Here is a 49,092-nt window from a genome sequence, read left to right on the forward strand (position 1 = left end):
CTCACGGACGCCGCGCTGCATAACCTCTAGCTCCGCTCGTGCTGCGGCCAATTCGCGGCGTAAAGCCTCCTCATGCTCGCCGAGCGGCGTTTGCGCGCCCTCCTTGAGTGCCTGTGTTTCGCTGAGCACCAGCTCTCTAGATGTATGGGATCCGAGCGCGCTCGGTTGTGACTTGCCCGGTTCTTTGCCGACCTCGGTGTGTTCGGAAACCACGACCGACGAGCTGTCGTTAGCCGTGGCAACCGCTGGCGCTTCGGGCGCCAACTGACCATTTGCCGGAAATGCCAACAGCAGAACGAGGCATAACGGAATGAGGGACGGCATGGCGTTACACCCCCTGCCGCGTATCTCATGAAGTAAAATCAAGGGCCGTCGTTTAATAAAGGTGAAGTCACAGCGGAGGGATTTTGACCTGGTACTCTGCGCATGATTCATCACTGAACCTCACCGATCGCGGCCCTCACCGCTATTGTATTCTCCACTTACTGCACGCCGCGGCACCGTGGATGCCGCATCAAAGATCAATGCTAGTGAAGCACCCTCGGCAACGCCAAAGCACGGAATTGCGCGCAAAGGCTGTTTCCTATTTCCTTAGTTGTCATCATTCGAACAAACGGAACTTTCGGCTTTCGGGATGACCATCTTCCCTACCCAACGGCGCAAAGCAGCCATTCGGGTCTGCGAAGGTCGACTTCGGGTCAACACCAAACTTCCGCTGGATGGTACGGCGTACCTCACCCAGCCAGTACCGCCGCCTCCAACTCGCGGATGATCTTCGCCGGCTCGATACATTCATCGTGCCGGACCTTGGTGTGGAGCCGCATGGCGGCTTGCTCGCAGCCCGGAGCAAGGATTCAAGGATTAAAGCCGTTCCTTTCGAAGGGGCTTGCGGGTTGGCTTGGGGCTAAAACCGCATCCTTGACCCGCAGCTCACGCTGCCAGCACCGCCGCATCCAGCCCGCGGATGATCTTGGCCAGCTCGACGCATTCGTCGTGGCGCACCTTGTTGCGCCGCCAGGCGAGGCAGATCGTGCGTTGCGGCATCGGCTCCTGGAACGGCACGATCTTCAAGTCGGGGATAGTGCTGGCCGGCCCTGCCGCCATTTCCGGGATGAGCGTGACGCCGAGCCCGTGCGCCACCATCTGTAAGAGCGTCGTCAGGCTGGTCGCGCCGTAGCTTGCCATCGCCACCGGCCGCACGCTGCCGCAGACGGCGAGCGCCTGTTCGCGCAGGCAGTGGCCTTCCTCCAGCAGCATCAGCCGCTCCAGCGCCGGGCTTTCCGGCGGCACCGGCGGCGAGGCGAAGGCGGGATCGCCGGCCGGCACGGCCAGGAAGAACCGGTCGGAGAAAAGTTCCTCGGTGACAAGGCCCGGGTAGTCGAGCGGCAGTGCGGCGACGAAGGCGTCGAGCTTTCCCGAGCTGGTGTCGTCGACCAGCGACGCGGTCACCGCCTCGCGCAATTCGAGTTGCAAGGCCGGGAAATGTCGTTTCAGCTCCGGCAGCACATGCGGCAAGAGATAGGGCGCCACCGTCGGGATGATGCCGAGCCGGAAGCGGCCTTCCAGCGCCGGGCGGCCGCGCCGGGCGGTCGCCTCGACGTCGCGGACGTCAGCAAGAATGCGCTCGATGCGCGGCAGCAGCGCCTGCGCCTCGTCGGTCATGCGCACCGCCTTGCCGCCGCGCTCGAACAACCGGCAATTGAGCCGCAGCTCCATCTCGGCGATCTGCGCGGACAGCGCCGGCTGGCTGACGCCGGCGAGTTTTGCGGCGCGGCCGAAATGCAGCGTCTGCGCCAGCGCTTCAAAATAATGCATCTGCCGGACGGTCAAACCGATCATAAGGAAAACCTATCAGAATAAACAGCAAAGGCAATTTGTCTTTATCGGCCGGGCAGGCTAGTCTGGAACCATTCCAGAATGGCGCGGCCGCTGGCCCTGCCCGGAAAATCAACAAAATCCCGGAAAATCAACTAAATCGGAGGCAAAGATGGACGCGAAAACCGACGACAACAGCGCCGGCAAATGCCCGGTCCCACATGGATCGGCCAGGAGGGGCAACCGTGACTGGTGGCCGAACCAGCTCGATCTTGGCGTCCTCCACCAGCAGTCCAGCCTCTCGGACCCAATGGACGAGGACTTCGACTACGCCAAGGAATTCAAGAGCCTCGATCTCGATGCTGTGATCAGGGACTTGCACCAGGTGATGACCGATTCGCAGGATTGGTGGCCGGCCGATTTCGGCCATTACGGCCCGCTCTTCATCCGCATGGCCTGGCACAGCGCCGGCACCTATCGCATCGGCGACGGCCGTGGCGGCGCCGGCGCCGGCCAGCAGCGTTTCGCGCCGCTCAACAGCTGGCCGGACAACGCCAATCTCGACAAGGCGCGCCGGCTGCTGTGGCCGGTCAAGCAGAAATACGGCAGGAAAATCTCCTGGGCCGACCTGTTGATCCTCACCGGCAACGTCGCGCTGGAATCGATGGGCTTCAAGACCTTCGGCTTCGCCGGCGGCCGCGCCGATGTCTGGGAGCCCGAGCAGGACGTCGACTGGGGGTCGGAAACCAAGTGGCTCGCCGACGAGCGCTATTCCGGCGACCGCGAACTTCACGGCCATCTCGGCGCCGTGCAGATGGGGCTGATCTACGTCAACCCGGAAGGGCCGAACGGCAAGCCCGATCCACTGGCCGCGGCACGCGACATCCGCGAAACCTTCGCCCGCATGGCCATGAACGACGAGGAAACCGTGGCGCTGATCGCCGGCGGCCACACTTTCGGCAAGACCCACGGCGCCGGTGATGCATCGCTGGTCGGCGCGGAGCCGGAAGGCGCAGGCATCGAGGCGCAGGGCCTCGGCTGGTCGAGCAAACATGCCACCGGCATTGCCGGAGACGCCATCACCTCGGGCCTCGAGGTGACCTGGACCACGACGCCGACCAAATGGAGCAACAACTTCTTCGACAATCTGTTCAACTACGAATGGGAGCTGACCAAGAGCCCGGCCGGCGCCCATCAGTGGACGCCGAAGGGCGGCGCCGGTGCAGGCACCGTGCCCGACGCGCACGATGCCTCGAAGCGCCGCGCGCCGGCGATGCTAACGACCGACCTCGCGCTGCGCGTCGACCCGGCCTATGAGAAGATTTCGCGGCGTTTCCACCAGAATCCGGATCAGTTCGCCGATGCCTTCGCCCGCGCTTGGTTCAAGCTGACCCATCGCGACATGGGCCCGGCCGTCCGCTATCTCGGCCCACTCGTGCCGAAGGAAGAGCTGATCTGGCAGGATCCGATACCGGCAGTCGATCACGAGCTGGTCAACGACCAGGACACCGCCTCGCTGAAGGCGAAGATCCTGGCCTCCGGCCTGTCCGTTTCCGAACTGGTCTCGACCGCCTGGGCCTCGGCCTCGACGTTCCGCGGCTCCGACAAGCGCGGCGGCGCCAACGGCGCCCGCATCCGCCTGGCGCCGCAGAAGGACTGGGAGGTCAACCAGCCGGCGCAGCTGGCCAAGGTGCTCGAGACGCTCGAAGGCATCCAGAAGGGCTTTAACGCTTCGCAGTCCGGCGGCAAGAAGATCTCGCTTGCCGACCTGATCGTTCTCGGCGGCGTCGCCGCCGTCGGGAAGGCGGCCAAAGACGGCGGCCATGACGTCAAGGTGCCGTTCACGCCGGGCCGCATGGACGCCTCCCAGGAACAGACGGACGTCCAGTCCTTCGCCGCGCTCGAGCCGAAAGTCGATGGCTTCCGCAATTATGTCAGGGGCAAGCCGCCGATGTCGGTCGAAGCGATGCTGGTCGACCGGGCGCAGCTGCTGACCTTGACGGCGCCGGAGATGACGGTGCTCGTCGGCGGGTTGCGGGTGCTCGGCGCCAACACCGGCCAGTCGAAGCACGGCGTGTTCACCGACAGGCCGGGCACGTTGACCAATGATTTCTTCGTCAACCTGCTCTCTATGAACACGGTCTGGGATCCGGCCGGCGGTTCCGATGAAGTCTACGAAGCGCGCGACCGCAAGACCCGGGCGGTCAAGTGGACCGGCACCCGCGCAGACCTCATCTTCGGCTCGCACGCGCAATTGCGTGCGCTTGCCGAGGTCTACGGATCGGCGGACGCCGGGCAGAAATTCGCCCGGGATTTCGCCGCTGCCTGGACCAAGGTGATGAACGCCGACCGTTTTGACCTCGCGGCCTGATCCGGGCACGCGAAGTTCTCGACGCAACAAAAAAGGCGCGGGCCTCGACCCGCGCCTTTTTCGTTGGGCTTGCGAAAAGTCAGTCCTTCTCGAAGATGCCGGCCTTGGCGACGACGCCGGCAACGGCGCCGCCGATCAGCGGCGCGACGATGAACAGCCACAGCTGGCCGATCGCCGCAGTTCCCGAAAACAGCGCCGGTCCGATCGAACGGGCCGGGTTGAGCGATGTGCCGGTCACTGGAATGATGGCGAAGTGCAGGCCCGCCAGCGTCAGGCCGATTACGAGGCCGGCGAAGGCCGTGGTGTGCTTGGCGTTGGTGACGCCGAGGATCACCGTGACGAAGGTGAAGGTGCCGATCAGCTCCCACAGGAAGGCCGAGCTGACGCCCCATTTCGTCACGTCCCAGCCATTGGCGCCGAAGCCGCCGGTGTGGCCGCCGACCTGTCCGGAGACGATGATCCACAGTGCCAGCGACGCGATGATGGCGCCGATGACCTGCGCGATCCAATAGGGAATGACGTCCCTGGCCGGCATCCGCCCGGCGAGGAAAACGCCGAGCGTCACCGCCGGATTGAGATGCGCGCCCGAAATCGGGCCGATCGCATAGGCCGCCGCGATCAGGCCGATGCCGAACGCCAGACCGATACCTTCCTGGCCAAGCGGCAGCGCGCCGCCGAAGCCGCCCGTTACAACCGAAGCCGTGCCGATGAACACCAATAGAAACGTGCCTAGAACTTCCGCCAGATAAGTTTTCATTGCCCTCTCCTCGTATCGACCCGCGGCATCGCATTTTTCTGCGACGCGAATCACCGCGCAAAGAGTATTCGCAACCGCAAAAGTTGCAAAGCAGAGCGGTTGCACCTGCCGTCGTGCTTGTGCGTGTCAGTTGCGCGCTTTAGAGCGGCATGCGTTCACTTGAGCGCACAATGCACGCTCTAGCCACTTTGGAACCCACGTATCGTGCTTTCCGAAAATCGGTTTCCGATTGTCGGGCCGATGCGATAGAGCAGGGCCGCAATTAGTTTGCTGAGTAATGGAAGACGACAATGAGACTGGGCGGGCGGCTGGCGGCAGCCATCGAAGTGCTTGACGACATTGGCCGGCGCCACCGGCCGGTGGCCGATGCGCTGAAGGACTGGGGCCTGTCGCACCGCTTCGCCGGTGGCGGCGACCGCGCCGCGATCGGCAACATCGTCTATGACGCGCTGCGCCGCAAGCGCTCGGCCGGCTGGCTCTTGGGCGAAGACACGCCGCGCGCCATCGGCTTCGGCGCGCTGCTGCTCGAATGGGGCCAGACGGCGCAGTCGCTGAACGAGGCGCTCGAGGGCGACAAGTTCGCGCCGCCGCTGCTTACCGCCGACGAACTGACAACGCTTGCAGCTCGCCGGCTTGCCGACGCGGCGCCGGCTGTCAGGGCAGACATCCCCGACTGGTGCATACCGCTGTTCGAACGGGCGTTCGGCACGGCCTGGGTGGAAGAGGGTGCCGCGCTTGGCACTCGCCCGCCGCTCGACCTCAGGGTCAACACGCTGAAGGCCGATCGCGCAAAAGTGCTGACGGAATTGGCGGAGACCGGCGCCAAGCCTGCGCGGATCGCGCCGCACGGCATCCGCATCCCGCCGATCGAAGGCGACGGGAGGCACCCGAACGTACAGGCCGAGCCGGCCTTCCAGAAAGGCTGGTTCGAGGTTCAGGACGAGGGTTCCCAGATTGCGGCCGAACTGGCCGGCGCCGAGCCTGGCATGCAGCTGCTCGACTTTTGCGCCGGCGCCGGCGGCAAGACGCTGGCGCTGTCCGCGGCGATGGACAATCGCGGCCAGATCTTCGCCCACGACGCCGAGAAGGCCAGGCTGGCGCCGATCTTCGACCGCATACGCCGTTCGGAAAACCGCAATGTGCAGATCGTCACCAAGCCGGCCGAACTCGCGCCGCTCGGCAAGCATATGGATATCGTGCTGATCGATGCGCCTTGCACCGGTAGCGGCACCTGGCGGCGCCGGCCGGATGCCAAATGGCGGCTGACTCAGAGGCAGCTCGACGCCCGCAAGGGCGAGCAGGAGACGATCCTCGACGCCGCCAGGGACTTCGTCAAACCCGGCGGCCTGCTGGTCTACATCACCTGTTCGGTGTTCGACGAGGAAAATGGCGACCAGGTTTCGGCCTTCCGCGACCGCCATCCCGGTTTTGTCCCGGTCGATCACCGCCAGCTTTGGGACAGCCGTTTTGCGGGCCACGAAGCGGCAGTGCGGATTGGCGCTGCGGGCGGCATTTCGCTGTCGCCTTTGCTGAGCGGCACCGACGGCTTTTACTTCTGCGCGCTGCGCCGCGTCGGCTGAACGGTTGCCGGATGTCGCCGATCTCGCTTCTTATCAGCAGGTTTAGCCAATTGCTGCAGTGCAGCATTTGCGATTGCCTGCCGCCCACCCCTCTGCGATAAATGCCTTTGCAATAAGATTTGCCGAGAAACGAAGGGCGACGGCCATGGCAGCAAAGATCGTTCCTGCTCCCGATTACGAGGACCGCGTCAGGACGTCCTTCGCGCGCCAGAACGCGATGATGACGATTGGCGCCGAGCTGACGCTGGTGACGCCCGGCATTATCGAGATCGAAATGCCCTATTCGACGGCACTGACGCAGCAGCACGGCTTTCTCCATGCCGGCGTCATTTCGACGGCTCTCGACTCGGCCTGCGGCTATGCGGCATTCTCGCTGATGCCGGAAAATTCCGGCGTGCTGACCATCGAGTTCAAGGTCAATCTGCTGGCGCCCGGCCGGGGCGAGCGCTTCCTGTTCCGCGGCTCGGTAACCAAGCCCGGCCGCACCATCATCGTCGCCGACGGACAAGCCTATGCGTTCGCCACCGACGGCGAGGCCAAGCTGATCGCCACAATGACCGGAACGATGATGACAGTGCTCGGCCGCGACGGTATCGAGGGGTGAGGAGCGGTCCGCGCAGCGGACGAAAAGCCCCTAAATGGGCTTTTCGAGCGACGAACGCCCGGAGCCATAGCGAAGGGCCGGGGACCGGTGAGGGCACGTCGCCCTTCTTACCTTCCGGCTCCGGTGGTAGGGCCAGAAAAAGGAGTAGATCGTCGTGACCGGTAAAGTGTCTCGCCTGTCCGGCAAGTCCGTTCTCTTCGTCATGGCGGCCGAAGCCGAATACGGCCCACATCTGCAGCGGCTGTTCACACCGCTGATGACCGGCGTCGGGCCGGTCGAGGCCGGCGTCAGGCTCGGCGCGGAACTGTCCCGGCTGAGCGTCGAAAAGGCGCTGCCCGATCTCGTCGTGTCGCTCGGTTCGGCGGGCAGCCGGACGCTGGAGCAGACCGAAATCTACCAGGCCGTGTCAGTTGGCTACCGCGACATGGACGCCTCGCCATTGGGGTTCGAGAGGGGCGCCACGCCGTTCCTCGACCTGCCCGTCAGCGTGCCGCTGCCGTTCAGGATACCAGGCATCAGGCCGGCGACGCTGTCGACCGGCGCGGCAATCGTCACCGGCGCCGCTTACGACGCGGTCGCCGCCGACATGGTCGATATGGAGACCTTCGCCTGCCTGCGCGCCTGCCAGCTGTTCGACGTGCCGTTGATTGGCCTGCGCGGCATTTCCGACGGCGCGGCCGATCTGAGACACGTCGGCGACTGGACCGAATATCTGCACGTCATCGACGAGAAGCTGGCCGCGGCCGTGCAACTGCTGGAACGGGCGATCGCCTCCGGCGCGATCGACTTCAAGCTTGTTGGGGCGGCAGGTTCTTAGCGTTGCCGAACAGCACGCCGATCATCCTGAAGCGAACGGCGTTGTCGCGATTGACGTAAGTGACTGACCCGGGCTCGTGATCGAGGGTCCAGCGTCCGGTCGCGCCGGTGTCCCAGTCGGCGACATAACCGTTATCGAGCATCCACCAGCGCCCGCTTCGCGCCTCGCCATCGTCGAGCAGCATGTGCGCGTCACCCTCGCTTTCAAAATAGACGTAAGCCTCCTTGCCGTTTCGTTCCAAGACATGGGTCATGCCCGGAATGAGCATCGCAAGGGTTTCCTTCTGAAGTGCTGCCATGATTTCCTCCTGAATTGAAGTCGCCGATTGCCTTGACCGGCATCGCCACTTAGAGTGAACTAGTAGTCAAGATGCTTGACTATCTATCGGGCGAGAAGAATTTGGTCAAGAGCCTTGACGAAAAATCCGAAAAGCTGCCGGATCACATAGGTTGGCGGCTGTGGCAGGCGAGCCGCGCCTGGCAGACCGAATTCGCCGCGGCGATGCGCGCTGCCGGCCATCACTGGTTCACCGAAGCGCGTGCCGGCCTGCTTGGACACATCCCGCGCGGCGGCATGCGCCAGTCGGCGCTGATCGAGCGCTCGGCGATCTCAAAGCAGGCGGTTCAGCAATTGCTCGACGGCTTGGAGACGGAAGGTGTGTTGCAGCGTCTGCCCGATCCGCAAGACGGTCGCGGCAAGCTTGTTCGCTACACGCGCAAGGGCCTGGACGCCCTGCGCGATGGCGACCGCATCAAGCTGAAGATCGAACGGAGCTATGTTGCCCGGCTTGGCCATGAGCGCTTCGCGGCGCTGATGGGCGCCTTGCGGTCACTCGATAAAACGCAAACTGATGCATTGGACAAAGCCTCTGGCGTTCAGGACGACGCGCCGGAATCGAAGTGACCGCGCGACCTCACAACCCATTGCGCCGACTCGTTTCTTTCTCTAAACGCTCGCCATGAAAACAGCCAATCATCCCGACACCGTCCTGATTGTCGATTTCGGCAGCCAGTTCACCCAGCTGATCGCCCGGCGCATCCGCGAGGCTGGCGTCTTTTCCGAGATCGTGCCCTTCCAGTCGGCCGAGGCGGCGTTCAAGCGCATCAATCCGAAGGCGGTGATCCTGTCCGGCGGTCCGGCCTCGACCGGCGACATTGGCAGTCCGCGCGCGCCGCAGATCGTCTTCGATGCCGGCGTGCCGGTACTCGGCATCTGCTATGGCCAGATGGCGATGTGCGTGCAGATGGGCGGCGTCGCCGAAAGCTCCGATCATCGCGAATTCGGCCGCGCCTTCGTCGAGATCGCCAAGGACAGCCCGCTGTTCGAGGGCCTGTGGGCGCCTGGCCAGCGCCACCAGGTGTGGATGAGCCATGGCGACCGCGTCATCACCCTGCCGAAGGGATTCGAGGTGCTGGGAAAATCGGAGGGCTCGCCCTTCGCCATCTTCGGTAATGTCGAACGCAAGATGTACGGTCTCATGTTCCACCCCGAAGTGGTGCACACGCCGGACGGCGCCAGGCTGCTCCAAAACTTCGTCCACAACATCGCCGGCATCGAAGGCGACTGGACGATGCGCGCCTACCGCGAGCACGCGGTCGAGACGATCCGCAAACAGGTCGGCAAGGGCAAGGTGATCTGCGCGCTGTCGGGCGGCGTCGATTCCTCGGTCGCGGCCCTGCTGATCCACGAGGCGGTCGGCGACCAGCTCACCTGCATCCTTGTCGACCACGGGCTGATGCGCAAGGACGAGGCGGCCGGCGTGGTTGAGATGTTTCGCCAGCATTACAATCTGCCGCTGATCCTGGTCGACGCTTCGGACCGTTTCATCGGCGCGCTCGAGGGCGAGTCGGACCCCGAGAAGAAACGCAAGACCATAGGGCGGCTGTTCATCGAAGTGTTCGAGGAGGAGGCCGAGAAGCTCGGCGGCGCCGATTTCCTGGCACAAGGCACGCTCTATCCCGACGTCATCGAAAGCGTCTCCTTCAGCGGCGGTCCGTCGGTGACGATCAAGTCGCACCACAATGTCGGCGGCTTGCCCGAACGCATGAACATGCAGCTGGTCGAGCCGCTGCGCGAATTGTTCAAGGACGAGGTGAGGGCGCTCGGCAAGGAGCTCGGCCTGCCCGACAGCTTCATCGGCCGGCATCCGTTCCCCGGTCCCGGTCTCGCCATCCGCTGCCCGGGCGGCATCACCCGCGAAAAGCTGGAGATCCTGCGCGAGGCCGACGCCATCTATCTCGACGAGATCCGCAAGGCCGGCCTCTACGATGCCATCTGGCAAGCCTTCGCCGTGCTGCTGCCGGTGCAGACAGTCGGCGTGATGGGCGACGGCCGCACCTACGAATTCGTCTGCGCGCTGCGCGCCGTCACCTCGGTCGATGGCATGACCGCGGATTTCTACCACTACGACATGGCATTCCTGGGCGCCGCCGCCACCCGCATCATCAACGAGGTGCGCGGCATCAACCGCGTCGTCTACGACGTGACGAGCAAACCACCGGGCACCATCGAGTGGGAGTAGGGGGAGAACGGCGGCAATAGCGTAGTTTCGGCGGCGATTTGCGTTGCCGTTTTGATGCCTTTCACTCCGTCCCGACGCCCGTTGAGCCGCATTGGGTTCCATCTCGAATTTGCAGGTCCGATCTGAGTCCGATCCTCGGGCGATGTAAAGCAGCTTCAGAGAGTGAGAGGGCAGTAGCGTAGAATGGCGCACACATAGGCGGGTCTGCTTCTCGACCCTGAGAGAGCTACTACCCGCTCCGAGCAATCTTCCTCGCCAGCACCACACTGACCAAACAACCGATGCCAGCCAGCGCCATGACGCTGCCCATTGGAACTGGCGTTCCGTTGGCAAGAACCCCGACTAGCGCTGAGCCTACCATTCCGCTCCCGTACTGGATCGCGCCGACAACTGCAGACGCTGCTCCGGCGCGTCGCTGTACACTCGACAAAGCGCCGGCGACTGCGTTGGCCAGGATGAGTCCGTTCATCGCTGTGAACAAAAACTGCGTGACGATCAGGCTGACAACGCCGCCGATGCCAGTGGCGGTAACCAGCGCAAGAGCAGCACCAAACGCCGCAGCCCCCACGGCACCTGCCAAAAGCATGCGATCGCTGCCAAAGCGAACGACGAGGCGCGAATTGATGAAGTTTGTCGCCATCAAGCCCAGCACACCGGACGAGAATACAAGTCCGTAAAGCTCGGGGCTGAGGCCATGGTAGGCGATATAGGCAAAGGCGCCGCCGGCGATGTTGGCGAATACGCCCACGTAGTAGAAGCCCACCGCCGCTGCATAGCCAACCAGCACGCGGTTGCGCAGCACCTCGCCATAGCCGGCGACGGCCTGCACTATGGTGTCGGAGTGACGCTCCGCGCGCGGCAGCGTCTCGGGGACGGTGAGGATGGCAAGGGCCGTGGCGGTACCGATTGCCACGAGCGTCCAGAAGATGGCCTGCCAAGAGGACACCGCGAGAATCTGTGCACCGACGCTCGGTCCAAGAAGTGGCGCGACCACCATCACCGTCATGAGTGTCGAGAGCACCTTGGCGGCGCGATCCCGCTCATAGAGATCCCGAACCATCGCGCGAGCCAGGGCGACGCCGGCACTGGCGCCCAGCGCCTGGACGATACGCCAGCCGATGAGTTGCCAAGCGTCGGTCGACAGTGCGCAGCCTGCCGAGCCTATGACGAAAATGACGATACCCAGCGCTACCGGTCCGCGACGGCCAAAACGATCACTGACCGGGCCCCAAAATAGCTGCCCGAAACCAAAACCGAGCAGGTACCCGGAGATCGCGAACTGCAAGGTTCCCTCGCTTGTTCCGAGGGCCACCTGCATGGTGGGCAGCGCAGGAAGAAAGAGGTCAGTCGAGATCGAGGCGAAACCGAGTAGTACCGCCAGAATGAACAGCAGCCGGAACCCGCCAGGTTCGGCCGGCCCGGCAATCGACTGTGATCTCCCATCGGCTTGAGCGCCGCTCACAGCCCGGATCGCTTCAGCATTGCTTCCGGGTAGCGGTCGCCTTCGATCTTGATCGAGGCAGAGGCAGTTTCGATCTCGGCGAGGTCCTCAGCCGAGAGCCGCACCTCGAGCGCGCCGATGTTCTCTTCGAACCGCTCGAGCCTGCGTGTACCAAACAGCGGTACGATCCATGGCTTCCTGGCGAGAAGCCACGCCAGCGCTACCTGTGCCGGGGTGGCTCCAACGCGCTCGCCGACAGTGCGGATCAGGTCTACCAGCGCCTGGTTGGCCTGAAGTGCTTCCGGCGAGAAGCGCGGAATCTTGCTGCGGAAGTCCGCTTCGCTGAGCTGGGTGTTGACGTTGATCGTCCCGGTCAGAAAGCCTTTGCCGAGCGGGCTGAACGGGACGAGGCCGATGCCAAGCTCCTCTATCGTAGGAAGGATTTCCTTCTCCGGATCTCGCGTCCACAACGAGTACTCGCTCTGCAGTGCCGTCACCGGCTGAACGGCATGAGCTTTCCGGATCGACTGGGCGCCTGCCTCCGACAGGCCAAAATGCAGCACCTTGCCCTCGGCAATCAGGTCCTTCACGACGCCCGCAACGTCCTCCATCGCCACGTCGGGATCGACCCGGTGTTGGTAGTAGAGATCGATGTAGTCGGTCCGAAGCCGCTTGAGGCTGCCCTCGACCGCACGCCGGATCTGCGTCGGTTTGCTGTTGACGCCGCCATAATGCTCCCCGGTATCCTGATTGATGTCCCAACCGAACTTGGTCGCGATCTTCACCGTGTCGCGCATGCCGGCAAAGGCCTCGCCGACCATGATCTCATTGGTCCAGGGCCCGTAGGACTCGGCCGTATCGAAGAAATCCATGCCTCGGTCATAGGCGGCGCGAAGCAGCGCGATCATTTCCGGTCGATCGGGAATGTCACGCGACTTGCCGTAACCCATCGCGCCCAGTGAAAGGGCCGAGACCTCGAAATCTTGTCCGAGTTTACGCTTCTGCATTTTGATCCTCCGTCGTCTCTAGGCTAGAGCGAGTTCCAGTCAGGAAAGTGGGGCAATACGGACTGTCGCAGCTCGGGCGCGCGGTCCGATCATGTGTGCGAGGTAGCTGCTCCAGCCGTACTTGGCGCGGTAAGCATCGTCGATGCGGTCGTTGACCACACCGTCGACGGTTACGAAGGCGACATCCTTGATGAGGCCGGCAGAGGTGATGCGTCCGGCCTTCTGTTTGACCGCCGCTTTGTACCAACGCGAGGCCGTGCCGTTGTAGGCGCGCACGTAGAGTTCACCATCGACAACCACCGACCAGATCCAGGTCAGGGTGCCATACGTTTTTCCATCGTCGCGAAACGGTGCGATATGCAGGTCGTCTGCATCAGCGATGCGGTCCAGCTCTTGTTCATTCCACATGCTTGTCACACCTCCCGCTCACGTGCGCAGGAGCGTCTTGATGGCGCGGCGTTCATCCATGGCGCGGTAGCCTTGGGCCGCGTCCGCCAGTGGGAGTTCGAGATCGAACACCTTGCCGGGGTTGATCTTGCGGGTGAGGATCAGGTCCATCAGGTGCGGCAGGAAACGGCGCACCGGGGCAGGACCGCCGATCATGCCGGTCTGCGAGAAGAACAGCGACTGGCCGTCGAACTGCACGCCGTGCGGTACGCCGACATAGCCGATTATTGAACCAGGCCGCGCGCAGTTGATCGCCGTCTGCATCGATTCCTGGGTGCCGACGCATTCGAGCACAGCATCGGCGCCGATGCGCTTGGTCAATTCCTTGACGCGGACGACACCGGCATCGCCACGCTCGGCAATGATGTCGGTGGCACCGTATTCGAGCGCCAGGTCCTGACGCGTCTTGTGCCGGCTCATGGCGATGATCCGCCCGGCGCCAAGTTGCTTGGCGGCCAGAACGCCCATCAAGCCTACGGCGCCATCGCCGACGACGACCACGGTCGAGCCCGACTGCACGCGTGCTGCATCGGCCGCATACCAGCCCGTGCCGAGGACATCGGAAGCCGCAAGCAGGCTGGGGATCAGGTCGTCCGACGGCATTTCAGACGTTGCGATCAATGTGCCATCAGCGAGCGGGACCCGCGCCAGTTCGGCCTGGCCGCCGGTCATGAATTCGCGCTGCTCGCACGACGACTGGAAGCCATGGCGGCAATGCGGGCAGGTGTTGTCGGAAAGGACGAACGAGCCGACGACGAACTGGCCCGGCTTGACCGTCTTCACCTCGCTGCCCACCTCGACAACGACACCGCAATATTCATGGCCCATCGCCATTGGAGCCTTGACGTCGTTGAGGCCACGGAATGGCCACAGGTCCGAGCCGCAGATGCAAGTCGCCGACAGCCGGATGATGGCATCGGTTGGGTTCAGGATTTTCGGTTCGTCGCGCTCTTCCACGCGCACGTCACCGGGGGCATAGAGCATTGTTCCAAGCATGTTCAGTTCCTCAAGAGTTCGATGGTCACGTCCGCGCTGCCGGGCTTGAGCAACGCCTCGAAGCCCTCCTCAATCCGGCCCAGTCTCACCAGGCCCGCCGAGTAGCGGAAATCTTTCTGGAAGAGGGCCAGGTTGCCCCAGGGCGCGTAGTACGTGACATCGCCTGCCTTGGGCGTGATCCCTTCGGGCGCACCTTCGGTACTCAGCTTCTCGGGCAGACCTGCGATCTTTTCCGTAGACGCGTAATCCTCAAGCGTCAGCGTGAGCGGCAACTGGGCGACGAGGCCACGCGTTGCGGCGCTATCTTCAAGCGTCGCGCTGACAAGCGTTCCGTCGAGCGTGAACTTGATCTTCATGGGACCGCCTTCCTCTTGCGCGGAGGCCGAACCCGCCATTGTCAGCAACCCAGCGGTCAGCACGACGCCCAGAGGTGCTCGCATGCCGCGAATGGTTGGGTGGCCTTGTTTCATGTCGTCGTCCGCTACACGCCAGCTTCTTCGAACACGCGGCGGGCAATGCCCAGCGCGGTGCTCGCAGGCGGCCAGCCCGCGTAAAATGCGAGATGTGTTATGGTCTCGACGATCTCATCGCGCGTCACGCCGTTCTCGAGCGCGCGCTTCAGATGGAACGGCAACTCGTTCTGCCGGTAGTTCGAGATCAAACAGGTGATGGTGACGAGGCTGCGGTCGCGCGGCGAAAGCCCCTCACGCTTCCACACATCGCCGAAAAGGACTTCATCGGTGTATCGCCCCAGCGCGGGTGCGATGTCGCTAAAAGGGTTCTTTGCTGGTGCGGGTGTGTCGGCCATAACTACCTCCTTTCGTTTTTGGCTACTTGCTTGACGCGGCGTACTGCCCGTCGGTGACCTTCTCGAGCCAGTCGACGGCCTTACCGTCCAGGATTTCGTGGACCGCGAGATGGGTCATGGCGACGTCTGGGGCAGCACCGTGCCAGTGCTTCTCGCCCGGCGGAAACCAGACGACATCGCCAGGCCGGATTTCCTCGATGTCCCCGCCCCAGCGTTGCACGCGCCCGAGGCCGCCGGTGACGACCAGGGTTTGGCCGAGCGGATGGGTATGCCAGGCGGTCCGAGCGCCAGGCTCGAACGTTACGCTGGCGCCTTGGACACGTTCCGCGGCGTTGGGGTTGAACATGGGGTCGACACGGACTGTGCCGGTGAACCAGTCTGTCGGACCTTTTCCTGAAGGCCGCGAGCCTGCTCGCATGATGTCCATTTCGCTCTCCTTGGGAGAATTCCCACAATCGAGTTCGTCGAGGCCACGTTTCGCGCAGGGACAATCTAGGCGAACTGCTTACCGTGGATTAGTACGAGTAATCTGCATGTGGCTGTGAACAGGATTCAGCAATGGCGCGGAACAACATCAACGAAATGATCGGATTTCTTGCGGTCGCTCGGGAGCGGAGTTTCACCAAGGCAGCGGCGCAGATGGGGGTTACTCCGTCAGCCCTCAGCCACTCCATCCGTGGCCTAGAGGAGCGCCTCGACATCCGCCTACTGTCGAGAACGACCCGCGACGTCTCTCCGACCGAAGCAGGCGAGCGACTAATGCGGTCGATCGGACCGCACTTCGAGCAGATCGAGGCGGAGATCGAAGCCCTCAGCGAATTGCGTGACAAGCCGGCGGGCAACATCCGCATTGCCTGCAGCGACTATGTGATCGACACGATCTTCCGCCCGATGCTCAATCAGTTCCTGCGGACATATCCCGACATCAGCGTTGAACTTGCCATCGACAATGGCCTCACCAACATCGTGGAGCAGCGGTTTGATGCCGGGGTGCGTTTAGGGGAGGCACTCAGCAAGAACATGATCGCCGTCAGAATTGGGCCCGACTGGCGATTCACCGTGGTCGCGACGCCTGCCTACTTTGAACGACGCTCCAAACCCGAAGTCCCCCAAGACCTCACCAACCACCGCTGCATAAACATGCGCCTCACCACGGCCGGCGGAATCTATGCGTGGGAGTTCAAAAAGGACGGACGGGAACTAAACGTGCGAGTCGAGGGCCAGTTGGTGTTCAATAGCGTGGTGCCGGTGCTGAGGGCCGCGCTGGATGGTCACGGCCTCGCCTACGTGCCCGAGGATCTGACAAAACCCTACCTCGACAGCGGAGAGCTGGTTGAAGTGCTCGCCGACTGGTCGCCCAACTGGCAGGGGTACCACCTCTACTACCCGAGCCGCCGCCAGGCCTCTCCCGCTTTCACCGCCTTCGTAGACGCGCTCAGGTATCGCGGCTAAGCCTTAGCTGCCATCAAGCCCGGAGCCGACGATCTTGTCCGATCTCATCATTGACGCCCATCACCATCTCTGGCGCCTCGCTGATGGCGACTATCGGTGGCTGCAGGGCATGCCGGAACTCGTGCATGACTTCACCGTCGAGGACTATCTGCCGTTGCTCCGCGAGGCGGGCGTGAATCGCTCGATCATCGTTCAGGCGATCGAAGACGAAACAGAAACCGCCGGCATGGTGGCGTTGGCCCGGGGAGCATGAATGGATCGCGGGCGTCATTGGCTGGGTAGACCTCGTAAGACCTGACGCGACGGAGCGTTTGGGCTGGCTGACATCGCAGCCTGAAGTTGTCGGGATGCGAAACTGGGCAATGACGCGCTCTGATCCGCTTTGGTTGGCGAGCGCAGATTTAGATGATGGCTTTGCCGCATTGGCAGCCAGCCGCCTGACCTATGATGCATTGGTCAATTCGAGCAATCTACGAGCGTTGCGCGACCGGCTCGCGAGGACACCTGGACTGCGCGTCTGCATTGATCACTTCGCATACCCCCGCCCGGATTGGCCGCATGGTGGCCGCGAGGAGCAGGACTGGATCGGGCACCTGTCAGCGCTCGCTGCGGAAGGCTGTACCATCAAGCTCTCCGGTTTCGGCCACAAGGTAGACGGCCGGTGGCAACCCCACCTCTTCAGCCGCTATGTCGACATTGTGCTGGACGTGTTCGGCCCTGAGCAAACCATGTGGGCATCGAACTGGCCCACAGTGCTCACAGAGTGCAGTTTTCGCGATTGGTACGACGCCTCTCGCGACTGGACGGCAGGATTGAGTGTAGATGAACATGGGCAGCTCTTCGGCGGAACGGCGCGCAGTTTCTATGGCGTGTGACTAGACGCGCTGCCGTCGCCGAGCCCGCTTAGCTAGCGGAATCGGCCAGTAACTCCTCGAGCCCACCCACAAAGTGGACGTTTGCCGACATCGGCCTGCCCCAAACAAATCTTTGCGGTCCGTTCCGGATGGGCTCTCGGGTCTGAGGACGCTCTCACCACAGCTAGCGTTGGAAGCGCGTTAACACTGCGGTAGCCTCCAATTGCTCCGACTAGACGTCTGCCTCCTGCGCTTTCATCGGTCGCGTCTTCCGCTGACGGACATCCGGGCCAAGAGCAACCTTCGCGCGTCCGGCGAGAGAGGTCTGTCGGCGCTGTTCGAGCCACGCCTCCACCTCTTCCAGATCCCACACCACGCAACGGGGCGTAAGATTGAAGCGGCGTGGGAATTCGCCTCGTTTCTCCATCTCATAGATATTGCTGTCGGCGAGCGGGACTATCAATCTGAGTTCATGCCGCCTGATGGTTCGCGGCAGGCCGGTTAACACCGTTGCGGGACCGGCGTAGTCCACGGGACCGCTGTCCTCATCCTCTTGATATGGCATCATCAGGATGCGCACCCGCCTTGGTTTCTTCGAAGTCATGTCTATCCTCGTTCTGTAGTAGGAAGGAGGACAGGTACCGGGCTCGCGTTGGCGGGGTCGCAAAGAAGCTTTCACGGGGTAGGGCATCGTTCCAAGGGGCGGGCAGGGTGATACAAAGTCTCGAAGAATAGACTTCAGGATCCGAGCTTTCATTATCGTGCCCCGAACCCGCCTCGCAGCGGTCAGGGTCTGTGCCGTGGGCGACCCGGTGGCAGCCGTCCCGAGATCGTGATGAGCGTTGGGTGACGGTACTTTCGGAGGCGGGTTATGCTGCCCGCAGGGCGACGTGAGGGGCATAAATCGTCCGACCGGTCCCGATAGTTGGTGAAAGGTCAGAAATATTTTTGTGGTGATTTTCCCTTTAATATCAATACCGTAGCTTTTTAGCGGCCCCTGTGTCGGTTTTTCAGGCCGAAAACAAGAAAAAACCCAGCTAGATCAATCGTCGTAGCCCGAATGCGGTTCTGGGTGCGGCCCTGACGGCCGAGGCGCTCGCGAAACGTTTCGGACTTGATCCGAAAATGATCGGACGTCCCTCGCCCCTGTTTTTACTCCGCCACACTGGCCTGCTTTTGCTCCGCCGTTGACGACAAATGTTTTGCTCATGGGAATTTTCTTGTCAGTTGGATAGTCAATCATGACATTCAACACGCTGCGATCGTTACTGATGGTCATTCACGGTGCCGCATGGTGGCGTTTGAACTTACGGTAGGTTGTCTCGACGAGACCGATCGTCCAGCAGATGGGGCAACCGCGAAAAGCCACCATCGATACGCCAGCCAGGGCCGGCGAATAAAATGGATGTGGCCCAGAGATCGATATCGCGTAACTCAGAGCGCTGATGCCGACAATACCGCGGACCAGATGTTCGACAAGACCATTGCTGGCGAACATTGTCTTGGGCGAGGCGGTAGATGACAGGTTCATGGGTTCACAGAAATTTATCTCTCCAATTCATAGTGGTTCAATCAATCCAAGAGGTATTCACGTAGCAGGGCCCGGCTACGGTGCAGTCGACCCTTGATGCTCTCGCGGGTGAGGTTCAGTGAAGCGGCGACCTCGTCGATCGTCATCTCTTCGATATCGCGCAGTATGATCACCTCGCGGTAGTGTTCGGGCAGGGATTGGATCGCGCGTGAAAGGTCAAGCCGGAGTTCGTCCTGCGACAAACGTGCCAGGCGGTCCTCGTTGGCCGGATTCAGCAACGCGTCGTCCAGATTGTCCGGCTTTCCCATCGCGCGCATTGCCATGCGCAAACATTCGCGGCGTACCACGGCCAGCAGCCAGCCCGATATCGAGCCCAGTGCGCGCAGCGTTCCGACGCGGCGGTACAGTAGCCACAATGTCTCCTGCACCACGTCGTCAACGTCGTCGGAAGCGCTGCAGCTGCGCCGCGCATAGCGCCGAATGTCTCGCTGTGCGAGGTCCAGCAAAGCCAAGATGGCTTGCTTGTCGCCATTGCGCGCGTCGTCAACCAGAGCCAGGTCATACTTCGGCGTGTGCATGCGGCTGTCCTACTTCGCAGTGTCGAGGCAGCGGTTCGCGGCATCCAAGCGGCGGCCCGCCATGGCACACATGGGACAAAAACCGATGAAGCCGGTGAGCAGTGTGCTGGCGCCGACGCCAGCAATCGCATAGCCGATCATAAGCCCACTTAAGCCCAGCAAGCCGCAGGCGATCATAGCCAAACCGGCAACGACACGAACCGCGCGTTCCCATCCAGGTACATTCTTGACATAAAGCACGGTAAACCCTCCAAAGTTGCAAGCGCAACGGCACGCTCGAAAGGTAAGAGGGCTGGGAATGCAGTTTCGGTTCGCGTCGTTCTAAAAATATTTCAACTTAGCTGGAGCCACTTGCAATCAAAACGGGCCGCGAATTGCCGAATGCCAGCTAGTCATTTGCCTGCCGAGCGACATAGTGCAAGAATCCGGCGAATTTACCGTCCACGCCTTGCTCGAAGGCTGGTACAGCCACGTTGCCCCCATGATCACGGAGCAAAATACGCTGCGAGGCAATGCGGCCTTCGAGTCCGTACGACACAGCTCACCGACTATGCTGCCTTCGACAGGTTCAGTCGCGCGGTCGTAGCCATGGTTCGCGCTGGCCCGGAGGCATTGCGCCGAAAAAATTTGCGCTGCTAGATCAATACGTTACCATGACCGGAAATCATAGAGTGGGAGTGAGCTCAAATTCGGTCCGACGAACGTTAGGGTGTCGGTTGTGATCAGGCGGGAACGTACGCCAACCTGATCGCGTCCTCGCCAACCCGGTCGCTGGCCACCAGACGCAGCGGTGGCCGGGGGCCGGCGAAGAATGGCTTACCGCGACCAAGCACGATGGGACGGAAGTAGAGCCGGTACTCATCGATAAGGCCAAGCTCGGTCAGACTACCCGCCAGCTCCGGTCCGGCGACATCGATCTCGCCCTCGTGTTCGGCTTTAAGCGCCCTAACGAACCCTTTGAGATCGTCGTCCACCAGCGTCGCGTTCGGCCCGACCGACTTCAGGGTGCGAGAGACGACCCATTTCGGCTGCGCCCGCCAGGCCGCCGCAAAATCGCGCCCGACCTGGTCCTGTCCCGGCTGATCCTCGTCCCAATAGCGCATTACCTCGTACATGCGCCGGCCGTAGAGGCTGCCGGCGATCCCGCGCACATGGGCGTTGAAGTGGCGATGGAGCGCCTCGCCCGGCATCGGCAGCCCGGGCCCGCCCTCGGCGCCAGCGACATAGCCGTCGAGCGACTGCATCATTCCGAACACGAGCTTCGCCATGCACAGCCTCCTATCGGTCGACGACGATCCGAAGGGATCGCATTCATTCATACGTTGCCCATTACTTCGTCGGTTCGTTGGTTGCACACATTCTCTGACGTGTTCACGTTGGCCGGTAAATCTGCGCCACCGCGCCCCCCGGGAAGGCTTTCGAGCTCACCAGCTTGAGAGACATCGGCGCGGCGAGGTCGGAGAACAGTGGCAGGCCTTTGCCCAGCGCCACGGGGGCCACCAACAGGGCGAGCTGGTCGACCAATCCCTGGGCGACGAGACTGCGGGCGAAGCTCACTCCGCCGTGCGCGATGATCGGCTTGCCCTCCTGGGCTTTCAGCTTCGCGACTTCCTCCGCCAGGTCACCGCTCGCCACATAGGCCTCCGCCCAACTTTCACCACCGGGCTGCAACTTCGCCGGCTGTCCGGTTCCCGCGTTGACGGCGCGCGCCTCATCCAGCGCCGCCGTCGTGTTCCCGTTCTTCAGGAACTCCGGTCCCTGTCGTGAGAAGACGGCTTTGGGGATCTGGTTCATCGGCGCCGCGAACTGGTCGGTGGAGGTTCGGCCACCAGGCGGCCATGTCACGGAAGCTGCGGCTGCCCATGATGTGCAGGCTCGAGTTCCATATGAATTCTACGCCCCAGGCCTTCGCCTCTTGATCGGCGCCGAACATCCATGTGTTTCGGCCATCCAGGTCACTCACGAAGCCGTCGATCGAGATGGACATCTTCAAGATCAGGTCTCTCATCGCTTCTTCCTTGCGCGGGTGAGACCCAAGGACGGGCCAGATCGGTCAGATCCGACAATTCGTTGCGGGATAGTCCTACAATGCTTGCGCGCCGCCGAAGAAGGGATACCGAGCTTGCCTCGCCGGCGAGGGTGTCGTTGATGCCGCGCCAAATTCTGGTTCAGCGCCGTTCGTCAAAGCAGCGCACATGAAGGTTGCGGCTGAGGTCTTTCTGTAACGGCACCAATCAGCTTACTGATTTTCTCGGCCGGGTTCTCCTTTCGTAGCGCCGAGGCGGTTAAGCAGATTGAGCGTGATCCTGCCGACGTCGTTCATGGCGCCTGTAGATGGCAGCGCGCCGCACCAGGCAACCGAGCTTGCCGAAAAGATCAAGCCGCCTGCTGCGAGCTTTCGCAGGGTCATTTCGGCGCAGCGGCGGGCGATGCGTTGGGTATCCCCACCCTCATACCAGCGCGTCGGATCCTGGAAGAAGCTGTCGGGAAATCCGGTCGCACGCGCGATCACGACGGTGTCAGCGGACGTGCCGAGAGCTGGATCCGTCGCATCCACTTCGTAGCCCGCGGCACCGCCCAGCACGATGCCGTCGGTGCCGAAGGTTGCATTTTCAACGCCTTCGAACAGCCATGCGCATCCTGCTTCATGGCTTTCCTCAGTGCGCGTGAAGGGGTGCGCGCCTTCGAAGCCCATCAGTGAGATCGCGCCGCCGATCAGCGAGAATTCGCCTCGGCCGCGGGAGCGGAGATAGCCGCCTGGTTCGTTGGTGATCGACAGCGCCTGTTCGGCGACCGGGCCATCCCAGGTACGGCCTGCCTCCAGCGGCGAGCGCCGCAGCTCCATCAGGTCATCCTTGAAAGCCACAGTGGCAGCGAAGCCGTTTCCGCCGAGATAGGCGAGGCTGCCGCCTTCGGCCACAAACTGCCGCAGTGCCTGCTCCATCTCGATCGACATATATTCGGGGTGACTGCCGGTGACGACGGCCTGATGTCGACGCAGACCGTCTATGCCGCATTCGTGCAAATCGTGATCTGTCATGACGTCAAACACGATTCCATTGTCGTGGCAGAATCGGAGGAAGTGCAGATCGACCGGCAAATTGTGTGGGCAGCCGCAGAGCGGATAATCGTAATCGTCCCTGAGCGTCACTTTCGGCTTTTTGTAGGAGCAGATGGAAACACCGCTGAGGTCGGAATGGTAGTCGTAAAGAGATTTCAGATTGTTGGCGATCGCGAAGCGATGTCCCCGGTCGTCGCCTTTCCATTCATAAAGATGGTCGGGGAGATATTCGTCCGCATAGGCGAGATAGGTGGCCGTCGGCACGAGATACAACAGCGGCGACGAAACCTGTGAAGAGGTGACGAAGAACACCACGCGTTCGTAGCCTCCCTCCCATTCGATCTGGAACGCGTAGACGCCTGGGTGTGCGTTTTCAGGGATCGTCACGCGGTGCGATGCCGGCCACTCAAGCGGGCCGATGTCGTCGTCGTGGCAATGGATAGCGTCGTAGTGCGACGGCACCAAGCGAGGCTCGAAGCTCGATCCGTCCCAGCGTGCCGAAGTCACGCAGAAGGCTGGCTGATTGATCACATCTAGGAGCAGCGGATCTGCTCCGCCCGACGACAGGATCGGCGGCGTTCGCAACAGCGTCGGGAAATCCCAGGCAACAGTCCCCTGTGGGGTGTCGAGCCGGATCGCGGCAAATTTCGCGTTGAGGGTAGGTTCGTGGTGGGTGGCACTTGCGCCGAAATGGATGCCGCGCGCCTGGAGGTTCCGTAGAGGGCCGCCAAAACCTTCATGGAGTTCGTAAGGCGCGAGAAGATCATGGGATTTGATGCGCAGACGCGATTGTTCCTGCCGCAGATCCAACTCGACAGTGAGCCACACACCAGTTGGCGCCTTCCTCTCGACAAAGGTTTCGCCGCCGATTTCCACGACAAGTGCGCCGTCGCGGAGGCGCAGCCCGAGGGCGCCTGCCTCCAAGATTGTGCGCGCACTTTCGTTGCGCGTGAGGAACAGGTCAAAACATATGCCGTGGAGGGCTTGTACTTTGGCCAGTTCGCCGGCTCGCACGAACAGGAACGACCCCTGGTCGAAATGCCGACGCTGTGCTTCACCTATCGTTTCGATGGGCCAGGCGAGAAATTCCGGAGCCGGCTTGTCGAGCCGGCAAATTCGTGCGGCCTTTATCGGCCGATCGCATGACAGGCTGAGGCTGATCCGCTGGCCTGCTTTGGCACTCCAGGGGCTTGTATAGCCAACCACGCTCATCGCGTCGTGGTCTACTGCGCGCTTCATCTATCCCTCCCGATGAACTCCAGATGGGCTGTGGCGAACCACATAGACCGGTCGATGTCGGCCAGTGCGCTGCCGTGCCGACAAGCAAAGTTCCGCATGGCGCACTACAGCCATGATGTACATGCTTGTATAGATAAGCTGCATTCGGATAGTCTCGACGCGATCGGTTCAGGCGCGACATTAGCAAGGAGGATGACATGCGCAACGCATCTCTCTTCGATCTGTCAGGCAGGAAGGCGCTTGTAACCGGCGCAAGCCGCGGCATCGGGCGCAGCATCGCCGAGGCGATCAGCGCGGCTGGCGCCGACGTCGCGGTCACGGCGCGCAGCGTCGCCTCGCTCGAGGAGACGATGGCCGCAATCCGCACTGCCGGCGGGGTCGCGCATGCCATCGCCCTGGACGTCACCGATGTCGGCCGCTGCCGGGCGGCGACAGCCGAGGCCGGCAGCCTGCTCGGAGGTCTCGATATTCTCGTCAACAATGCAGGTACGGAAGAGGTCCGGCCTTCGCTCGATGTCGACGAGGCCTTGTGGGACAGGATTGTCGATACGAATCTCAAAGGCGCCTTCTTCTGCGCCCAAGCCGCCGCGCGGCAGATGAGAGACGCCGGACGGCCCGGCGTCATTATCAATCTCTGCTCGCTGACCTCCGAGGTCGGGGTTCCCACAGCGGTGCCGTACGGCTCGTCGAAATCAGGCCTCCTCGGCATGACGCGGGCGCTTGCGGCGGAGTGGGCCGATCTTGGGATCCGGGTCAACGCCATTGCGCCTGGCTATTTCAGGACAGCGATGACAGACGTGTTCTACAGCAACGAGGCATGGCAGCAATCGATGCTCGCCAAGATTCCCCAGCGCCGCTTTGGTGATCTCTCGGACCTGCACGGAATCGCGGTGTTCCTCGCTTCGGATGCGGCAGCCTACATAACCGGCCAGTCCATTCCCGTGGATGGAGGCTTTCTCGCATCGATTTGAAAGCTTCAGGGGCTGGAGACGTGTCCCAGAAGTGATCGACAAGCGCTAATCGTAATTGCGTTCTAAGAAAAGGAGCCGCCATGTCTGACGTCAGCTTCCACCGCCTGTCATCCCTCGGTGTCGATCAGCGGGCCAGTTTACTGAAACGCGCCGAAGGAGACCTGTCTTCCTTCATCGAAAAGGTCCGTCCAATCATCCAGGCCGTCAAGGATGAAGGTGACGCGGCGCTGCTCCGGTTTGCACGCGAACTCGACAAAGCCGATGTTGCCGACGGTGGACTGAAAGTTTCGGAAGCGGAGTTCGACGCGGCATTCGACAAGGTCGACAAGGATGTCGTGGAGAGTATCCGGTTCGGCATCGAGAATATCCGGCATTTCCACGAGGAGCAGCGCCCGGAAACGATGTGGCTCAAGGAAGTTCGGCCAGGCGCCTATGCGGGCGACCGATACACACCGATCGCTTCGGTCGCGCTTTATGTTCCGCGCGGCAAAGGCGCGTTCCCTTCGGTGACGATGATGACGTCGGTTCCGGCGGTGATTGCCGGGGTTCCCCAGATCGCGATCGTGACGCCTGCGACTTCGGACGGTTCCGTCGACGCGGCAACGCTGGTTGCTGCCCGCCTCGCCGGCGTGGAGACCGTGTACAAGTGCGGCGGCGCCCATGCGGTCGCCGCTGTTGCTTATGGAACCGAGACCGTGAAGCCTGCCGTCAAGATCGTCGGGCCGGGGAGCCCGTGGGTGGTGGCGGCAAAGAGCGTGTTGTCCCCGATCATCAACACAGGTCTCCCCGCCGGTCCGTCCGAAGCGATCATTTTTGCCGATGACAGCGTCGACGGCGGCCTGGCTGCTCTTGACCTGTTGATCGAGGCCGAGCACGGGCCGGATTCCTCGGCCTATCTGGTGACGCACAGCCGCAAGGTCGCCGAAGCCGCGTTGATTGCGATACCGGAACACTGGTCCCGGATGAGCGAACAGCGTGTGGAGTTCTCACGCGCGGTGCTGACTGGAAAGCGCGGCGGCATCGTGCTGACCGAGTCGCTGGAGGACAGCTACCGCTTCATCAACGACTATGCGCCGGAGCACCTCGAGATTCTGTCAACCGAGCCATTTGCGCATCTCGGACGTATCACAGAGGCCGCCGAGATCCTCATGGGACCGCACACGCCGGTGACCCTCGCCAACTTCGTCCTCGGACCCAATGCGGTGCTGCCGACCAGTCGGTGGGCGCGAACCTTTGGGCCGCTTTCCGTGACGGATTTCGTCAAGAGATCGTCGGTCGGCTATGTGACCTCGGCGGCCTATCCGGAACTCGCCCTGCATGCCCGCAGGCTCGCCCGCTACGAAGGGTTCAGCTCGCATGAGAACGCGGTTTCGGAGATCCGCGATCGCTATCTCGCCGGCTGAGCGGAAACGATGACGATGAGGGCGGCGCGACTCCATGGACCCGGCGACCTGCGCGTCGAGGATATCGCCGCGCCGGGCGCTCCCGAGCCAGGCTGGGTGAAGCTGAGGGTCGATGCCGCAGGCATTTGCGGTTCCGATCTCCACAACTTCCGCACTGGCCAATGGATAAGCCGGTCGCCTTCGACGGCTGGCCATGAGCTGACAGGCACGGTGATCGCCATCGGCGAGGGCGTGGACACCGTCGCTCTTGGCGACCGAGTGGTCGCCGATTCCCGTTTCTGGTGTGGAGAGTGCGCGCAATGCCATGCAGGCAGGCGGCATCTCTGCACGTCGCTGGGCTTCGTCGGCGAGATATGCGACGGCGGATTTGCCGAACAGGCGGTCCTGCCCGCGCGCCTCTTGCATACCATCGATGCCGCGCTTGACGAACGGGTCGCGGCGATGGCCGAGCCGCTGGCTGTAGCGTTGCACGCAGTGCGGCGTCTGCCGAAAACGGCCGGCTCCGTTCTTGTCGTCGGCTGCGGGACTATCGGCGGGCTTGCCGCACTGCTGCTTTCCAGGACATTCGCAGGTACCGTGCTCGTCGCCGATCGCAACCCCGGCCGATGCGCCCGCGTGGCACGGGTGACCGGCGCCAGCATCGTCGACTTGAATCGGGACGCCATTGCCGCCGCCACCGCGGATGCCCCCTTGCTCGCTGCCGTCGAAGCGACCGGCAGCGTCGCAGCACTCAGCCAGTTGCTCGGCGTTCTCGATGCCGGCGGCAGCGTTGCGATGGTCGGCATATTCCATGGCCGCCTCGATATCGATCCCAACATCCTGGTTGAACGCGAAATAGCGTTGCTGGGATGCCACGCATTTGCCGATGAGCTTCCCGACGCCATTCGGATGCTCGGCGAATTGACCGAGCCCATGGTCGAACTGATCGACCGCGAGATCGGCCTGGATGATGTCCCCGCAGCCTATGAGCGGCTGTTGGCGGGGCAGGGCGATGGCTTGAAAACAATCATCCGGATGCGGTCTGCCGGGCGCGTGTGATTTCCGAACCTTGCCGGAAAGGATTTTTGAAATGATCACTTTGCCCGACACCGCCAGCCCTCTTTACGAGAAGGTCAAGGACTATATCCTGACGAACATCGGATCGGGGCGATGGAGCAAGGACCGCAAGCTGCCGTCCGAAAATGAATTCGTGGCGACACTCGGCGTGTCTCGGATGACGGTCCATCGTGCCTTGCGGGAGTTGACCTCTGCGGGTTTTCTGATCCGGCTCCAGGGCGTCGGCACATTCATCGCGCCACCTCGACCGCAATCCGCACTGATCGAGATCAACAACATCGCGGCGGAAATTGTCGCGCGGGGAAACAGGCATCGTTCCGAGGTTATCGTGCTCGAAAAGATCACGCCGACAAAGGAGCTCGCGCTTTCGTTCGAGTTCGCAAAGCGCGTGTCGGTCTATCATTCCATCGTCGTCAACTTCGAGAACGACCTGCCTGTGCAACTGGAAGAGCGCTTCGTCAACCCGGGCCTGATACCCGACTATGACAAGCAGGACTTTTCCAGGACAGCGACCTACGACTACCTCATGCAGAAAACCCCGGTGACGGAGGTCGAGCACATCATCTCGGCGACTCCTGCCGATGCCGAGACGGCACGGTATCTGGGCATCGATGTCGGCAGCTGCTGCCTGTTTCTGCATCGCCGGACATGGACGGGCGCCGTCGTTGCCACGATCAGCAAGCTGACTTACGTTGGCAGCCGCTACTCGCTTGGCAGTCGATATTCTCCATCCAAAAAAACCTGATCGCAGTGAAGCGAATCAGAGTCGCAAGGAGGGGTCTAACTTGTATATGCATGTATGTATTTAGCCTTGACATCCGCTGTTGCTGACGTTGAAGTGTCGTCGCACTTTCGTTGAACGGACAGCTAAGATGCCGAGGCACGGTGCCGCAAGAGCAGAAGCCCGCATTCTCACCAGGCCGGATGTTTGGTTCAAAAAAGCGGCCTGATCATCAAGGGGAACAAGATGATACGTAACCTAGCAGGACAATTTCGGGCACTCGTCATGGCTGCTGCCGTCGGGTTTGCCCCGGCCGCCTACGCGGCCGACGCGACAATTCCGGCGACGCCTGAGGCAGGAACATTCAAGATCGGCATCGAGCCATGGCTTGGCTACGGCCAGTGGCACGTCGCCGAAGCCAAGGGCCTGTTCAAGGCAAGCGGGCTGTCCGACGTACAGATCGTGAACTTCGCCGAGGACAAGGACATCAACGCCGCCCTGGCCAGCGGCCAGCTCGATGCCGCCAACATCGCGACCCACACGGCTATGGGCATGGTTGCGGCCGGCCTGCCGGTGAAGATCGTACTTCTGCTCGACGTCAGCATGACGGCAGACGCCATGATCGCCGGCAAGGACGTCGCCTCCGTCGCCGACCTCAAGGGCAAACAGGTCGCTTTCGAGGAAGGCACGACGAGCGACATCCTGCTCAAATACGCGCTCGCCAAGAACGGCATGTCCATCGCCGATGTCCAGCCGGTTCCAATGCCGGCGGCGGATGCCGGCAGTGCGTTGATCGCCGGCCAGGTCCCGGTCGCGGTGACCTATGAGCCCTATCTCACCGCGGCCAGGGCACAGAACAAGGACGTCAAGCTGCTCTTCACCGCAGGCGAAGATCCCGGCCTGATCAGCGACGTGTTCGTGGTGCGCGATGAGGTGATCAAGTCGCGTCCCGGCCAGGTGCTTGCCATGATCAAGACCTGGGATGCGGCCCTGAAGGCATACAATGCCGACACGCCCGACGGCCGGGCGATCATCTCCAAGGCGGTCGGTTCGAGCGTCGAAGACCTCAACACCGCCTTTGATGGCGTGCGTTACTATACTCTCGCCGAAAACAAGGATGCGCTGACGGGCGAGTTTTCCACCAAGACATTCGCCGATGTCGAGGCAGCCGCCAAGAACGCCGGGCTGCTTCAGGCGGACGTGACGCCGGAGCAGATGATCGACCCGTCATTCGTCAAGGCCGCGAAATGACGAGGGCCGGCTCGCGGTGGTGACGCAAATGTCCGAGCAGCGTGCGACCAAGCCAAGCCCGTCTCACGCAGCGCCGGGGCCGGTGATCAAACAGCCGATGCGCCGTCGCCCATCCTCCGGGATAGGCGCGCCCATCGCACGCTCGCGCTTCCTGATGATAGCGGTGGCCGTCTTTGCCGGCCTCGGCCTCGCCTGGTGGGCGGCAACGGGGCTGGGGCTGGTAAAGCCGATTTTCCTGCCCTCGCCGGGAAGCGTGGTGACCCAGCTCGGCAAGCTCTCAGGTGACGGCACGCTGTGGCTGGATCTCAGGACCTCGATATACCGTATTTCTGTTGGCTTCCTCATCGCCTCGGCATTGGCGATTCCGATTGGCGTGCTGATCGGCAGCTTCAGGACCTGGGAAGCGGCGATCGAGCCGCTTGTGGATTTCATCCGCTACATGCCGGTGGTCGCTTTCGTGCCCCTCTCCATCCTGTGGTCGGGGACCGGCGATGCCCAGAAGTTCCTCATCATCTTCATCGGCACCTTCTTCCAGCAGGTGCTGATGATCATGGACAATGTAAAACGGGTTCCCGCTGATTTCATCGGCCTTGGCAGGACGCTCGGCCTGCCGGATCGCAAGATCCTGACGCGCATCGTGGTTCCCAGCGCCTTGCCAGGCATCTGGGACACGTTGCGCATCAGTCTCGGCTGGGCATGGACCTGGCTGGTGTTGGCGGAACTTGTCGCGGCGACATCAGGCCTCGGCTACCGCATCACCGTGTCCCAGCGTTATTTCCAGACAAACACCATCATCGGCTACATCCTGCTGCTGGGCGTGCTTGGCCTCATCACCGACCAGGTCATGAAGGCACTGGGAAAAGTGCTGTTCCGGCAGGAGGGCCACGTGGAATGAGGCCGGGCCGATGAGTTTGCCCAAACTGCGGATCGGGGGTCTCCACAAGAGCTTCGGCACGGGCGCGCGGCGCACGGAAGTGCTGCGCGATATCAATCTCGATCTTGCCGACAACGAGTTCGTCTCGCTGGTGGGCACGTCGGGCTGCGGCAAGAGCACGCTGCTGTCGATCGTTGCCGGACTGCAGGATTTCGACGCGGGAGATCTTGCCATCGATGGTGCGCCGATCCTGCAGCCGGGCCTCGACCGCGGCGTCGTCTTCCAGTCCTACACCCTGCTTCCCTGGCTGACGGCGCAGCAGAATATCGAGTTCGCGCTCAAGGCCGCGGGTCATGATCGCGCGACCTGCCGCAGGATAGCGCGCGAGCATCTCGATTTGGTCAAGCTCCCGCACAGCGCCAATCGCTATCCGTCTGAGCTTTCTGGCGGCATGAAGCAACGGGTGGCCATAGCGCGTGCTCTTTCCTATCGACCCAAAATGCTTCTGATGGACGAGCCCTTTGGCGCGCTCGATGCCTTGACCAGGCATCAGATGCAGGAACTCCTGACGCAGATCTGGGAGGAGCACAGGCTCACCGTGCTCTTCGTCACCCATGATGTGGAAGAAGCCGTCTACCTGTCGGACCGCATCGTCGTGATGGGGATCGGGCCGGGACGCATCATGCAGACCTTCAATGTCGACATTGAGCGCCCGCGCCGGGAAGAGGTCATGGAAACCCCAGCCTTCATGGATTTGCAGCGCAGCGTGCACAAGGCGATCCGCGAGGCCTCAAAACGTCCCGAAATGGTTTAGGCGGGCCACTCAACTACTTACAATCGGCGACCAGCGTTGCGCCCAATCCCGATATCGCGCCATCGCGATCCCCGACCAGAGGAGCGGCCGTCGGCGTCTTTCTCCTCAACTTCGAAAAAAATTTGCAGGACAATGTCGATTTCCTAAACTCCGTTCGTCGTTTCGATGCCGGCCGGTGAGGCCGGCTCAACAAGGAGACAGACAATGCGTGTGATGGTGCTCGTGAAGGCTACCGAGGACAGCGAAAAGGGCTTTGTCCCCACGCCCGAGGCGAAGAAGGCGATGGAGGCGATGGGCAGGTTTAACGACGAGCTGCGCAATGCCGGTATCTTGCTCGACGCTGACGGCCTCAAGCCCTCCTCGCAGGGCAAGCGCGTTGCGTTCGATGGTCCACGCCGGACGGTCATCGACGGACCTTTCGCCGAGACCCGCGAACTGGTCGCCGGCTTTTGGCTCTGGGAAGTCAAGGACATGGACGAGGCGGTCGCCTGGGTGAAGCGCTGCCCCAATCCCATGCCGGGACCGAGCGAGATTGAGATCCGGCCGTTGTACGAGATGGCTGATTGGCAATGGGAATCTGACGCCGGAGGTCACGGAAATCCATGACCGGACGCGCGAGAAGCTCAGCGCCAACTGAACCTGTCGGCCGCAACCTGTTTTGCCTTCGTTATGGCTTTGGCCGATAAGGCAGCATGACGGCAGGCGAGACGCAGCAGGCGATCGAGGCGATTTTTCGCATTGAACGGGCCCGGCTCATCGCAGGCCTGGCTCGCCTCGTGCGTAATGTCGATCTTGCAGAGGAACTGGTGCAGGACGCCCTCGTCATAGCCCTGTCCGAATGGTCCAGGACCGGCGTTCCGGCCAATCCCGGCGCTTGGCTGATGACAGTCGCCAAACACCGCGCCATCGACGCGATCCGTCGCGACAAGATGCGCGAGCGCAAGCATGAGGAGATCGCGCGGGAGCTGGACGGCGAGTGCGGCGGTACGGCCGAGGGAAACGAAATGGCCACGAACGACGATCTTGGCGACGAGCTGCTGGGCCTCATCTTCACAGCCTGCCACCCCATACTTTCCGCCGACGCCCGCGCGGCGCTCACGTTGCGCGTCATCGGCGGCCTGACGACGGACGAGATCGCCCGTGCTTTCCTGTCGAGCGAGGTGACGATCGCCCAGCGCATCGTCCGCGCGAAGAGGACGATCGGAAAGGCCGGGCTCAGCTTCGAGGTGCCGCGCGGCGCCGAGCGTGCGGCGCGTCTGTCCTCGGTGCTGGAGGTCATCTATCTCATCTTCAACGAAGGCTATGCTGCCACGGCAGGCGACGACCTTGTCCGGCCGGGCCTGTGCCTGGAGGCACAACGGCTGGGCCGCATGCTGGCGGGGCTGATGGCCGAGGATGCCGAGGTGTTCGGCCTGCTGGCTCTCATGGAAATCCAGGCATCGCGCCTGCCGGCACGCATCGGGCCGGACGGCGCCCTCTTGACCCTGACCGAGCAAAACCGCGCGCGCTGGGACCAGCTACTGATCCGCCGGGGCCTTGACGCGCTGGCACGTGCCGAAGCCCTCGGGGGCGATGGCCCCTATGTGTTGCAGGCCGCGCTTGCAGCCTGTCACGCGCGGGCGCGCAGTTCGGGCGATACCGATTGGCCCCGCATCGCAGCGCTCTATGACCGGCTGCGTGCAGTGATGCCCTCGCCGGTGGTCGATCTCAATCGGGCGATCGCCCACAGCATGGCTTTCGGGCCCGAAGCGGGCCTGCGGCTGGTAGACGAGATTGCCGACGCCGCCGCCTTGCGCAATTATGCGCCATTGCCGGCGGCGAGGGGCGATTTTCTGTTTCGGGCCGGCCGGCTGGCCGAGGCCCGCGCCGAATTCGAGGCTGCGGCCAAGCTCACCCGCAACGTACGCGAAGCGGCCTTTCTCCTCGCCCGCGCAGACGCTTGTGGTTGACAGCATCGCTCTCCGTGCTGGACGCGCCGCCCGGCAACATCGAAAGCCGCCAGTTCGCTCCCGGCCAGCCCCCTTCAATGAGCGTGATCAGCTCGCAACGCGAAAGGGATTAACGATGCGCAAGCCTTCGTCGAGCGCCATTCCGTGCTGCATGTCCTCCGACCAAAGTGTGTCGCAGCCAGCGTGAACCGCCGCGGAGGCGATCATCGCGTCATAGGTGGAAAGGCCGTACCGCTCGGCGAGCCTCAATCCTGTTTCGTGCGTCTCGAGCGTGAGCGGATGAACCGTCAACAGGCCGCGCAGCATGGTCAGCAGCGCATGTGTGTCGTCCCATGACATTTGCATCTTCCGACGCGCGACATTGGTGAGTTCGTTGAGAACCTGCACGCTGATCGCCCCGCCAGTAGCGATGACCGCCTCGGCCCGATCCGCCTTCGCCGTATCGTCTGACGCGATGTAAAGAAGGACATTGGTATCGAAAAAACTAACGGGCATTTGCCTCGTCTCGATCGAATTTGAAGTCAGCGGGAAGCCGACCGCGGAAGGCGCGGAGACGCTTCAGCAACTCTTCGCGCCCGGGCTTTCGCGCGACGCCAAGCTGGCGGGCGTCAGCGACATGGATTTCGATCTCATCGCCTTCCCTGAGTTCAAGCGCTTCGACCACAGCGTCGGGAAGGCGGACCGCAAGACTGTTTCCCCATTTGGCGACCTGCATGCCACTTCCTCCATTAGATATACTCTGCAAGAAATGTATATCCAGAAGTTGTCAACGTCAAGAATTGCAGCCAATCGGTTTATTCATTTTGAAGGAGGAGCCTTGATCATGCCAGCAACTGCGTCGGCACGCCGAGTATCGGTCCTGCCTCGGCGAGCCGCTGGTCGAGGGTCCACACCGTGGCGCCATGCTCCGATGCCGTCGCGAGGTGCAGGGCGTCGCCAGCACGAAGCGCGAGGATATGCTGATCGGCGAATTTCGCGGCGACCCGAAAATGCCCGCCCGTCACCGGCAGCATGGTGAAGCTCTCAGCGACCAGCTTATTGAACATCGCGAGCGCTGCTGCGCGCTGCTCCAGGTCGATCTGTCCGGTCCGAAGCTTGATCGCCATGGCGGATGACATCTCGGTGATGGTCCAATCGCTGATCACAAGTTGCGCTGGGTCCTGCTCCGCCAGCCAGCCCTGAACGCGCGCGGTCATGGCTTCGTTGGATAGCGCCGCGACGATCAGCGAAGTATCGAGATAGAACATCAATAGCGATCGCCATCTCGCATCGATCGCACCAGATCGGCGGCAGCCTGGGCCTGCAGAGGCATGGTTGCGGTCAGGGATTGGAGCAGGACGGCGTCGATCCGTTTGCGAGGGCGGGCCACGGCCGTGAGCCTGGCGACCGGCTTGCCACGCCGGGTTATGTCGATCGAGTCTCCAGCCTCGACCCGGTCGACGAGCTCACTCAGATGTGCCTTGGCGTCCGCCAGATTGACCGCGTCCATGTCACGCTCCTGACCATGTAGATGGTCATGTAGCGCATAACGCGTGACAATTCCAGTGCAGAGCACAGCGAATAAGCAACTGGCTGCGTGAGCGAAGCGGGTGACTAACGAGAATTATGCCGGTTCGCGCTTGACTCATACATATCCCGGTGGTTATACATCGATCAATAGCCGAAGGGTTATCGATCCCAATGCCAAACGCTCACGATGTACTGTTCAGAACGCTTGCCGATCCGACTCGGCGCGCTATTTTTGAGCGACTGTGTCGCGAAGGAGAGCAGACGGTCGGGGCTCTGACGGCTCAGGCCGGGATCTCGCAACCGGCCGTGTCGAAGCATCTCGGCGTTTTGAGGCAGGCGGGGCTGGTGCGCGACCGCCATGCAGGACGGCAGACCCATTATAGTGCGCAGCTTGCAGCGCTTGCCCCCTTGCTCGACTGGACGAGCCAGATGACCGGATTCTGGCAGAGCCGGTTCGACGACCTCGAAGACCTCCTCAAAAGGATGGACCAGTGAACCGAACGTCGACCGAAACACTCTCCGTCGTTGTCGAACGGGAAATCGCTTATCCGCCCGAGAAGATCTGGCGCGCGCTCACGCAACCACACTTGATCGAGGAGTGGCTCATGAAAAATGACTTCAAACCTGTCGCGAACCACCGCTTCAATCTTCACGCAGCCTGGGGCTCCGTCGAGTGTCAGGTGCAGACGGTCGAGCCGAACAGAACGCTGACTTACACATGGGATACCAAGGATCTCAAGAGTGTCGTCTCCTGGACCCTCACCCCCACGAGCACCGGAGCCCGCTTGCGCATGGAACAGTCGGGCTTCCGGCCGGATCAGCAGCCTTACTTCCGGGGTGCCAAAGTCGGCTGGCCGAGGTTCTTTGACGATCTGGAGCAGGTTCTGGCGCGGACGGACTGAGATCCGCGGGCGCTATTCAAGCAGGGGCTCTGTTACAGAGCGGCAGATGGCGGGGCGATAATGGAGGCAAGCCAATGAAGATCAAGTTGACCAAAGTATACGTGGATGACCAGGAAAAGGCTCTGGGTTTCTACACCGAAACGCTCGGCTTTACGAAAAAGGCCGATTTCAGCAATGGGCCGTTTCGCTGGCTGACCGTCGCATCACCCGACGAGCCGGACGGGACCGAGCTGCAACTCGCGCTCAATGACAACCCGGCCGCAAAGGCCTACCAGCAAGCCATTTACCAGCAGGGCCAGCCCGCGGTCATGTTCTTCACCGATAACGTCAAGAGCGATTACGAGCGCATCAAAGCGCGCGGCGCCGAGTTCACGATGCCGCCGACCGAAGTAACCGGCTCGACCATCGCCCAGCTGAACGACAACTGCGGCAATCTCGTTCAAATCACTCAGCTGGCGCGCTGGTAAAGCGTGCGTTCAGTGGTGTGGCTGCCCGGCGGGAGTCGTCAAACGGGCCGCCCGATCCGCTCGGTTCGTCTTCAGAGGAGGTCTCAATGGATTGGAACAAATGGGTTCGGCAGATCCACCGCTGGCTGTCGATTATCTTTGCGGTGGTCGTCGCCGCCATCTTCATCAGCCTGGGAGCAGGCAAGGAACCCGCCTACTGGGTATACCTCTTGCCGCTGTTTCCACTCGGCTTGCTCCTGCTTACCGGACTGTACATGTTCGTGCTGCCTTACTCGCCCAAGTGGCGCAGCGCCGGGGGCTCTGGCGCATTGGAGTGAACGCATGGCCAACAAGACGTCTATCAAGCCAGCGGCGGTCGTGAAGCAGCCCGCCGCCAAGCCTACAGCCGCCAAGCCTGCAGCCGCCAAGCCTGCAGCCGCCAAGCCGGTCCTCCTCGCAGGCGGCAACCCGCAGATCCCGAAGGGTGATGGTGACGCTCCTGTGCAGGCCTACATCGCGGCCATGCCGGGCTGGAAACGCGACGTCGGGCGCCGCCTCGACGCACTCATCGAGCGCAACGTTCCCAACCTCCGCAAGGCCGTCAAATGGAACTCGCCCTTCTATGGCGTAGAGGGTCAAGGCTGGTTCCTCAACTTCCATTGCTTCACAAAGTACATCAAGCTGGCTTTCTTCCGCGGCGCGTCGCTGCGTCCCGTCCCACCCGGCGAGTCCAAGCACAAGGACGTGCGCTACCTCGATATCTACGAGGACGACCAGCTCGACGAAGCTCAACTCGCCGACTGGGTAAAGCAAGCCAGCCAATTGCCTGGCGAGCGAATGTGAGCGGGAATGCCAGTCCGGTGCCGACTAGCGGTATTCATGCGACGGGCGAGCGGCAACAACCCTAGGGAAGCGACAATGATGATGAAGAGTGGCTCGATGGAAGGAAATGCAGAGAGCTCTCCCTCTCAGCTGATAGATGCGAGGATCAGTGAGCTGGGCGATTGGCGAGGCAAGACGCTTTCCCATGTCCGCGCTCTCGTCAAGCAGGCTGACCCGGAAGTGATCGAGGAGTGGAAGTGGCGAGGCGTTCCGGTGTGGTCGCACGCCGGAATAATCTGCACCGGCGAGACCTACAAGAACGTCGTGAAGGTAACCTTCGCAAAGGGCGCCTCGCTGCCGGACCCTTCAGGCCTCTTCAACTCCAGCCTCGAAGGCAACACCAGGCGCGCCATCGATATCCGTGAGGGCGAAGACATAGATGAGAATGCGTTCAAGGCGCTGATACGCGCTGCTGCCGCCCTGAACACGGCCCGATAGTCAGCTCCGGCCGATATGGTCGGCTAGCGGGCCGAGAGTGGCGAGCAAAGCTTCGCCGGTGGCTTGCGTCGCGTTCTCATGCGGCGCGCGCAGGTTCAGCCAGCGTCTGTCGCCAGACCGTATCGCCAGCACTGCCTTCATCGCGGAGATGAGGCCGGCGTCCTGGATGATTTTGCGGAACGCCTTGATGGCGGCATCCGCGTCAGTAATGTCCTCTCCCGCCAGCGTTGCGTCGTAGAGGGCCCGGATCGCTGCCGCATTCAGATTGACCGTCGCCGAGATGCACCCCGCAGCACCGTTGGCGAGGCCTTTCGTCAGCTGTGCTTCCGAGCTCGGAAACACCGCGACCCTTGGGGCTGCCGCAATCACCGCTGCGGTGTTGTTCCAATCGCCGGCGCTGTCCTTGTAAGCCACCACGACATCGGGAAACGCTTCGCTAAGCCGGGCGGTCAGCGCCGGGCTCACCGGTACGCCGGAATTCTGCGGGATGTGGTAGAGGATCATCCTCATCGCCGGGTTCGCCACCCGTTCGATCAGCTCGCCATAGTAGCGGGCCTGTCCGTTGTCGCCGGCGGCCGTATAGAAGAACGACGGCAGCACCATCACCCCGGCACAGCCGAGACCGACCGCATGCGCCGTCAGCTCGACGGTCTCGGGAATTGCCGTGACACCGGTGCCGGGCATCAGACTGCTTGGCGAAATGCCGGCCTCGACCAGCCACTCCAGCGCTTGCATGCGCTCGCGCAACGAGACGGACAATGCCTCGCCCGTGGTGCCGAACGGCGACAGGAAATGCGCTCCCTGATCCAGCACCCACTTGGCGTGTGATATCCAGAGGTCGCGGGCAATGCGGCCGTCGTTTTCGAACGGCGTCAGGATCGGTGCGATGGTTCCTTGTGGGCGGATCATGTGCGTCCTTCTACGGGTGAAAATCGGTGCTGTGCTCAAAGCCGGCATCAAAAATGTCGAGCAAGCTACATGAAGCGATGTTGCTGAGTACCGGCCGTTCGACCTCGAAAGCAAGCGCCTCGCGCATGGGCGCGCGATTGTGATCGGGCGGCGTTCTGACGCTCTCGAGGTAAATCCTTGTCACGGGAGAACCTCGTCCGGCCGAAAGGGGGGTGACAAACGAGTTCTGCTGTTTCATCAATGCCGCCTTTTGAGGAGAAGCCCATGCGGAGGATCGGTGTCGGCATTATCGGCTGCGGCAACATTTCGGATGCCTACCTGAAGGCATCGCCACAATTCCCGGTGCTCGATATTGTCGGCGTTGCCGACATCAACCCTACGGCGGCCGAGGCCAAGGCAGCGGCCTACGGCCTGGCTGCCATGCCGGTCGACGCGCTGTTGGCCGATCCGCGCGTCGAGATCGTGCTCAACCTGACGACGCCGCAGCATCATGTGCCGGTCGGCTTGCAAGCTGTCGGGCAAGGCAAGCACGTTTACTCCGAGAAACCGCTGGCAACGACGCTCAGTGACGCCGAGCGGTTGGTCGCGGCCGCGCGCCAACAGGGCGTGCGTATCGGCTGCGCCCCCGACACTTTTCTTGGCGGCTCCCACCAGACGGCGCGGCGGCTGGTCGATGAGGATACGGTTGGGACCATCGTCGCCGGCTCTGCCTTCATGCAGGTGCCCGGCCACGAGCTCTGGCATCCCAATCCGGATTTCTACTATCAGTCTGGCGGTGGGCCAATGCTCGACATGGGACCGTACTATCTGACCTGCCTGGTCAATCTCCTGGGTCCGGTAAAATCCGTGAGCGGGCAGGCGAAGTCATCCTACGCCACCCGCACCATCGGTTCTGGACCGCGCCAGGGCGAAACCATCCGGGTCGAGATGCCGACCCATATTTCCGGCCTGCTCGCATTCGAGAATGGCGCCGCGGTCTCGATCACCACCAGCTTCGACGTCTGGAAGCATGAACACAATCACATCGAACTTTACGGAACCACGGGCTCGATGATCGTCTCCGATCCCAACCAGTTCCAGGGCGACATCAGGACCAGCCAGCGCAAGGGCGACTGGACGGTGGCCGATCAGATCCATTCCTATGGCGACGGCAACTACCGGGGCCTCGGCCTTGCCGACATGGCGCAGGCGATCGTCTCGGGCAGGCAACACCGCGCCAGTCTCGATCTTTCCCTCCATGTCCTGGAAATCATGGAATCGATCATCTCTTCAGCAGAGACAGGGCAGCGTGTCGATCTCAGATATGGCTGCGCCCGGCCGGCGCCGATGCGCGCCGACCTGCCTTTCGGAATTCTGGAATAGGGAATAATGCGATGAGCAAGACTGCACTGATTTTCTGGGGCGGCTGGGAAGGTCACACCCCGGCCCGAAGCGCCGAAATCGTCAAGGAGATGCTGGCCGGCAACGGCTTCGACGTGCAGCTGGAGCAGGGGACTTCGGCGCTTGCCGATCCGCAGCTGAGTAAGCTCGATCTCATAGTCCCGGTGATCACCATGTCGACGATCGAAAAGCCGGAGCTGCAAAACCTGACCAGCGCCGTTGGGGCCGGCACCGGCCTTGCGGGCTTTCACGGTACGATGTGCGACAGTTTCCGCAACGAACCGGAATATCAGTTCATGACCGGCGGTCAGTGGGTAGCCCATCCCGGCAACATCATCGACTATCACGTCGACATCACCAGGCCAGACGATCCGGTCATGCAGGGCGTCGACGGCTTCGCCTACCGTTCAGAGCAGTATTACATGCATGTCGATCCGACCAACGAGGTGTTGGCGACGACTACTTTCACCGGCGAACATCTCGATTTCATCGCCGGCGTCGTCATGCCGGTTGTCTGGAAGCGCCGCTACGGCAAGGGCCGCGTCTTCTACAGCGCGCTCGGCCACACCGCCGACGAGTTCGCCGTGCCGCAAATGGGCACGATGTTCGAACGCGGCGCGATTTGGGCCAGCCGAAACGCGGACCTTGCGTAGCCGTTCAATCTGAACGCCACGTATCGTTGTACTCTTTTAAAGGGCGGCCACCCGGACGCCGACCCAGGCACTGGACTGCAAGCAATTGACTGCCATGGTAGCATCCAATACACCACGCTCATCGGAAAATTCCGCAGCTGGAGGTCGAATGGAGCAGACGTGGCGATGGTTTGGTCCGAGCGACTCGGCAACGCTTGCCCACGCGAGGCAGGCCGGCGCAACCGGCATCGTGACGGCACTGCACGACATCCCTTACGGCGAAGTCTGGCCGATCGACGCCATCAGGCAGCGCCAGGCGCTTATCGAGGCAGATCCGGCGATGGGCCTCAAATGGAGCGTCGTCGAGAGTGTGCCCGTGCACGAGGACATCAAGCTCGGCCGCGGCGATCTCGACCGGCTCTACGACAATTTCAGGCAGACCTTACGCAATCTCGGCGCCTGCGGTGTGCGTACGGTCTGCTACAATTTCATGCTGATCCTCGACTGGACCCGCACCGACCTGGCTGCGCCGTTGCCGGGCGGCGGACGGGCACTCCGCATGAACATGCACGAGCTTGCCGCGTTCGATTGCTACATGCTGCAGCGTAAGGGATCGGAGCGCGACTATGCGTCCGATGTTCTCCAACGGGCGAGCGAATGGTTCGAGACGACGCCGGATGCGTCAAAAGAGCGTTTGCTTGCCAACATCATGGCCGGTCTGCCAGGCGCCTTCAAGCGCTACGACATAGCGGAATTGCGCGAAGTGGTGGCCGAGCAGTCGAGCCTGTCGCACGACCGGCTGCGTGAGAACCTTGTCCGTTTTCTCGAAAACGTGCTGCCGGCGGCCGAAGAGGCGGGCGTCACGCTGGCGATACACCCGGACGATCCGCCGCGCGATCTCGTCGGCCTGTGCCGGATCGTCAAGAACGCGGACGACATCGCCTTTATCCTGGACGCAGTGCCATCGGCTAATAGCGGCCTTACCTTGTGCACGGGGTCGCTGGGCGCCAACCCGGCCAATGACGTGTCCGCCATCGCCAGGCGCTTTGCGCACAAGATAAATTTCGTGCATCTGCGCAACGTCAGCAAGGACCCGGACGGCTCGTTCATGGAATCCGAGCATCTGAGCGGCGATGTCGACATGGTGTCGGTGGTCACGATCTTGCTCGACGAGCAGCAACGCCGCCGCGACGCCGGGGAACCGGAGGCGCTGCTGCCGTTTCGCCCGGATCATGGCCACGAATTGATCGATGACGCTGCGCGGCACACCCATCCCGGCTACCCTGTGATCGGCCGCCTTCGCGGCCTTGCCGAATTGAGAGGCGTGATGACGGCGATTGCCCATCAGCGCGGCTACCGGCTGCAATGACGGCGCCCCGCCTGCTCTGCGTCGGCGCGCTCACCTACGACACGATCTTGCGCCTCGATGTCCTGCCCTCCGGCGCCGGCAAGTTCCTGCCAAGCGAGGCTGTGCAGATCGCGGCCGGCATGGCAGCGAGCGCCGCCGCGTCGGCCAGCCGCCAGGGCGGGCAGGTCTGGCTATGGGCAAGTGTCGGCGACGATGCCGTCGGCCGCGATGTCATCGGCCAGATGGAGACGGAGCGGGTCGACTGTTCGCTGGTGCGCAGGGTTGAAGGTGGCCGCTCGGCCATTGCCACGATCCTGGTCGATGCCGCCGGCGAGCGTATGATTGTCCCGTTCTACGATGCCGCCACGCAAGCCGATCCGGACCGTCTTCCGCCGGCGGATTTTTCCCGCTTCGACGCCGTGCTGGTCGACGTCCGCTGGCCCGGAGCCGCCGCCCTGGCGCTGGCGAAAGCTCGTGAATACGGCATTCCGGCGATCCTTGACGCCGATGTCGCATCGCGACCGGTGCTCGACCGGCTGCTGCCGCTCGCCTCGCATGTCGTTGCATCGCTGCCGGCGGCACGCATCCTTTGCGGTCCGGAGATATCCGCCGGCTCTGCCGTCGCCATTCTCGGCGAACGGACCGGCGCCTTTATGGCCGTCACCGATGGGGCGAACGGCACCGCGTTCCGCTACTCGGACAGCAATGATGTCCGTCATCTGCCGTCGCCGCGGGTCGAAGCCGTCGACACCCTGGCGGCGGGCGACGTGTTTCACGGCACCTTCGCTCTCGGTCTGGCCGAAGGGTGGGACGAAGAGCGGGCCATAGCAGTGGCCAGCGCCGCCGCCGCACTGAAATGCCTGCGCTTTGGCGGACGTCTTGGAGCACCGACGCGCGCGGAAACGCTGGCTTTCATGCAAGGATCGACATGACGCCGGACGCGCTTGGGCCGGCTCGGTGGAAAGAGCACGTCAAGCGGTGCCGGGCCACTACCATGGTAGTCACTGCGCAGCTGTTCTTGGGAGGATAAATGACTGAATTCAAAAAACGCGCACTGGTCACCGGGGCGGCCATGGGCATCGGACGTGCCGTCGCCGAAAAACTGGCCGAGCAAGGCGTCGACCTGATCTTGTTCGACCGGGCGGGCGATCAGCTGGATGAGGTCGCGGCGCAGCTTTCGGCGCGCGGCGTGACCGTGCTTACCGTGCTTGGCTCGACCGCCGACACTGAAGCGTGCGGCCGCGCCGTCGAGCTTGCCCGGTCCGCGTTCGGCGGGCTCGACATGCTCTCCCACAATGCCGGCATCCAGCGTTATGGAACGGTGGAGACTACGGACGAGGCGCTTTGGGACGAGGTGATGAACGTCAACCTCAAGGCTGCCTACCTGCTCTCCCGCGCGGCGATGCCGCTGCTGCGCCAAAGCCGCGGCGCCATCGTCCATATGAGTTCGGTGCAGGGTCTGGCCAGCCAGGAAGGGGTTCTGGCCTATACCACGGCCAAGCACGGCCTGATCGGCCTCGTCAAGTCGATGGCCGTCGACTATGCGCCGCTCGGCGTGCGCGTCAATGCCGTCGCTCCGGGCGCGGTTGACACACCGATGCTGCGGGATGCGGTCAAGCTCAACGATAAGCCCGACGAGATCCTGCGTATCCTCGACAACATGCATCCGCTCGGCCGTACCGCCCAGCCGCAAGAGATTGCCGCAGTCGTCGCCTTCCTGATGTCTGACGATGCCTCCTTCGTCACCGGCGAGGTCGTGCGCGTCGATGGCGGCCTGCTGGCGCGCATCGGCGGTTCTCCGCGCAAGGAATAACGCCGGCGCTGCTGCTTGCGCAGGCATTTCATGAACGGCTTGAAGCTGCAGAGCCTTTAAGGGGATTGCCGATGGCAGGGCTTTTGGGAATGCGGACCATCACCGAGGGGCGGCTCGGCGAAACCGCCCCCGGCGCTTCAGTTGCGGCCAGGACGTTCGAGGTTTTGCTCGACCAAATCCTGACCTTCCGCCTGAAGCCGCACGAGCTGATTTCTGAAAAGGCGATGTCGGAGGCCCTCGGCGTGAGCCGCACACCCGTCAGGGAGGCGCTCGCCCGGCTGGCCGGTCTTGGCTTGATCGACATCTATCCGCAGCGCGGCAGCATGGTGGCGCCGCTGCGGATCGCCGATCTCGAGAAATCGCAGTTCCTGCGCGAAGCGCTCGAAGTCGGCCTAATCAAGCGCGCGGTCGAGAGCCCGCGCCGTGCCGACCTGCTTGCCGTGCTCAAAGGCGAACTGGCGGTCCAGGAGACGTTCGCCTCCATCGCCGACGACAGGCGCTTCTTCAAGTCGGACGAGCTGTTCCACCAGCATATCGCCAGCCATGCCGGGTTTCGCGGAATCTGGGCCGACATCAGCGCGGCGAAGCTGCACATGGACCGCTTCCGTTTCCTGTCTTTTCCGCGCCTCGACAGCATGTCGGTGGTCCTCGGCCAGCATCGGCGGATTGTCGATGCGCTCGAGCAGGCCGACGCGCTTGCGGCGGAAGAAGCAATGCGAACGCATCTTCGCCGCATCTTCGAGGTGCTCGAAGTCGTCCAGGAGCGCTATCCCTATTATTTCGAGGCAAACGGCAGCGTGAGCCCGCCGTCAGCCGGCTCAATCCAAGCCTGAGCCTTTCTTGCGCGCTTCCGAAGGCGTCTTAGTCTTGCTGCCGGATTTGTCGGAAGCTGGCTCGGCTTTGCGATTTTGGCCCTCGCCGCCTTGCTCCTTGCGGAGCTGCTTTTCCACTATCGCTCGCGATCCTTCCGCCGGGTCTTGTTCAGGATGAGTATCGGTTCCCGTCATGTCGGCTCCTATCCATTTTGATCAATTGCGTGCGGCGTGGGCTGACCTGCGCCGCCGGTTCTGTCGCGCCCGATCATCAGCCAGGCGGCGAACAGCACGACCAGTACGACAACGATCCAGGCGACGAGACGAGGCATCGGGCCTCACTTCCCCCGCCGCTTGCTGCCGCGTGCCTCCGGATCGGAGCCGGCCTCGACCGTCGGATCGGGCACGACCGGGCCGCGTTCGGCCTCGGATCCCTCAGCTTCGATCTCCTGCACGGCCTGATCCCAGTGGTCGTGCTCGCGTCCTTGCGGACGCCCTTCGCGCTCCCAGATCTCATGGGCTCGCTGCCTGATACGCTCTTCCCTGTCCATGGCCTTCGCCTCCTCATCCCTAATCCGGCGATCGCTGGTTTGTTCCGCGGTGCCAGCGCCGTTCATCGCGGTTCAGTTGACGTCATCCCCCAGCGCTCTAGATCAAACTTCACGCCGAAGTCGCCTGGTGCGGGGAGAACAATCGTGTGGCAGCAACGCTACGAGCACGTATCGTAAATGCCGTTACGGCCGTTGGTCTTCGACCACACCGCCTGTGCTTGCTGCTGCTAATGTTTGTACTGACGGCATGCTCGCCTTCCGGCCAGGTCGAGCAGCAGTCGAAAATCGCGGCTTCCGCCACACAGACCGCATCGTTGGTTCTGGAGAACTGGGTCGCTGGGACAGCCCCTCCGAAATACACGTCGCGCACTCTGCAATCGGTTGGCAAGGCGCTCGCCGATGCCGGTGCGCAAATCCAGTCCGCCAAGTCGCCTGAGCCCAGCCGGCAAGCCGGCCTGACGACGGCGATTGGACAAGTTTCAGCAGCGGTAATGCGCGCGGCGACGGCCGTGCAGAACGGCAACCGCTCGGAAGTGGAACATGCGCAGCAGGATCTGCGGGCCGCCGCCGTTGATCTGAGCACGTCCTACGCGAAATATCTTGCACCGAAACCATGAAGAAGCTGCTCGAAATATCGCTCGGCGTCGTCACCAGCGTCGGCGGCTTTCTCGAGGTCGGATCGATGGCGACCGCAGCTCAGGCCGGCGCGGCGTTCAGGTTCCAGCTGATATGGGCCGTCGTCCTGGGCACGATCTGCATCATCTTCCTGGTCGAGATGGCCGGACGCTTCGCCGCGGTCAGCCATCACACCATCGCCGACGGGATCCGGGAACGGTTTGGCTTCAACGCCTTTCTGTGGCCGTTGCTTGCGACCTTGCTGGTCAACTTCCTGGTCATGGCAGCCGAAATCGGCGGTGTTGCCATTGCGCTCGAGCTCGCCACCGGCATCGGCTTTCAGTGGTGGGCCCTGCCGGTCGCTTTTGTGGCATGGCTGTTCCTCTGGAAAGGCACGTTCGGCTTCATCGAAAAGGGCGTCGCGTTCCTCGGCCTGGTCACGCTGTGCTTCGTGGTTGGCGCCGTCATGCTGAAGCCCGATTGGGGGCAGGTTGCGGCCGGTGCCGTGCCTACCCTGCCGGACCACGACGCGGCCAATTATTGGTTCATGGCAGTCAGCATTCTTGGTGCGTCGATCTCGCCCTATCTGTTCATGTTCTATTCGTCTGGAGCCATCGAGGACCAGTGGGACGAAAGCTATCTCGGAGCCAATCGGGCCATTGCCGGCTTGGGCATGAGTTTTGGCGGCACTATCTCGATCGGCGTGTTGATCGTGGCGGCGCTCGTGCTGGCAGCGCACGGCATTGAGCAGGTCGACGACTACCACCAATTGCCGCTGATGCTGATTCAAATCTTCGGTTTCTGGGGGTTCGTCCTGTTCGTTGCTTCACTCGGCATTGCCTGCTTCGGTGCCGCGCTCGAAATCGGCCTGCAGCAAGCCTATCTCGTGGCGCAGGGTTTCGGCTGGACCTGGGGCGAGAACCTGAAACCGCGCGACGACCCGGGCTTCAGCACTGTCTATACAATCTCGTTGTTTCTCGCCGCCATTCCGATCGCGCTGGGCCTCGATCCGCTGAAGCTCACTATCTTTTCCATGGCACTGACAGCCGCCAGCCTGCCGCTGACCGTGGTGCCGTTCCTCTTCCTGCTGAACGACGAGCGCTATGTCGGCGAGCACCGCAATGGCATGATTGCCAATGCCGCGGTCATCTTCATCATCGGGCTCGGTTTTGTGCTCGCGATCGTGACCATTCCTTTGCAGATATTCGGAGGCACATGATGGATTTGCTGCGCGACATCCTGGATAAGCAAGTGGTAGACCGCGAGCAGGTCAAGATCGGCAAGGTTGACGGGCTGGTGGCCGAGCTCAGGCAAGGCAAGCCGCCTAAGATTGTTGCGGTCGAGCTCGGCTCGATCACGCTGGCGCGCCGACTGGGCGAGCGGCCCGGGCATTGGATGGCACGGCTTGCGGCCAGGCTCGGCGGCAAGCGCCATGCCGAGCCACACCACATCGCCTGGAATAAGGTGCGCGACATCGGCGTCGACATCGAGTTCGATATCGACGTCCGCGAAACGGCGATTTTCGACTGGCAGGACTGGCTGCGCGATCATGTCATTGGGCGTATTCCGGGAGCTGGATGATGGCGACCGTCAATCTTGAGCAATTGGCTGGCAGGAATGTGCTTTCGCAGCGCGGCAAAAGCATCGGCCGTATCGAGGAGATACGCGCCAAACCGGATGGCGACGACCTGGTGATTACCGAGTACCATGTCGGCATCTACGCGGCCTTCGAGCGTCTGTCCGCTTCGGCCATCGGCGTTGCGGTCCTCGACGCCTTTCGACTGCGCAGTCGCGACAGCATGTACCGCATTCCCTGGGACAAGCTCGACATCTCCGATCCGGCGCAGCCGCGGTTGTTATGCGCGAAGGAAGAACTTTCCGGTATGAAGGGGGGCATCGCGGGCGATAGACCGGAATGAAGGATACTTTCCTGCCGTCGGAGATTGGGGTCCAGTGAAAGTCCTGGTTACCGGCGCCACCGGCCTGATCGGTGCCTCCGTCGTCGCACGCCTTCTTTCCGATGGGCATGAGGTGATCGGATTGGTCCGCAGCCCCGGCGCAAACCGGGCCGACAATTATCAGTTGCTGGTGCTGGACATGACGGTGGCGCTGCAGCCCGAAGACTGGCTGCCGCATCTCCGGGGTGTCGACGCCGTCGTGAATTGTGCGGGCGTCCTGCAGGACAGCCCTCGCGAAAAGACGCGCGAAGTACATCGCGATGCGGCGGCAGCACTCTTCCTCGCCTGTGCGCGGACAGGGGTTGCCCGGGTGATCCACTTCTCGGCCATAGGTGTCGATCGGGCGCAGCCTTCGACGTTCTCGGCGACGAAACTGGCCGGCGACCAGGCGCTTATGGCGCTTGATCTGGATTGGGTGATCCTGCGCCCATCCGTGGTGCTCGGCCGGCCGGTGTTTGGGGCCAGCGCATTGTTTCGGGGTCTCGCCTCGCTGCCGGTGCTGCCCTCCATGCCCGGCACCGGTCGGCTCCAGGTGGTACAACTCGATGACGTGGTCTCAACCGTCGTCTTCCTTCTCGATCCCGCCAGTCCGTCTCGCGTCGTGCTGGAACTTGTCGGTCCCGAACAGCTGAGCATGGACGAGGTCGTCGGCAGCTATCGCCGATGGCTCGGTTGGACTCCGGCAGCCAGACTTGTCTTGCCGGCGGCTGTTGCAAGGCTTCTCTACCGTCTCGGCGACCTTGCCGCGATGTTCGGCTGGCGTCCACCGATGCGCACCAACGCGGCCAGAGAGATCGCCCGAGGAGCGGTTGGAGATCCCTCGGACTGGACCGCCGCGACCGGCATACGCCCGCAAACCCTGGCGGGTTTTCTCGCGCTCAATCCGGCAACGGTGCAGGAAAAATGGTTTGCCCGGCTGTATTTCATCAAGCCGGCGGTCTTCGTCGTCCTGCCCGTCTTCTGGATCTTGACGGGGATTGTGTCGCTGACCACCGGCTATAGCGGCGGCGTCGATCTGATGCAAAGCACGGGCGCCGGTATCTTGTCGGCGCCGACCGTGATCGCCGGTGCTCTTGCCGACATCATCGTCGGCGCGCTCATAGCCTGGCGGCCGGCGACGCGAAAAGGCCTCTATGGCGGCATCGCGCTCTCGCTCTTCTACCTGGTCGTCGGAAGCTTCCTGAGCCCCGATCTGTGGAACGACCCACTTGGGCCGTTCCTCAAGGTGTTGCCGATCCTGGTGCTGCACTTTGTTGCCCTGGCAGTGCTGGAGGAGCGTTGATGCTCTATTTCCTGCTGAAATTTCTGCATGTCATCGGCGCATCCGTGCTGCTTGGCACCGGCGCCGGTATTGCTTTCTTCATGCTGCTCGCCCACAGGACCGGCAATGCCGCGACGGTTGCGGCGGTGGCGCGCATTGTCGTCCTTGCCGACTTCCTTTTCACCGCGACGGCTGTGGTCGTGCAACCTTTGACCGGAGCCGCGCTCGCCTGGCAGGCAGGCTACTCGCTGTCGGAGGGCTGGATCGTACTTTCGATCGCGCTCTATATCTTCACCGGAATGTTCTGGCTCCCGGTCGTCTGGATGCAAATGGAGATGCGTAAGCTGGCATCGCAAGCCGCGGCTGCAGGCGCGCCGTTGCCGCCGCGTTATCATCGGCTCTTCTGGCTGTGGTTCGCCTTCGGCTTCCCCGCCTTCGCTGCCGTGCTCGGAATTTTCTGGCTGATGATCGCGCGGCCGGTGATCGAATGGTAGGTCGCAGGCAGGTCCCACTGCGATAATGCCCAGTCAAAGCACTGCGGAAAAATTCCGCCCCATGCAGCGCGAATATCTGCCGGAGCGGACCTGCACCTCGACCTGTAAGTCGCACCGGAGTCCGGTCTCGTATCATTTCCAACCGCGCGCTCACCGCCATCGGCACAGGACAAGATCCCGCCTTGAGGCTGGTTAGGCTTCGCTTACCAAAAAAGATGACGCTT

The 49,092-nt window shown here is 62.5% G+C and carries 64 protein-coding genes; 36 read left to right on the plus strand and 28 right to left on the minus strand.

The genetic code is table 11. The features are described from left to right. Together NKG60_RS29105 and NKG60_RS29110 are read right to left on the minus strand one after the other, a co-directional pair. The coding region (locus NKG60_RS29105) for a hypothetical protein (protein WP_352669692.1) at positions 1 to 324 on the minus strand (324 nt) is incomplete at its 3' end. A 606-nt stretch (positions 325 to 930) separates the two neighbouring features. After that, positions 931 to 1,839 (minus strand): hydrogen peroxide-inducible genes activator, encoded by a 909-nt coding sequence (locus NKG60_RS29110; protein ID WP_352669695.1) that lies wholly within the window; start codon positions 1,837 to 1,839, stop codon positions 931 to 933. Positions 1,840 to 1,987: 148 nt separating this feature from the next. Here NKG60_RS29110 and katG point away from each other — a divergent pair, with 148 nt between their 5' ends. Next, positions 1,988 to 4,186, plus strand: a complete 2,199-nt coding sequence (gene katG, locus NKG60_RS29115) for a catalase/peroxidase HPI (RefSeq protein ID WP_352669698.1) — start codon at positions 1,988 to 1,990, stop codon at positions 4,184 to 4,186. Positions 4,187 to 4,265: 79 nt separating this feature from the next. On the opposite strand, the gene NKG60_RS29120 is transcribed toward katG, so the two are convergent. Continuing rightward, positions 4,266 to 4,943: an MIP/aquaporin family protein gene (locus tag NKG60_RS29120; protein WP_352669701.1), complete on the minus strand. Its 678-nt coding sequence runs from the start codon at positions 4,941 to 4,943 to the stop codon at positions 4,266 to 4,268. Between the two features lie 290 nt (positions 4,944 to 5,233). Here NKG60_RS29120 and NKG60_RS29125 point away from each other — a divergent pair, with 290 nt between their 5' ends. From NKG60_RS29125 to NKG60_RS29135, 3 genes are all read left to right on the plus strand, one after another. Further along, positions 5,234 to 6,523 (plus strand): RsmB/NOP family class I SAM-dependent RNA methyltransferase, encoded by a 1,290-nt coding sequence (locus NKG60_RS29125; RefSeq protein WP_352669703.1) that lies wholly within the window; start codon positions 5,234 to 5,236, stop codon positions 6,521 to 6,523. 145 nt (positions 6,524 to 6,668) lie between these two features. Next, complete coding sequence (locus tag NKG60_RS29130; RefSeq protein WP_352669706.1) at positions 6,669 to 7,127, plus strand: PaaI family thioesterase; 459 nt, start codon at positions 6,669 to 6,671, stop codon at positions 7,125 to 7,127. A 154-nt stretch (positions 7,128 to 7,281) separates the two neighbouring features. Then, positions 7,282 to 7,944: a 5'-methylthioadenosine/S-adenosylhomocysteine nucleosidase gene (locus NKG60_RS29135; protein WP_352669709.1), complete on the plus strand. Its 663-nt coding sequence runs from the start codon at positions 7,282 to 7,284 to the stop codon at positions 7,942 to 7,944. Here the strand turns inward: NKG60_RS29135 and NKG60_RS29140 are convergent. Then, complete coding sequence (locus NKG60_RS29140) at positions 7,916 to 8,242, minus strand: hypothetical protein (RefSeq protein WP_352869264.1); 327 nt, start codon at positions 8,240 to 8,242, stop codon at positions 7,916 to 7,918. The two genes, NKG60_RS29135 and NKG60_RS29140, sit on opposite strands and share 29 nt — an antisense overlap. Positions 8,243 to 8,313: 71 nt before the next feature. Here NKG60_RS29140 and NKG60_RS29145 point away from each other — a divergent pair, with 71 nt between their 5' ends. Both NKG60_RS29145 and guaA read left to right on the plus strand, forming a co-directional pair. Then, positions 8,314 to 8,847: a MarR family winged helix-turn-helix transcriptional regulator gene (locus NKG60_RS29145; protein ID WP_352669715.1), complete on the plus strand. Its 534-nt coding sequence runs from the start codon at positions 8,314 to 8,316 to the stop codon at positions 8,845 to 8,847. Positions 8,848 to 8,902: 55 nt separating this feature from the next. Continuing rightward, a complete protein-coding gene (guaA, locus tag NKG60_RS29150; protein WP_352669718.1) occupies positions 8,903 to 10,465 on the plus strand; it encodes a glutamine-hydrolyzing GMP synthase in 1,563 nt (520 codons plus the stop codon). Between the two features lie 229 nt (positions 10,466 to 10,694). Here the strand turns inward: guaA and NKG60_RS29155 are convergent, their stop codons facing one another. The 7 genes from NKG60_RS29155 to NKG60_RS29185 are packed head-to-tail and all read right to left on the minus strand — an operon-like array spanning position 10,695 to position 15,591. Then, complete coding sequence (locus NKG60_RS29155; RefSeq protein WP_352669720.1) at positions 10,695 to 11,927, minus strand: multidrug effflux MFS transporter; 1,233 nt, start codon at positions 11,925 to 11,927, stop codon at positions 10,695 to 10,697. Continuing rightward, a complete protein-coding gene (locus tag NKG60_RS29160; RefSeq protein ID WP_352669723.1) occupies positions 11,924 to 12,913 on the minus strand; it encodes an aldo/keto reductase in 990 nt (329 codons plus the stop codon). Before NKG60_RS29160 ends, NKG60_RS29155 begins: the two co-directional genes overlap by 4 nt. A 39-nt stretch (positions 12,914 to 12,952) precedes the next feature. Next, positions 12,953 to 13,321, minus strand: a complete 369-nt coding sequence (locus NKG60_RS29165; RefSeq protein ID WP_352669726.1) for a DUF2255 family protein — start codon at positions 13,319 to 13,321, stop codon at positions 12,953 to 12,955. An 18-nt stretch (positions 13,322 to 13,339) separates the two neighbouring features. Beyond that, a complete protein-coding gene (locus NKG60_RS29170) occupies positions 13,340 to 14,356 on the minus strand; it encodes a zinc-dependent alcohol dehydrogenase family protein (RefSeq protein ID WP_352669728.1) in 1,017 nt (338 codons plus the stop codon). A 2-nt stretch (positions 14,357 to 14,358) separates the two neighbouring features. After that, the gene (locus NKG60_RS29175; protein WP_352669730.1) at positions 14,359 to 14,826 is read right to left on the minus strand and encodes a cyclophilin-like fold protein; all 468 of its coding nucleotides are present in this window, start codon (positions 14,824 to 14,826) and stop codon (positions 14,359 to 14,361) included. A gap of 11 nt (positions 14,827 to 14,837) precedes the next feature. Beyond that, positions 14,838 to 15,164: a carboxymuconolactone decarboxylase family protein gene (locus tag NKG60_RS29180; RefSeq protein WP_352669732.1), complete on the minus strand. Its 327-nt coding sequence runs from the start codon at positions 15,162 to 15,164 to the stop codon at positions 14,838 to 14,840. A gap of 22 nt (positions 15,165 to 15,186) precedes the next feature. After that, entirely contained in the window at positions 15,187 to 15,591 is a 405-nt protein-coding gene (locus NKG60_RS29185; protein WP_352669735.1) for a (R)-mandelonitrile lyase, read from the minus strand. 131 nt (positions 15,592 to 15,722) lie between these two features. Between NKG60_RS29185 and NKG60_RS29190 the strand changes: the two genes are divergently transcribed. Genes NKG60_RS29190 through NKG60_RS29200 form a run of 3 tightly spaced genes read left to right on the plus strand, consistent with a single transcriptional unit; the run spans position 15,723 to position 17,491 of the window. Then, entirely contained in the window at positions 15,723 to 16,616 is an 894-nt protein-coding gene (locus NKG60_RS29190) for a LysR family transcriptional regulator (protein ID WP_352669738.1), read from the plus strand. Positions 16,617 to 16,650: 34 nt separating this feature from the next. Next, on the plus strand, positions 16,651 to 16,869 hold the full coding sequence (locus NKG60_RS29195; protein ID WP_352669741.1) for an amidohydrolase family protein: 219 nt from the start codon (positions 16,651 to 16,653) through the stop codon (positions 16,867 to 16,869). 16 nt (positions 16,870 to 16,885) lie between these two features. Then, positions 16,886 to 17,491 carry an amidohydrolase family protein gene (locus tag NKG60_RS29200; protein WP_352669844.1) on the plus strand — a complete coding sequence of 202 codons (606 nt, stop codon included), beginning with the start codon at positions 16,886 to 16,888 and terminating at the stop codon, positions 17,489 to 17,491. A gap of 211 nt (positions 17,492 to 17,702) precedes the next feature. Here the strand turns inward: NKG60_RS29200 and NKG60_RS29205 are convergent, their stop codons facing one another. From NKG60_RS29205 to NKG60_RS29240, 8 genes are all read right to left on the minus strand, one after another. Then, positions 17,703 to 18,074, minus strand: a complete 372-nt coding sequence (locus NKG60_RS29205; protein WP_352669744.1) for a helix-turn-helix transcriptional regulator — start codon at positions 18,072 to 18,074, stop codon at positions 17,703 to 17,705. A gap of 675 nt (positions 18,075 to 18,749) precedes the next feature. Then, a complete protein-coding gene (locus NKG60_RS29210) occupies positions 18,750 to 19,001 on the minus strand; it encodes a hypothetical protein (protein WP_352976302.1) in 252 nt (83 codons plus the stop codon). Between the two features lie 41 nt (positions 19,002 to 19,042). Beyond that, on the minus strand, positions 19,043 to 19,579 hold the full coding sequence (locus tag NKG60_RS29215) for an RNA polymerase sigma factor (RefSeq protein WP_352669750.1): 537 nt from the start codon (positions 19,577 to 19,579) through the stop codon (positions 19,043 to 19,045). Between the two features lie 9 nt (positions 19,580 to 19,588). Next, entirely contained in the window at positions 19,589 to 19,819 is a 231-nt protein-coding gene (locus NKG60_RS29220) for a YgaP family membrane protein (RefSeq protein WP_352669753.1), read from the minus strand. Positions 19,820 to 20,301: 482 nt separating this feature from the next. Continuing rightward, positions 20,302 to 20,847, minus strand: a complete 546-nt coding sequence (locus tag NKG60_RS29225; protein ID WP_352669756.1) for a dihydrofolate reductase family protein — start codon at positions 20,845 to 20,847, stop codon at positions 20,302 to 20,304. A 103-nt stretch (positions 20,848 to 20,950) separates the two neighbouring features. Then, positions 20,951 to 21,373 (minus strand): dihydrofolate reductase family protein, encoded by a 423-nt coding sequence (locus NKG60_RS29230; RefSeq protein ID WP_352669759.1) that lies wholly within the window; start codon positions 21,371 to 21,373, stop codon positions 20,951 to 20,953. Next, positions 21,291 to 21,587: a dihydrofolate reductase family protein gene (locus NKG60_RS29235; protein ID WP_352669761.1), complete on the minus strand. Its 297-nt coding sequence runs from the start codon at positions 21,585 to 21,587 to the stop codon at positions 21,291 to 21,293. Before NKG60_RS29235 ends, NKG60_RS29230 begins: the two co-directional genes overlap by 83 nt. A gap of 231 nt (positions 21,588 to 21,818) precedes the next feature. Continuing rightward, positions 21,819 to 23,852, minus strand: coding sequence for a N,N-dimethylformamidase beta subunit family domain-containing protein (locus NKG60_RS29240; RefSeq protein ID WP_352976305.1), 2,034 nt, complete (start codon positions 23,850 to 23,852; stop codon positions 21,819 to 21,821). Positions 23,853 to 24,076: 224 nt separating this feature from the next. Between NKG60_RS29240 and NKG60_RS29245 the strand changes: the two genes are divergently transcribed. The 9 genes from NKG60_RS29245 (at position 24,077) to NKG60_RS29285 (ending at position 32,918) form a co-directional block, all read left to right on the plus strand. After that, positions 24,077 to 24,850 (plus strand): SDR family NAD(P)-dependent oxidoreductase, encoded by a 774-nt coding sequence (locus NKG60_RS29245; RefSeq protein WP_352669765.1) that lies wholly within the window; start codon positions 24,077 to 24,079, stop codon positions 24,848 to 24,850. An 80-nt stretch (positions 24,851 to 24,930) separates the two neighbouring features. Then, positions 24,931 to 26,253: a histidinol dehydrogenase gene (gene hisD / locus NKG60_RS29250; protein ID WP_352669768.1), complete on the plus strand. Its 1,323-nt coding sequence runs from the start codon at positions 24,931 to 24,933 to the stop codon at positions 26,251 to 26,253. 15 nt (positions 26,254 to 26,268) lie between these two features. Beyond that, entirely contained in the window at positions 26,269 to 27,291 is a 1,023-nt protein-coding gene (locus tag NKG60_RS29255; RefSeq protein WP_352669770.1) for a zinc-dependent alcohol dehydrogenase, read from the plus strand. Positions 27,292 to 27,322: 31 nt separating this feature from the next. Continuing rightward, entirely contained in the window at positions 27,323 to 28,054 is a 732-nt protein-coding gene (hutC, locus tag NKG60_RS29260; RefSeq protein ID WP_352669772.1) for a histidine utilization transcriptional repressor HutC, read from the plus strand. 222 nt (positions 28,055 to 28,276) lie between these two features. After that, positions 28,277 to 29,281 (plus strand): ABC transporter substrate-binding protein, encoded by a 1,005-nt coding sequence (locus NKG60_RS29265; RefSeq protein ID WP_502903471.1) that lies wholly within the window; start codon positions 28,277 to 28,279, stop codon positions 29,279 to 29,281. 97 nt (positions 29,282 to 29,378) lie between these two features. Continuing rightward, positions 29,379 to 30,176 carry an ABC transporter permease gene (locus NKG60_RS29270; RefSeq protein WP_352976320.1) on the plus strand — a complete coding sequence of 266 codons (798 nt, stop codon included), beginning with the start codon at positions 29,379 to 29,381 and terminating at the stop codon, positions 30,174 to 30,176. A 10-nt stretch (positions 30,177 to 30,186) separates the two neighbouring features. Beyond that, positions 30,187 to 30,969, plus strand: coding sequence for an ABC transporter ATP-binding protein (locus NKG60_RS29275; RefSeq protein ID WP_352669777.1), 783 nt, complete (start codon positions 30,187 to 30,189; stop codon positions 30,967 to 30,969). A gap of 204 nt (positions 30,970 to 31,173) precedes the next feature. Further along, complete coding sequence (locus NKG60_RS29280) at positions 31,174 to 31,575, plus strand: YciI family protein (protein ID WP_352669780.1); 402 nt, start codon at positions 31,174 to 31,176, stop codon at positions 31,573 to 31,575. Between the two features lie 86 nt (positions 31,576 to 31,661). Further along, complete coding sequence (locus NKG60_RS29285) at positions 31,662 to 32,918, plus strand: RNA polymerase sigma factor (protein WP_352669783.1); 1,257 nt, start codon at positions 31,662 to 31,664, stop codon at positions 32,916 to 32,918. An 87-nt stretch (positions 32,919 to 33,005) separates the two neighbouring features. Here the strand turns inward: NKG60_RS29285 and NKG60_RS29290 are convergent, their stop codons facing one another. The 4 genes from NKG60_RS29290 to NKG60_RS29305 all read right to left on the minus strand — a co-directional run bounded on the left by NKG60_RS29290 (position 33,006) and on the right by NKG60_RS29305 (position 34,407). Further along, the gene (locus NKG60_RS29290; RefSeq protein ID WP_352669785.1) at positions 33,006 to 33,413 is read right to left on the minus strand and encodes a PIN domain-containing protein; all 408 of its coding nucleotides are present in this window, start codon (positions 33,411 to 33,413) and stop codon (positions 33,006 to 33,008) included. After that, on the minus strand, positions 33,403 to 33,633 hold the full coding sequence (locus NKG60_RS29295; protein ID WP_352669787.1) for an AbrB/MazE/SpoVT family DNA-binding domain-containing protein: 231 nt from the start codon (positions 33,631 to 33,633) through the stop codon (positions 33,403 to 33,405). The genes NKG60_RS29290 and NKG60_RS29295 overlap by 11 nt, the downstream gene beginning before the upstream one ends. Before the next feature lie 106 nt (positions 33,634 to 33,739). Continuing rightward, a complete protein-coding gene (locus NKG60_RS29300) occupies positions 33,740 to 34,165 on the minus strand; it encodes a type II toxin-antitoxin system VapC family toxin (RefSeq protein ID WP_352669790.1) in 426 nt (141 codons plus the stop codon). Then, a complete protein-coding gene (locus NKG60_RS29305; protein WP_352468031.1) occupies positions 34,165 to 34,407 on the minus strand; it encodes a type II toxin-antitoxin system Phd/YefM family antitoxin in 243 nt (80 codons plus the stop codon). The genes NKG60_RS29300 and NKG60_RS29305 overlap by 1 nt, the downstream gene beginning before the upstream one ends. 191 nt (positions 34,408 to 34,598) lie before the next feature. Between NKG60_RS29305 and NKG60_RS29310 the strand changes: the two genes are divergently transcribed. The 6 genes from NKG60_RS29310 to NKG60_RS29335 all read left to right on the plus strand — a co-directional run bounded on the left by NKG60_RS29310 (position 34,599) and on the right by NKG60_RS29335 (position 37,095). Then, a complete protein-coding gene (locus tag NKG60_RS29310) occupies positions 34,599 to 34,922 on the plus strand; it encodes an ArsR/SmtB family transcription factor (protein ID WP_352488427.1) in 324 nt (107 codons plus the stop codon). Then, positions 34,919 to 35,329 (plus strand): SRPBCC family protein, encoded by a 411-nt coding sequence (locus NKG60_RS29315; protein ID WP_352669793.1) that lies wholly within the window; start codon positions 34,919 to 34,921, stop codon positions 35,327 to 35,329. Before NKG60_RS29310 ends, NKG60_RS29315 begins: the two co-directional genes overlap by 4 nt. A gap of 74 nt (positions 35,330 to 35,403) precedes the next feature. Beyond that, complete coding sequence (locus NKG60_RS29320) at positions 35,404 to 35,796, plus strand: VOC family protein (RefSeq protein ID WP_352669796.1); 393 nt, start codon at positions 35,404 to 35,406, stop codon at positions 35,794 to 35,796. Positions 35,797 to 35,882: 86 nt separating this feature from the next. Next, positions 35,883 to 36,113 (plus strand): hypothetical protein, encoded by a 231-nt coding sequence (locus NKG60_RS29325; RefSeq protein WP_352669798.1) that lies wholly within the window; start codon positions 35,883 to 35,885, stop codon positions 36,111 to 36,113. Between the two features lie 4 nt (positions 36,114 to 36,117). Beyond that, positions 36,118 to 36,618: a DUF1801 domain-containing protein gene (locus tag NKG60_RS29330; protein ID WP_352669799.1), complete on the plus strand. Its 501-nt coding sequence runs from the start codon at positions 36,118 to 36,120 to the stop codon at positions 36,616 to 36,618. Positions 36,619 to 36,696: 78 nt separating this feature from the next. Continuing rightward, positions 36,697 to 37,095, plus strand: coding sequence for a DUF1801 domain-containing protein (locus NKG60_RS29335; RefSeq protein ID WP_352669850.1), 399 nt, complete (start codon positions 36,697 to 36,699; stop codon positions 37,093 to 37,095). Here the strand turns inward: NKG60_RS29335 and NKG60_RS29340 are convergent, their stop codons facing one another. Then, a complete protein-coding gene (locus NKG60_RS29340) occupies positions 37,096 to 38,004 on the minus strand; it encodes a dihydrodipicolinate synthase family protein (RefSeq protein WP_352669801.1) in 909 nt (302 codons plus the stop codon). A gap of 10 nt (positions 38,005 to 38,014) precedes the next feature. After that, the gene (locus tag NKG60_RS29345; RefSeq protein WP_352669804.1) at positions 38,015 to 38,242 is read right to left on the minus strand and encodes a hypothetical protein; all 228 of its coding nucleotides are present in this window, start codon (positions 38,240 to 38,242) and stop codon (positions 38,015 to 38,017) included. A gap of 26 nt (positions 38,243 to 38,268) precedes the next feature. On the opposite strand from NKG60_RS29345, the gene NKG60_RS29350 reads away from it, so the two are divergent. The 6 genes from NKG60_RS29350 (at position 38,269) to NKG60_RS29375 (ending at position 44,010) form a co-directional block, all read left to right on the plus strand. After that, on the plus strand, positions 38,269 to 39,366 hold the full coding sequence (locus NKG60_RS29350) for a Gfo/Idh/MocA family protein (RefSeq protein ID WP_352669807.1): 1,098 nt from the start codon (positions 38,269 to 38,271) through the stop codon (positions 39,364 to 39,366). An 11-nt stretch (positions 39,367 to 39,377) separates the two neighbouring features. Next, positions 39,378 to 40,037, plus strand: coding sequence for a ThuA domain-containing protein (locus NKG60_RS29355; RefSeq protein ID WP_352669809.1), 660 nt, complete (start codon positions 39,378 to 39,380; stop codon positions 40,035 to 40,037). Positions 40,038 to 40,185: 148 nt separating this feature from the next. Continuing rightward, on the plus strand, positions 40,186 to 41,385 hold the full coding sequence (gene uxuA, locus NKG60_RS29360; RefSeq protein ID WP_352869292.1) for a mannonate dehydratase: 1,200 nt from the start codon (positions 40,186 to 40,188) through the stop codon (positions 41,383 to 41,385). Continuing rightward, positions 41,382 to 42,296 (plus strand): PfkB family carbohydrate kinase, encoded by a 915-nt coding sequence (locus tag NKG60_RS29365; RefSeq protein WP_352669814.1) that lies wholly within the window; start codon positions 41,382 to 41,384, stop codon positions 42,294 to 42,296. The genes uxuA and NKG60_RS29365 overlap by 4 nt, the downstream gene beginning before the upstream one ends. 98 nt (positions 42,297 to 42,394) lie before the next feature. Then, positions 42,395 to 43,177 (plus strand): SDR family NAD(P)-dependent oxidoreductase, encoded by a 783-nt coding sequence (locus tag NKG60_RS29370; protein ID WP_352669817.1) that lies wholly within the window; start codon positions 42,395 to 42,397, stop codon positions 43,175 to 43,177. A 71-nt stretch (positions 43,178 to 43,248) separates the two neighbouring features. Beyond that, positions 43,249 to 44,010, plus strand: coding sequence for a GntR family transcriptional regulator (locus NKG60_RS29375; protein WP_352869296.1), 762 nt, complete (start codon positions 43,249 to 43,251; stop codon positions 44,008 to 44,010). Here the strand turns inward: NKG60_RS29375 and NKG60_RS29380 are convergent. From NKG60_RS29380 to NKG60_RS29390, 3 genes are read right to left on the minus strand one after another with little or no spacing between them, the layout of a single operon-like run. Beyond that, positions 43,996 to 44,184 (minus strand): hypothetical protein, encoded by a 189-nt coding sequence (locus tag NKG60_RS29380; RefSeq protein WP_352669823.1) that lies wholly within the window; start codon positions 44,182 to 44,184, stop codon positions 43,996 to 43,998. The two genes, NKG60_RS29375 and NKG60_RS29380, sit on opposite strands and share 15 nt — an antisense overlap. 8 nt (positions 44,185 to 44,192) lie before the next feature. Next, positions 44,193 to 44,321: a hypothetical protein gene (locus tag NKG60_RS29385; RefSeq protein WP_352669826.1), complete on the minus strand. Its 129-nt coding sequence runs from the start codon at positions 44,319 to 44,321 to the stop codon at positions 44,193 to 44,195. A 6-nt stretch (positions 44,322 to 44,327) separates the two neighbouring features. Next, positions 44,328 to 44,540 carry a DUF2934 domain-containing protein gene (locus NKG60_RS29390; protein ID WP_352669828.1) on the minus strand — a complete coding sequence of 71 codons (213 nt, stop codon included), beginning with the start codon at positions 44,538 to 44,540 and terminating at the stop codon, positions 44,328 to 44,330. 146 nt (positions 44,541 to 44,686) lie between these two features. On the opposite strand from NKG60_RS29390, the gene NKG60_RS29395 reads away from it, so the two are divergent. From NKG60_RS29395 to NKG60_RS29420, 6 genes are read left to right on the plus strand one after another with little or no spacing between them, the layout of a single operon-like run. Beyond that, the gene (locus NKG60_RS29395) at positions 44,687 to 45,157 is read left to right on the plus strand and encodes a hypothetical protein (RefSeq protein ID WP_352976315.1); all 471 of its coding nucleotides are present in this window, start codon (positions 44,687 to 44,689) and stop codon (positions 45,155 to 45,157) included. Continuing rightward, positions 45,154 to 46,374, plus strand: a complete 1,221-nt coding sequence (locus tag NKG60_RS29400) for an NRAMP family divalent metal transporter (protein WP_352669831.1) — start codon at positions 45,154 to 45,156, stop codon at positions 46,372 to 46,374. The genes NKG60_RS29395 and NKG60_RS29400 overlap by 4 nt, the downstream gene beginning before the upstream one ends. Continuing rightward, positions 46,374 to 46,736, plus strand: coding sequence for a hypothetical protein (locus NKG60_RS29405; RefSeq protein ID WP_352669833.1), 363 nt, complete (start codon positions 46,374 to 46,376; stop codon positions 46,734 to 46,736). The genes NKG60_RS29400 and NKG60_RS29405 overlap by 1 nt, the downstream gene beginning before the upstream one ends. After that, on the plus strand, positions 46,736 to 47,074 hold the full coding sequence (locus NKG60_RS29410; protein ID WP_352669836.1) for a hypothetical protein: 339 nt from the start codon (positions 46,736 to 46,738) through the stop codon (positions 47,072 to 47,074). The genes NKG60_RS29405 and NKG60_RS29410 overlap by 1 nt, the downstream gene beginning before the upstream one ends. Positions 47,075 to 47,108: 34 nt before the next feature. After that, positions 47,109 to 48,395 (plus strand): SDR family oxidoreductase, encoded by a 1,287-nt coding sequence (locus NKG60_RS29415; protein WP_352976318.1) that lies wholly within the window; start codon positions 47,109 to 47,111, stop codon positions 48,393 to 48,395. Then, positions 48,395 to 48,868 carry a DUF2269 family protein gene (locus tag NKG60_RS29420; protein WP_352669841.1) on the plus strand — a complete coding sequence of 158 codons (474 nt, stop codon included), beginning with the start codon at positions 48,395 to 48,397 and terminating at the stop codon, positions 48,866 to 48,868. The genes NKG60_RS29415 and NKG60_RS29420 overlap by 1 nt, the downstream gene beginning before the upstream one ends. Positions 48,869 to 49,092 lie beyond the last annotated feature (224 nt).

Source organism: Mesorhizobium sp. M1428, assembly GCF_040317515.1.
Classification (GTDB): Bacteria; Pseudomonadota; Alphaproteobacteria; order Rhizobiales; family Rhizobiaceae; genus Mesorhizobium.

What these genes read in the sequence shown, in the direction of transcription:
- NKG60_RS29380 (WP_352669823.1), bottom strand. Translation starts at nt 44,184, where the DNA reads ATGACGGGAACCGATACTCATCCTGAACAAGACCCGGCGGAAGGATCG.
- NKG60_RS29420 (WP_352669841.1), top strand. Translation starts at nt 48,395, where the DNA reads ATGCTCTATTTCCTGCTGAAATTTCTGCATGTCATCGGCGCATCCGTG.
- NKG60_RS29165 (WP_352669726.1), bottom strand. Translation starts at nt 13,321, where the DNA reads ATGTGGAATGAACAAGAGCTGGACCGCATCGCTGATGCAGACGACCTG.
- NKG60_RS29295 (WP_352669787.1), bottom strand. Translation starts at nt 33,633, where the DNA reads ATGCAGGTCGCCAAATGGGGAAACAGTCTTGCGGTCCGCCTTCCCGAC.
- NKG60_RS29345 (WP_352669804.1), bottom strand. Translation starts at nt 38,242, where the DNA reads ATGAAACAGCAGAACTCGTTTGTCACCCCCCTTTCGGCCGGACGAGGT.
- NKG60_RS29255 (WP_352669770.1), top strand. Translation starts at nt 26,269, where the DNA reads ATGAGGGCGGCGCGACTCCATGGACCCGGCGACCTGCGCGTCGAGGAT.
- NKG60_RS29180 (WP_352669732.1), bottom strand. Translation starts at nt 15,164, where the DNA reads ATGGCCGACACACCCGCACCAGCAAAGAACCCTTTTAGCGACATCGCA.
- NKG60_RS29325 (WP_352669798.1), top strand. Translation starts at nt 35,883, where the DNA reads ATGGATTGGAACAAATGGGTTCGGCAGATCCACCGCTGGCTGTCGATT.
- NKG60_RS29140 (WP_352869264.1), bottom strand. Translation starts at nt 8,242, where the DNA reads ATGGCAGCACTTCAGAAGGAAACCCTTGCGATGCTCATTCCGGGCATG.
- NKG60_RS29370 (WP_352669817.1), top strand. Translation starts at nt 42,395, where the DNA reads ATGACTGAATTCAAAAAACGCGCACTGGTCACCGGGGCGGCCATGGGC.
- NKG60_RS29245 (WP_352669765.1), top strand. Translation starts at nt 24,077, where the DNA reads ATGCGCAACGCATCTCTCTTCGATCTGTCAGGCAGGAAGGCGCTTGTA.
- NKG60_RS29340 (WP_352669801.1), bottom strand. Translation starts at nt 38,004, where the DNA reads ATGATCCGCCCACAAGGAACCATCGCACCGATCCTGACGCCGTTCGAA.
- NKG60_RS29270 (WP_352976320.1), top strand. Translation starts at nt 29,379, where the DNA reads ATGCGCCGTCGCCCATCCTCCGGGATAGGCGCGCCCATCGCACGCTCG.
- NKG60_RS29125 (WP_352669703.1), top strand. Translation starts at nt 5,234, where the DNA reads ATGAGACTGGGCGGGCGGCTGGCGGCAGCCATCGAAGTGCTTGACGAC.
- hisD (WP_352669768.1), top strand. Translation starts at nt 24,931, where the DNA reads ATGTCTGACGTCAGCTTCCACCGCCTGTCATCCCTCGGTGTCGATCAG.
- NKG60_RS29190 (WP_352669738.1), top strand. Translation starts at nt 15,723, where the DNA reads ATGGCGCGGAACAACATCAACGAAATGATCGGATTTCTTGCGGTCGCT.
- NKG60_RS29185 (WP_352669735.1), bottom strand. Translation starts at nt 15,591, where the DNA reads ATGGACATCATGCGAGCAGGCTCGCGGCCTTCAGGAAAAGGTCCGACA.
- NKG60_RS29335 (WP_352669850.1), top strand. Translation starts at nt 36,697, where the DNA reads ATGATGAAGAGTGGCTCGATGGAAGGAAATGCAGAGAGCTCTCCCTCT.
- hutC (WP_352669772.1), top strand. Translation starts at nt 27,323, where the DNA reads ATGATCACTTTGCCCGACACCGCCAGCCCTCTTTACGAGAAGGTCAAG.
- NKG60_RS29305 (WP_352468031.1), bottom strand. Translation starts at nt 34,407, where the DNA reads ATGGACGCGGTCAATCTGGCGGACGCCAAGGCACATCTGAGTGAGCTC.
- NKG60_RS29110 (WP_352669695.1), bottom strand. Translation starts at nt 1,839, where the DNA reads ATGATCGGTTTGACCGTCCGGCAGATGCATTATTTTGAAGCGCTGGCG.
- NKG60_RS29385 (WP_352669826.1), bottom strand. Translation starts at nt 44,321, where the DNA reads ATGCCTCGTCTCGTCGCCTGGATCGTTGTCGTACTGGTCGTGCTGTTC.
- uxuA (WP_352869292.1), top strand. Translation starts at nt 40,186, where the DNA reads ATGGAGCAGACGTGGCGATGGTTTGGTCCGAGCGACTCGGCAACGCTT.
- NKG60_RS29405 (WP_352669833.1), top strand. Translation starts at nt 46,374, where the DNA reads ATGGATTTGCTGCGCGACATCCTGGATAAGCAAGTGGTAGACCGCGAG.
- NKG60_RS29355 (WP_352669809.1), top strand. Translation starts at nt 39,378, where the DNA reads ATGAGCAAGACTGCACTGATTTTCTGGGGCGGCTGGGAAGGTCACACC.
- NKG60_RS29300 (WP_352669790.1), bottom strand. Translation starts at nt 34,165, where the DNA reads ATGTTCTATCTCGATACTTCGCTGATCGTCGCGGCGCTATCCAACGAA.
- NKG60_RS29290 (WP_352669785.1), bottom strand. Translation starts at nt 33,413, where the DNA reads ATGCCCGTTAGTTTTTTCGATACCAATGTCCTTCTTTACATCGCGTCA.
- guaA (WP_352669718.1), top strand. Translation starts at nt 8,903, where the DNA reads ATGAAAACAGCCAATCATCCCGACACCGTCCTGATTGTCGATTTCGGC.
- NKG60_RS29375 (WP_352869296.1), top strand. Translation starts at nt 43,249, where the DNA reads ATGGCAGGGCTTTTGGGAATGCGGACCATCACCGAGGGGCGGCTCGGC.
- NKG60_RS29400 (WP_352669831.1), top strand. Translation starts at nt 45,154, where the DNA reads ATGAAGAAGCTGCTCGAAATATCGCTCGGCGTCGTCACCAGCGTCGGC.
- NKG60_RS29230 (WP_352669759.1), bottom strand. Translation starts at nt 21,373, where the DNA reads ATGAACCAGATCCCCAAAGCCGTCTTCTCACGACAGGGACCGGAGTTC.
- NKG60_RS29410 (WP_352669836.1), top strand. Translation starts at nt 46,736, where the DNA reads ATGGCGACCGTCAATCTTGAGCAATTGGCTGGCAGGAATGTGCTTTCG.
- NKG60_RS29210 (WP_352976302.1), bottom strand. Translation starts at nt 19,001, where the DNA reads ATGAACCTGTCATCTACCGCCTCGCCCAAGACAATGTTCGCCAGCAAT.
- NKG60_RS29145 (WP_352669715.1), top strand. Translation starts at nt 8,314, where the DNA reads ATGCTTGACTATCTATCGGGCGAGAAGAATTTGGTCAAGAGCCTTGAC.
- NKG60_RS29365 (WP_352669814.1), top strand. Translation starts at nt 41,382, where the DNA reads ATGACGGCGCCCCGCCTGCTCTGCGTCGGCGCGCTCACCTACGACACG.
- NKG60_RS29215 (WP_352669750.1), bottom strand. Translation starts at nt 19,579, where the DNA reads ATGCACACGCCGAAGTATGACCTGGCTCTGGTTGACGACGCGCGCAAT.
- NKG60_RS29235 (WP_352669761.1), bottom strand. Translation starts at nt 21,587, where the DNA reads ATGAGAGACCTGATCTTGAAGATGTCCATCTCGATCGACGGCTTCGTG.
- NKG60_RS29330 (WP_352669799.1), top strand. Translation starts at nt 36,118, where the DNA reads ATGGCCAACAAGACGTCTATCAAGCCAGCGGCGGTCGTGAAGCAGCCC.
- katG (WP_352669698.1), top strand. Translation starts at nt 1,988, where the DNA reads ATGGACGCGAAAACCGACGACAACAGCGCCGGCAAATGCCCGGTCCCA.
- NKG60_RS29225 (WP_352669756.1), bottom strand. Translation starts at nt 20,847, where the DNA reads ATGGCGAAGCTCGTGTTCGGAATGATGCAGTCGCTCGACGGCTATGTC.
- NKG60_RS29320 (WP_352669796.1), top strand. Translation starts at nt 35,404, where the DNA reads ATGAAGATCAAGTTGACCAAAGTATACGTGGATGACCAGGAAAAGGCT.
- NKG60_RS29350 (WP_352669807.1), top strand. Translation starts at nt 38,269, where the DNA reads ATGCGGAGGATCGGTGTCGGCATTATCGGCTGCGGCAACATTTCGGAT.
- NKG60_RS29275 (WP_352669777.1), top strand. Translation starts at nt 30,187, where the DNA reads ATGAGTTTGCCCAAACTGCGGATCGGGGGTCTCCACAAGAGCTTCGGC.
- NKG60_RS29285 (WP_352669783.1), top strand. Translation starts at nt 31,662, where the DNA reads ATGACGGCAGGCGAGACGCAGCAGGCGATCGAGGCGATTTTTCGCATT.
- NKG60_RS29240 (WP_352976305.1), bottom strand. Translation starts at nt 23,852, where the DNA reads ATGAGCGTGGTTGGCTATACAAGCCCCTGGAGTGCCAAAGCAGGCCAG.
- NKG60_RS29170 (WP_352669728.1), bottom strand. Translation starts at nt 14,356, where the DNA reads ATGCTTGGAACAATGCTCTATGCCCCCGGTGACGTGCGCGTGGAAGAG.
- NKG60_RS29390 (WP_352669828.1), bottom strand. Translation starts at nt 44,540, where the DNA reads ATGGACAGGGAAGAGCGTATCAGGCAGCGAGCCCATGAGATCTGGGAG.
- NKG60_RS29160 (WP_352669723.1), bottom strand. Translation starts at nt 12,913, where the DNA reads ATGCAGAAGCGTAAACTCGGACAAGATTTCGAGGTCTCGGCCCTTTCA.
- NKG60_RS29265 (WP_502903471.1), top strand. Translation starts at nt 28,277, where the DNA reads ATGATACGTAACCTAGCAGGACAATTTCGGGCACTCGTCATGGCTGCT.
- NKG60_RS29205 (WP_352669744.1), bottom strand. Translation starts at nt 18,074, where the DNA reads ATGACTTCGAAGAAACCAAGGCGGGTGCGCATCCTGATGATGCCATAT.
- NKG60_RS29130 (WP_352669706.1), top strand. Translation starts at nt 6,669, where the DNA reads ATGGCAGCAAAGATCGTTCCTGCTCCCGATTACGAGGACCGCGTCAGG.
- NKG60_RS29120 (WP_352669701.1), bottom strand. Translation starts at nt 4,943, where the DNA reads ATGAAAACTTATCTGGCGGAAGTTCTAGGCACGTTTCTATTGGTGTTC.
- NKG60_RS29310 (WP_352488427.1), top strand. Translation starts at nt 34,599, where the DNA reads ATGCCAAACGCTCACGATGTACTGTTCAGAACGCTTGCCGATCCGACT.
- NKG60_RS29280 (WP_352669780.1), top strand. Translation starts at nt 31,174, where the DNA reads ATGCGTGTGATGGTGCTCGTGAAGGCTACCGAGGACAGCGAAAAGGGC.
- NKG60_RS29175 (WP_352669730.1), bottom strand. Translation starts at nt 14,826, where the DNA reads ATGAAACAAGGCCACCCAACCATTCGCGGCATGCGAGCACCTCTGGGC.